We start from the raw sequence: 56,338 nt of genomic DNA on the forward strand, positions 1-56,338 counted from the left end.
GGTCGTCCTTTGTGGCAAAGTGACGGAAGACGGTACGCCGCTGCACCCCAGCCTTTTCGGCGATCGCCTCGGCGGTGATCTCATCCGCCGCACCATCCGCGTCCATCAGCGTGAACAGAGCGGTGAGGATCGCCTCGCGCGTTTTTCGGGCTTTCTCTTCGCGCACGGGGCTGTTGTAAGCACGGGCGGTGGACATGTGGCTTCTCCTAATTCGCGGCACGGCATGTGCCATGAATTCCACCGCCTGTCAATTGGTGTCACATCGAGTGACTCAAATTCTATGATGGGTTAAATCTGGCGCTTCAGGTTTGCTGTCAGAGGCAATGCGGCTTGCGCTTCCAAGCAATTCCCGTCCTTGTGGAGTCGAATACGAGCGGAATCGAAACCGCCTCCCTGTGAGCGTTTATGGCACAGGGCGAAATTACAGGCGGCTCAATGCCGCTGGGCTACACCGATCCAGTCCAGCCGCGCAGCCGGCACCAGGCCGTAATTGTAGAAATTGATGCCATCGACACCAGGCGCCAGCGCCGGCTTCACCTTCGCCGCAAGGGTGTCAGGCCCGGTCATTTCCGGGTAGAACAGCCGATAGCCGGCACCGAGGAATCTTTCCGCGCCGAGGGCTGCCCGACCAGCCACCATCAGGCTCGCGACACTCGCCGCCTGCATGTCGTAGGCGCACAGGATCGCTCCGTCACAGACCTTGCCGAGCGCCGCGAGATCGCAGCCGCCAAGCCAGCCGTCCTTCAAATCGATGACGACGACGCGCGTCGCCGGGTCGGCCACCTCGCGTAATTCGGCAACCAGGCTGGTCACCGGCTCGAACCGCCACAGGAGATAGGCGTGGAGTTCCGGCCAGGGTCGGAACGTCTCGAGGCCGCTCACCGGAAAATCCGGAAAACGCCGTTGCGGCACCGCGTGCTCGCAGGTTTCGGCAATCCAATGCCTGACGAGTTTGCGCGCCGGCTCGCCATCAACTCCCGCGCTCGCCGCGCGCGCAAGGCAGGACGGGCAAAAGCACAGTGACAGCAGAAAATCGTCTTCCGGCGTCAGCCCGACGCCGTCCTTCTCGTGATGGTATTCATGGGCAAAACCCATGAAGGATGGGCTTTCGAGTTCGATCCTGTCTGGCCGGTAGCTGTGCGAGATGTCGGCGACGAGCGCACGGACATAGGCGCGCGCATCGGGATGCGACGGGCAGAGATTGTAGTAATTGGCATCGCCGAAAGCATTGCGGGTGACAGCCTGCGGATGAAGCATGCCGAGGCGGGTGTTGTGCAGGCAGACCGTCCAGCACGAAACGCCAAGCCCTCCGGCGTCGCGCCGGCGGATAAGGTTGCCAAGCACATCGCCACCCTCGGTGGTCACGTCAGCCACCTTGGGCTGCATGGCGAGGCTTCCCCAGCGCGCCGCGGTCGGCTTGAAATAGATGGTGCCGTCCTCGGGAAAATAGGCTTTGCGGCGCTGGCTGCGCGGCTGCAGGAAGCGGCCGGCATGATAAGAGGTCGCGATGCTGATCATGTTGAGCCCAGCGCGCTCGATAAGATCGCGTTCGACCGTCTCAAGGCCGAGATCCTGGATGTCCCAGGGATAAGTCCACATGGACAGTTGCTGCATCGAATATCCTCAGTCCTGATCTTGATATCGGCGCCCGGCCTGGCACGGCTTCATGGTTAGCCCTCGACCGGCTCAGCGACCTGCATCAGGCAGTCACCCGCCTCGCACATCGTGTGGAGCCGCCGCGACAGCACGATGCCGCTTTCGGCGAAATGCAGCGCCTCCTCGGCAACATCGAGCCGTTCGAGATCGTGATACCAGCCGGCCAGTTGTCCGGCGCTGACACTGTCGCCTAGCCTGACGGCGGGCTCAAACCAGCCGCGGCGGGTGGCGTAGACGCCCTGGCTGTGCCGGGACAGCGACAGCAGCCGTGTCGGCGCCGACGGCGTTTCGCCCGCGCCAAGAATCGGTGCGTCGACCAAACCCAGTGCTACCATCAGACTGTCGAGGGCACGGGCGGTGATCGCCATCGAATCGACGGTGGCGGTGCCGCCGCCACCGAACTCGCCGCTGACACCGATGGCTCCGGCCCGGCGCGCCGCACCCATCGAGGTCGGCGAAGCTTGGCCGTTGTCGGCGACGAACCCGTAGGGCATGCCGAGCGTGCGCATCAGTTCCACCCCGCGCCGATGGCGCTCGGGATCGGCATTGCGTTCGACCAGTGCGGTCGGCAAATGCTCCATAGATGTGCCGCCCGAATGGATGTCGAAGATGACGTCGTGGCGAGGGAACAATTCCGTCTCGAGGAAATTGGCGAGCCGGCTGGTCGGCGTGCCCGAGGGATCGCCTGGAAAGGCGCGGTTGAGATTGCCGCCGTCGAGCGGCGAGCAGCGTTTGGCGGCCATTACGGCCGGCGCATTGGCCATCGGCATGATGGTGATGCGGCCCTTGATCCGCTGCGGATCGAGCCGGCGCACCAGCTTTGCCAGCGACAGCTCGCCCTCATATTCGTCACCGTGATTGCCGGCCATCAAAAGCAGCGACGGCCCTTCGCCGTTGCGGATGAGACAGATCGGCAACGTGACCTGGAAATAGGGCGAACGGTCGATCGAGAACGGAATGCTGAGATGGCTCAGCGTCTTGCCGTCGCGGTCGAAGTCGAGCGTATGGCTGTGGCCAGTGTGCATTGTTCAGACCGCCGCGACCGCGGTGACCTCGATACGCAAATCCGGGTCGGCGAGACGCGCCTCGACGCAGGCGCGAGCCGGCAGGCGCGCAGGGTCGACCCAGGCGTCGTAAATGCCGTTCATGGCGTCGAAGTCGCCGATCTGCGGCAAGAAGATGTTGACCGCCACCAGCTTCGACTTGCTGCTGCCGGCCTCGACCAGCAGCGCCTCGACCTTGGCCAGCACGTCACTGGTCTGGCTCTCGATGCCTGCCTTGCGGTCGTCGGCCACCTGGCCGGCTATGTGCACGAGGCCGCCATCGGCGAAATGCAGCGCCTCCTCGGCAACATCGAGCCGTTCGAGATCGTGATACCAGCCGGCCAGTTGTCCGGCGCTGACACTGTCGCCTAGCCTGACGGCGGGCTCAAACCAGCCGCGGCGGGTGGCGTAGACGCCCTGGCTGTGCCGGGACAGCGACAGCAGCCGTGTCGGCGCCGACGGCGTTTCGCCCGCGCCAAGAATCGGTGCGTCGACCAAACCCAGTGCTACCATCAGACTGTCGAGGGCACGGGCGGTGATCGCCATCGAATCGACGGTGGCGGTGCCGCCGCCACCGAACTCGCCGCTGACACCGATGGCTCCGGCCCGGCGCGCCGCACCCATCGAGGTCGGCGAAGCTTGGCCGTTGTCGGCGACGAACCCGTAGGGCATGCCGAGCGTGCGCATCAGTTCCACCCCGCGCCGATGGCGCTCGGGATCGGCATTGCGTTCGACCAGTGCGGTCGGCAAATGCTCCATAGATGTGCCGCCCGAATGGATGTCGAAGATGACGTCGTGGCGAGGGAACAATTCCGTCTCGAGGAAATTGGCGAGCCGGCTGGTCGGCGTGCCCGAGGGATCGCCTGGAAAGGCGCGGTTGAGATTGCCGCCGTCGAGCGGCGAGCAGCGTTTGGCGGCCATTACGGCCGGCGCATTGGCCATCGGCATGATGGTGATGCGGCCCTTGATCCGCTGCGGATCGAGCCGGCGCACCAGCTTTGCCAGCGACAGCTCGCCCTCATATTCGTCACCGTGATTGCCGGCCATCAAAAGCAGCGACGGCCCTTCGCCGTTGCGGATGAGACAGATCGGCAACGTGACCTGGAAATAGGGCGAACGGTCGATCGAGAACGGAATGCTGAGATGGCTCAGCGTCTTGCCGTCGCGGTCGAAGTCGAGCGTATGGCTGTGGCCAGTGTGCATTGTTCAGACCGCCGCGACCGCGGTGACCTCGATACGCAAATCCGGGTCGGCGAGACGCGCCTCGACGCAGGCGCGAGCCGGCAGGCGCGCAGGGTCGACCCAGGCGTCGTAAATGCCGTTCATGGCGTCGAAGTCGCCGATCTGCGGCAAGAAGATGTTGACCGCCACCAGCTTCGACTTGCTGCTGCCGGCCTCGACCAGCAGCGCCTCGACCTTGGCCAGCACGTCACTGGTCTGGCTCTCGATGCCTGCCTTGCGGTCGTCGGCCACCTGGCCGGCTATGTGCACGAGGCCGCCATAGACCACCGCCTGCGACATGCGCGAGCCGGACTGAAAATACTTGATCATATCGGATCCTTTCGAGGTTCTCTTTTTGGGGGATCTGGTCAGCCGAACCATGTGGGGAAAGCGTGGCGGACGTGGCCGGTCGCGTCGACGCCGAAGATCACGCGATAGCGGTCGAGGCAGGTGCAGGGATGCGAGATGCCGAATTCGATGACGTCGCCGACGGCTATGTCGTCGCTCGGCGCAATCGACAGGAAGGCATGCTGATCGTTGAGCTTTATAACCTCGGCGCGCGCTGCCGGCATGGGCAACGGCTTGCCGGCACGAAAGACGGTGAGCAGCGTTGGAAAGCCCTGGTCGAACGACACGTCGCGCATGCCCATCCCGCAGATGACGAGGCCGGGTTCCGGCCGCGACAGCACTTCGGCCCACAAGCGCAGCGCGGGCCGAAACGCATGTCGCGCTGAAGCGCTGATGCCGCCGATGGTAAAACGCTTGCGGGCATCGAGGGCGCCGAGCGATCGATCGTAAGTGCCATGGTCGTGGAAGAAGATGGCGCCGCTGCGCAGAACCAGCGTCGCATTGCTGTCGCTGAAAACCACCGGCGACAGTGCCGCGACCACCTTGTCGAAGAAGACCGAGCCGCCAGCGGTGACGATTAGCGGCGCGTTGCCGCCGACGCGGGCGCGCAGCCGCAGGACCATGTCGGCGGTCATGGCCAGCAAAGCGGATATCGCCTCGTCGGTGCGGCCGGGCTCGGGCTGGGCTGCCGCCCCTTCATAGGTCGCGACGCCGGCGATCAGCAGTCGCCCGTCGGCAACCATGATCGCATCGGCGATGGCCTCGGCTTGCGCGGTCGTGCGGGCGCCCGCCCTGCCCGCGCCGAGTTCGACCAGAACGCGCAAGGGCGGCAGTGCCGCATTGGCGCGCCAAGCCTCGGCAAGCGCGTTCACGGCGTCGACCGAGTCGGCAAAGACGAAGAGCTCGGCCTTCGGCCAGGCACCGGCAAGCAACGCCAGCCGGCTTGCGCCGCCCGCTCCGCCGACTTCATTGGCGATGATCAGCCGTGTCAGGCCGGCCCTGAGCATCACTGTCGCTTGCCTGATATCGGCGACGGTGGTGCCCCATGCTCCGGTCTCGACCAGCGACCGGGCAAGGTCGGGCGCCATCGGCGTCTTGGCATGCGGTGCGATCGCAACCCCCTGTTCGCGCGCATAGCGCAGGAACAGGTCGCGGTTGGCGGCAAAGGCCGCCTCGTCGAGGGTCAGTACCGGCAGCGCCATGCGTCCCTCGGCTGGATGCCAGTGCTCGGCTGCGACAAGGCTGCTGTCCAGCCCGGAAGTGCCGGGAGGCACGCCGCGGATGCGGTCGTCGAGCAGAAAATTTTCGCGCACGCCAAGCGAGACTGATGAGTTTTCAGTCATCCAATGCTAACCCTTTCGCCGTCGCAGAACCCTGCCGGGATCGATTGCCGATGCCGGTCACCGCATGAGAGAGACGCGTGCCAGAACCCTACTCCGGACCGATCATCGACGCCCATCATCATCTTTGGGATCTCGGCCTGGGGCGGCATCCCTGGCTCGCCGACACGTCCGGCGAGCGCGGCGGGCTGGGCGCGCTTGGCCCGTTGCGCCAAGACTACCTTACGCAGGATTATGTGCGCGACGCCGGCAGGCACAATGTCGTCGCTACCGTGCATGTCGAAGCCGGCTGGGCGAGCGACGACTGCATCGGCGAGACGCGGTGGCTGGAGACACTCGACAAATCGCGGGGCGTCGCCGCGCGCTATGTCGTCCACGTGCCGCTCGCCGACCGCCAGGCGCGGGCTTTGATCGAGGCGCAGGCGGCCTTCGAACGTGTCGTCGGTGTGCGCGACATACTCAGTTGGGATCCGGACCCGGCCCGCCGCTTCGCGACCCGCGACGGCACCATGGACGATCCGGCTTGGCGCGCCGGCCTTGCCCTGCTTGGCCAATACAGGCTCGCCTTCGACCTGATGGTGTTTCCGCGCCAACTCGCCGACGCGGTGCGGCTTGCAGCCGCCTTCCCCGACCAGCAGTTCGTTCTCAATCACTGCGGCAGTCCGATCGATCGTGACGCCGAGGGAATGCGCAGATGGCGCGACGGTCTGCAGCTGTTGTCGGAGCACGACAACGTCGCCATCAAGATATCGGATCTGGTCGCCTACGATCATGACTGGACGCTCGACAGTTTGAAACCGGTCGTCCTGCATTGCATCGACTGTTTCGGCACCGGGCGCGCCATGTTCGGCAGCGACTTTCCGGTCGCCGGCCTGCATGCATCGTTCGACGACATATACGATGGCTTCAAAACCATAGCGGTGGACTTTTCCGCAGACGAACAGACGGCGCTGTTCTACGGCAACGCAAGGCGCATCTACCGGCTGGATGATGTGTCATCGGCGCGCCTGCTCCCGGCCTGAGAGAAGCAGCAGGCCTAGGATGAGCGAGCCGAACAGGATGCTGCGCCAACCGGGCGATGCGTTGACGACGGTGATCAGCGCGGTGATGGTGACCAGCAGGATGGCGCCCGGGATGGTGCCGGCATAGGTGCCGCGTCCGCCGAGGATCGAGGTGCCGCCGAGCACCACAGCGGCAATCGAGGCGAGCAGGTAGGGATCGCCGATCCCGACATAGCCTTGTCCGTTCATGCCGAGGACCAGCACGCCGGCAAGTCCCGAACAGAAGCCGCTGATGCCGTAGACCGTGAGTGTCGTGGATGTGACCGGAACCCCCGATAGTGCCGCGGCGAGTGGATTGGCGCCCATGGCGAAGATCCGGGCGCCGAGGGATGTCGCATGCATCGCCGTCAGCACGATGACGGAGACGACCACCCACAACAGCACGCCGGCCGGAATGCCGGCCGGCCGCGCATTGCCGAGCCAGTGCACCAGCGGGTTTTCAGCAGTCACCGCACTGCCGCCGGCGACGATGATCAGCAGACCTTGCAGGAATGTCGCCATGGCCAATGTCATGATCATCGGGTGGACGCGCAGCAGCGCGACGCCCAGCCCGTTGACCAGGCCGATTGCCGTCGTCAGTGCAAGAACGGCAAGGATGGCGGTGATGCCGGTCGGATCCGCCTGCCACGACAGCAGTGGCAGGCTGACTGCGCTGACCGTGACGATGGCCGCAACCGAAAGATCGATGCCGCCGGCGATCACCACGAAGGTCTGCCCCGCCGCAACCAGGCCGATGACGGCGCCGAGCTCGATCAGATAGCGCAAATGGCCGTAGGCGCCGAAGCCGCGCGAAACGAAGCTCGCCACGATCCAGACCGCAGCAACGATGGCAACGGTCAGGAATGGCCGGCTGCGCAGGACCGTCAAGACGCGTCTGCCGCCCGCGCTTTCAGTCCATGCCGTCATTGCTGCACCTTGCGGAATTGCGGGATGGCGACCGCGCCGATGATGATGAGGCCCTGGGCGACATACTGGGTGACTGGCGTGAAGCCGAGGAAGAACATGACGCTGATCATCAGGCTGAGCAGCAGGCTGCCGGCAAGCGCGCCGCGCATAGTGCCCTGTCCGCCAAGGAAGCCGATGCCGCCGAGCACGGCGGCGGCAATCGAATTCAGCGTAAAGGCGGCACCGATGACCGGATCGCCCGAACCCGTTTGCGCGGCGACGAATAGGCCGGCGCCCGTGGAGAGCAGACCGCTGATCGCATAGGCCGCGATGCGCGCACCATCGACCGGCACGCCGGAGCGATAGGCGCCGACCGGATTCTCGCCGGCGGCATAGAGGCTCAAGCCGAGTGGCGTGGCGAGATAGAGTTTCCATAGCGCAGCGATGAGCAGCAGGAGCGCGAATGCCGCCGGCGTGTTGCCGGCAAGCAGATCGGACAACCACGCTGGAATGGCGCCGCCGGGCCGCGGCAGGATGAGCAGCGCCGCACCGCCGATGATGAAGGAACCGGCGAGCGTCACCACGATCGCCGGCAGGCGAAGCCGCACCACGATGAAGCCGGTCGTCGCCCCAATGCCGAGGCCGGTCAGCGCCACCGCGGCGGTGCCGCCGGCGACGCCCAGCGGCCCCGCCATCGTCGTCGCTGCGATGACCGCGCCCAGGCTGACCGTGGCGCCGATGGCCAGGCTGATGCCGCCGGTGAGCATCAGGATCGCCTGCGCCATGGCGACCAGCGCCAGCGGAAACCAGCTCTGGGTGAATTTGGCGAAGCCCGCGGCCGTGAAGAGGCCGGGAAAGAGGATGCCATAGGCGACGAGAAACACCAGGACGACGGCGAACAGGCTGCGCACGCCGACATTGCGGCGCAACTGAACCGGCCAGTAGAGCGCGCCGGTCTGGTTTGCGGAGGAAGGTGTGTTCATGCCGCAACCTTCCGCTGTCCGGCGCCCATGGCGGCGGAGACGATGGCTTCCTCGCTGAGCGCCCCGCGCGCCAGCATGGCGACGATGCGGCCTTCGCGGACCACGGCGACACGGTCGCAAAGATGCACCAGTTCGGGCGTGTCGGAGCTGAGCAGCACGACCGCCTTGCCGGCAGCAGCGAAGTTGCGAAGCATATAATAGATTTCACGCTTGGTTTCGACGTCGACGCCGCGCGTCGGATCGTTGAGGAGAAGCACGAGCGGGTCGTGCGGCATCCATTTCGCCAGCGCCACCTTCTGCTGATTGCCGCCTGACAGGGCCTGCGCCGACCGGTCGAGGTCGCCCTTGATGCCGAGCTGGGCGGCAAGACCTCTGGCCGTCTCGCGCTCGGCGCGGCGGCTGCGCAGCTTCAGCGCCGGCACCCGCGCAAAGGCAGGCAGCATCATGTTGGTGATGATGGGATGGATCAGATGCAGGCCTTCACGCTTGCGGTCGGCCGGCACATAGGCCAGCCCGAGCGCGTTGGCCTTCGGCACGCCGCCTGGCAAACCTGAGGCACCGTTGACGGTCGCTGATGCCGTCCGCGCCGGAATGGCGCCGTAGAGGCCGAGCAGCAGATCTTCCTGGCCTTGCCCGACCAGGCCGCCGATGCCGAGCACCTCGCCTGTCCTGATATCGAGATCAACGTCACGCATCAGACCGGCTGAAAAATTGCGAACCGAGATGGCGTTGGCAGGCGAAGCTGAAGGCTGCCATTGCGGAAAGAGGTCACCCGGGTCGCGGCCGACCATCAGCCGCACCAGCCCGGCGGCATCGGTTCCTTCCAGGGTGCGATCCGCCGTGCAGGTGCCGTCCTTCAGAACGGTGACATGCTGGCATAGCGACATGATTTCGTTCAGCCGATGCGAGATGTAGAGGATGGCGATGCCCTCGCCGCGCAGCCGCTCCAGCAGATCGGTCAGGATTTTCGTTTCGGTTGCCGAGAGTGACGAGGTGGGTTCATCAAGAATGAGCACGCGCGGCCGGCGGTAAAGTGCCTTGGCGATCTCCACCATCTGCCGGCGGCCGAGCGACAGATGTCCGACCGGCGTCGACAGTGGTTCGTGAAGGCCGACGAGGTCGCACGCGGCCTTGGCCCGGGCGGCGAGTTCGGGGTAGTCGACAAGGCCGAACCGGCGTGGATAGGCGCCAAGGCCAATGTTTTCGGCGATGGAAAGGCTGGCCGTCAGGCTGAGTTCCTGCTGGACGACGGCGATCCGGGCCTGTCGCGCAATGGCGGGAGTCATGCGTGAGACCGCGCGTCCATCGACCTCGATCGTCCCGCTGTCCGGACGCAAGGCGCCGGACAAAAGGTTGATCAAGGTCGACTTTCCGGCACCGTTCTCGCCGAGCAGCGCATGCACGCGGCCCGGCAGGAGAGCGATGGAAACGTCGCGCAGGACGGGGTTGCCGAAGAAAGACTTCGACACCCCCCGCGCGGCAAGAAGCGGAGCCGTGATCTGCAATTTATGCGGCCTTTCCGGCTTACTTTTGAGCCAGCAGCTTCTTGAACAGTTCCTCATCGTAAGGCGAATAGATATAACCGTCAGCCGGGAAATCCTTCGCCCGGGCGAGATATTCGTCGATGTTGGAATTGTCGATCACCGGCAGCGGGATCTTGACGAAAGCCGGCACATCCGTGCCTTCCAGCGCCTGGACGGCGGTGTAGGTGGCGAAGGCGCCGAGCCAGTTCGGCTGCATCGTCGCCCAGCTCTTCAGGCTTTTTTCCTTCCAGAGTTCGAGGAACTGACGGGCGTTCTCGCCGGTGATCGGCACCTGTTCGCGGCCCTGCTTGTCTAGGGCGAGCACGGCACCGGCCGACAGCGCGCCGCCGAGCGACAAGATGCCGTCGATCTCGGGGTTGGCGAAGAGCAGACTGGTTACGGCTTCCTGGGCAGGGGCGACATTGTAAGGCGTGTTGGTCTCGGCAAGGACCGTCACGTCGGGATGAGCCTTGAGCTCGGCGTCGGCGCCTTTGCGCCTGTCGTCGCTGACCGAGACGCCGGCCGGGCCGTTGAGGATCAGAATCTTGCCCTTGCCGCCGATGGCGTCGATCAGGAACTTGGCCGCCTGGTCGCCCCATTGGGAAGAATCGGTATTGACCTTGGCCGTCACCTGATCGGTATCGACGAGGCTGTCGAAGTTGATGATGGCGATGCCCTTGGCGCAGGCGTCGGCCAGCACACGGGCCGGCGCCGTCGACGAGCCGGCAATCAGGATGATGGCATCGACGTTGGAATCGATCATCGACTGGATCTGCTGGATCTGGACGTTGGCATCGCCCTGGGCGTCGGTCACGACGAGCTTGTCGACAAGACCCTGCTTCTTCAGGGTCTCGACTTCGGCTTCGATCGTACCTTGCGTCTGTTTCATCCAGGTCGGCACGGAATAGATGTTGGCCCAGCCGATCGTGTACGGCGCCTTGCGGTCGCCCTTGATGCAGTTGGCGGCGGCGTTGGCCTGCGAACCGGCGCCGAGGCTCAGCACGAGACCGAGGCAAAGGGCGCTGGCGGATGCGAAAAACGATGATTTCATCATGACTGTTCCCTTCAGAGGTTGTGGCTCGACGTGCGGAATCGGGACGACGAAACCCGTCGGTTGCCGAGCTCGGAAACCGCCTGTTCTCGTCGGGACTTTCTGCGTCAGGCTCGTTAGTTTGTCTGGTATTTCAGACATCCTGTCTGTATATCAGACAAATGGGATGCTAGACCGAGCCTTGACATCTTTCAAGCGTCTTGGGACGAGCACCGAAATGATTCTTGAATGGACGCGGCTGAGATGAGCGACGGGGCTACTGATCTGATCGAAAAGGCAGCCGGCGCGGAGCCGCGCAGTGGCGAACGACGACGCGGCATCGACCGCGTGATCATGCTGCTCGAGGCTTTGCTGCGGCACCGCGCGCCGATGCGCGTCGGCGACATGGCCAAGATGATCGGCGCACCGCGTTCGACCACCTACGAAATCGTCAACAGCCTGCTTGACGCCGAAATGCTCGAAAACGTCGGCAGTGAAGGCTACGTCTATTTCGGGCGCGCGATGCATCTGTTCGGCTGGGCCTATTCGCATCACAACGCCCACTACCGGCGCATCATCGAGACCCTGGACAGGCTGGCCGCGGAGACAGGCGAGACGGTGCAGCTGTGCGGTTTACGCGGCAACAAATATATCGTTCTGGATTGCCGGGACTCGCCCGGCCCGTTCCGGATTTCAAGCGATGTCGGGGTCGAGGTGCCGATCCCGTGGACGGCATCGGGACGACTGCTGCTCGGCCACATGAACGAGGATGAGCTGAGAGACTTCATCCCCGCCGCCGACTACAGGCTTCCCGACGGCCGCATCATTGCGCCAGCCGAGTTCTTCGCCGATGTCGCCACGGCGCGCCGCCAAGGTTACAGCGAGACCGCCGCGCTGGCCGACCGTTTCACCTGGTGCATGGCCGCGCCGATCCAGGACGGCCATGGCGCCATCAACAGGACCTTGTGTTTCGTGTTGCCTGTCGACACGCCTGAAGCGCGGCGCAGCGACCTGCTTGCGCTGTTGCGCGAGCGCGCCCGCGGATTGTCGCTGGCGGGAGGCTGACGATCAGCCGTCGCGCGTCTGGTCTTTCATGTGCTCGCGGCTGCCAGGGGCCTCACATCTCAGCGTGAGTTTCCGTCACAAGCCTATCGAACACCGGCTTCAGAAGCTTCGCTCTCGCTTTCGCTGCGGCAGTCGCGATAGAGTCTTCAATAGAAGTCTCAACAGCAATCGTTGGTATGAAAGGGGCATCGAGACTGCGGTCGACTGTCCGTTGGATGATAACCTCATCATCCGCCGCCTAACACCGGCATTCTTCGTCGCGACGAAGCTGGAGGCATATCTCGGCAGAGGTGGGAACGATCTGCTCTCCGGCCGGGATGCCGAGGACCTACTTTTGATCATCGACGGCCGGGAAGAGTTGGTCGCTGAACTCGGAGCCGCTAACGACGAGGTCCGCACCTACATCGGCGGCCAGTTCAAAGCTCCACTTGAAGCACCAGATTTCGATGACTTTCTGCAGGGCAATATCAGAGGGCCGCAGGGCCGGGTCGAGATCGTGCGCGAGCGCTTTATCGCAATAAGCCAGTATGCCAATGGTGGCTGAGGGCCGGCACCAACGCATACAAATGGCCGCTTCCCTGTCCAGCCCGGAGACATAGGTAACAGTTTGTACCTAAGACATGGGTGACAACCTCGTGCCGAACGGGTTGTCGATGGTCTGCAAGGTCCTCTGTTCCAAGTCGATATATCCGAGATCGTAATGCATGAAGCTGACGAGCCAAATGCCGTCGTCGACTTCGGTGATTCCGAGCCTCTGGCCGGCGAGCACGGTGGAGACGTTGATCTTCTTCCTGTGCATGCAGATGCGGCCGCAGGCGGTGACCAGGATGTCGCGGTCGTGGAAGGGGTATTCCAGTTCCGGCAAGCCCTGATAGGCTCTTGAGGACTCGGGATCGAGCTTCATGGCCGGCCATCTGCTTGCGCCACGCCCAACTGTGACGGAGCCACGCCGAACGCTTCCGCGACGACCTCCTTCACCGACGACCCCACTGCGCTCTGGCTAGGTCGACCAACGCGCGATTCTCGGTGCAACTCCACCGCCTTCGTTGCCGCACGCGCTCGGGACGACGTCGGCTCTTTCGATGGCGATGTCCGTACCACAGATCGCGACTCCGACATCGGCAGCGGCGAGCGCCGGTGAGTCATTTTGCGTGCTGAAGACGCGCTACAACCCGTTCATGGAGAAGACATCAGGCCCACGGTACACGACAGTCAGGGTGAGAACGGGATGATGTGTTTGGATTGAAGATTCCTCAGCAAAAGGATCTTCGCCCATGACACTGATTCATTCCGCTCTCAGCGCGACGTTAGGTTGGCACTTCGCGCTGAGCAAGAGCCGGCTTATGACGCTTGTGGTGCTGATCGCCGGGCTTGCCCAGTCGCGCACTGTCAATCTATCGCATCTGGCCGTGCATCTGTCCGGTCCGGCCCTCTATGCCTCGAAGTATCGGCGGCTGCAGCGCTTCTTCCAGTTCGTCCGGCTCGACCAGGCCGTGGCTGCGCGGATGGTGGTGCACATGCTCAACCTGGAGCGACCAAAATATCTGGCGCTCGACCGCACCAATTGGAAGCTCGGATCGCGCGACATCAACATCCTGATGCTGGCGATCGTCACAAGGCGCTTCCGGGTGCCGCTGCTGTTTACCTTGCTGCCGCATCAAGGCAACTCCGACACGGGCCATCGCATCGCGCTGATGCGCCGCTATCTCAGCCTGTTTCCTGCTGCCTCCATCCGCTGCCTGCTCGCCGATCGTGAGTTCATCGGCGCTGAATGGATGGATTTCCTCAACGAAAACAATATCCCCTTTGCCATCCGCGTGAAGGTCGACATGACCGTCACCTTCGATGACGGCCACACATGGTCGCTGGCCACGCTCTTGCGGCGCAGGCGGGCCCGATGCGCGGCAATCATCTGCAAGGGGCGCATCAACGGCACGGCAGGTGCCACGCGCGAACCTGTCCGCCTTGTCGCGAAGCGCCTTGGCAACAATGAATGGCTGATCGTCGCCACCATTCGCCCCGATCCCAAGCAAGCCCTCAACGACTATCGAAAGAGATGGGGGATCGAATGCCTGTTCGGTGATACCAAGACACGGGGCCTCAATCTCGAAGACACCCACATTACCAATCCCGAGAAGCTAGAAAACCTCATCATCATCGCCATGCTCGCCATCACATGGGCCTACCGATGCGCCACCAGCACCATGGGCATGAAGGCCATCCCCCGCAAAAGCCATGGCCGTCGCCAAAAATCCTGGTTCCGCATCGGTCTCGACGCGCTCAGGGACTGGATCGTCAACAGCCCCAAAGCAGCAGCCAACGCATGGCTCGCAAAAGCACCCCGAAGATCGATGACGATCTCAAAACAGACCTGAGTCGTGTACCGTGCATCAGGCCCAGCCCGCGAATATAAAGGCATTGATCGTCGGCAGAAAATTCCCCTCGCGCCAGCTGGCTTTGGCATTGTCCAAACGGCAGGCTCAACCGTGGCTGTTAAATTGCGGTTGCCAGCGCAGACAATAGGCCTGAATTCGGCGGACGATGACCGCCAGGAGAATCCCCACGATCATGAGCACAAAAATTGCGACCATCATTCCGGCGGCATCCGCGCGCGCTTCAGACTCGACGATCAATTTGCCGACACCGCGTTCTGACCCAATAAACTCGCCGACAATGACACCGACGAGCGCAAAGGAAACAGCCGGCGTCAACGATGCGAAAACCCATGCCAAGGCAGACGGTACGACGACAGTGCGAAGAATCTTTCCTTCACTTGCCCCAAGCAGCCGGGCGGCGGCGATCTGGTCCTGGTCGACCGCTCTTGTTCCCTCGTAAGTATTGAAAAAGACGACAAAAAACACCACGATCCATGCCGTAACAATCTTCGACATGTCGCCGATGCCGAACATGAGTATGATCAACGGCACCAAGGCAATACGCGGAATCGAATTGAGTGCAACGACGTACGGTTCGAATACCTTTGACAGGTAGTCGGAGCGCCCTAGGACCATCCCGACTACAACACCCGATATGGTCCCGCCCAGAAAGCCGAAAAAAGTGTTTTTCAAAGTAGCAAGTGTCGCCGACCAGAGATTGTTGGCGTTGTCATTGAAGCATTGCCCAATGCCTGAACGGTCCAGCATCGTACCCGCTTGATCCGCAAAGCAGCCAAGGCGGAGAAAGCTTTGCCATATCTCGGAAGGCCTGGAGACGAAATAGGGATCGAGAATGCTTGGCACTATATATCGCAATATCCCGATGCTCCTCAGGTCATAACCCCATTGCCAGATCGCTAGAATGGCAATGAGAATCGTAATTCGCCACGAGAACACTGCGATGACGTTCGGTTTCATTTCATTCCGCCTTGGTCTTCCTGAATTCCTCACCGAGCGAGTGCCAGATGTGAGAAAACATCTCAGCAAATTCGCGTGACTCGCGCAGCGCGACCGCGTCGCGCGGCCGCGCGAGGGGGACTTCAAAATCTTCCTTCAGCCGGCCAGGGCGTGCAGACAGAAGAATGATGCGATCGGCGAGCGTCAGGGCCTCGCCAAGATCATGTGTGACGAAGATCACAGTCTGGCGCCGCGCTTCCCATATCTCCAGGAGGATGCGATGCATCTCCAGTTTTGTATGGGTGTCCAGCGCTCCGAAGGGTTCGTCCATCAGCAGAATCTCTGGCCTGGTGATGAGGGTGCGCATCAGCGCCACGCGCTGGCGCATGCCTCCCGAGAGCATCCTCGGAAAGCTCTTGGCAAAATCGGCAAGGCCGACCATCTGCAGCGCTTTGCGAACCCGTTCCTGCCGTTCCAGCTTCGGGACGCCGTGGATTTCCAAACCATATTCGACATTCGCCTCCACGGTCCGCCAGGGAAATACTGTGTCGCGCTGGAAGATGTAGCCAACCTTCGGATTGACTTGGCCGAAGTTCATCTGCTGGCCGTCGATCAGGATCTCTCCGCTAGTCTTCTCAACAAGACCCGCGACCATGTTAAGGATCGTGCTCTTGCCGCAGCCGGACGGTCCAAGAAGAGCGACGAACTCTCCCTCAGCCACGTCGAAAGAAACCCGATCGACAGCGGTAAAGCCCGCACCAGCCGCACGAAAACTCTTTTCGAGGGCGCGCACCTCAATACGAGTGGTCCGCTGCCGCTGGGGCAGCGACGGGCTCATAACCGGCCGCATGATCGTCATCTCAGCCGAACCTTGCCTTTGCGGCAGCGACAAAGCGCGTATCGACCGCTTGTTCGAATGGGGTTGGGGGAATCTCCGTGGCCTTGCGAAACCAGACCTTTCGCACCGCGCTCATAGTCTTCGGGTGCTATCGTGCCATCGTAGGCCCACGTGTCACGGTCGAACAACAGTTCAGTCTTGGCGAATTCCGGATCGATCCCACCATAATATTTCTTGGCGACCAGGCCGTAGACCTCGTCTGCGGGTGCCGTCTTCACCCAACGCATGGCCTGGTAAATGGCATTTACATATGCCTGAACCATTTCCGACTCGCGATCGATGGTATCCTGCAATGCATAGATGACGATCGAGGGAATGTTTCCGCCAAAGTCGCGCTGCCAGACGCCGTCGGCACGAACATCATAAATGGTCTTGCCAAACCCGCCACGTTCCGCCTGCAACTGCCAGGTCAGGGGCGTCATGAGCGCATCATATTGCTTTGATTGGAGACCGGCGAGCGAAGTCTTGCTGCCACCGCCAGCGATCCAATTCACCTTCTTGTCGAGGCCTCGCTTTTCAAAATAGTAGGAACCGAACATCCACGTTCCAGAACCGATAGCAGTGGCTGCAATCACCGGTTTTGAGCCATCCGGCTTACTCATATTGGCCAACAGGTCAGGGGTCGTCACACCTTGCTCGTAAAGATCCGCCCTGACCACCATGTTTGCAGTCGACGCGACCACTTGGGTCGCCATGATCATCTTGGCGGGCTTGCCGCGGTTGGTCAGCTGCAGCGGATGGCTCGCATCGCCTTGTCCGAAAGTGGCTTGCCCGGCGGCGACCATTTGCCGGGCGAGCGAGCCGGCATCGAGCGGTGTCAGGGTCATATCCAGCCCCTCAGCTTTGAAAAAGCCTTTCTCCAGGGCAACAGCGCTAATCGCATAGATCGGAGTCGTGGATCCGTATGTTATCGAAGCGCTGGATGCGGCGAATACTGATTGCCTGGTAGCGAGTACAAAGCCGATGCTGCCTGTCGCTGCTAGCAAATGCCTGCGTGTGATCATAACTTCCTCCCTTGGTGTCTATGCGAATGCCAATAAGGGTGGCCGATCTCCTCCAGATCAGGCCCGCCAATCCATTGTGTTGGGCGGCTTCGCCCGCGCGATGGCGCCGTAAAGCTGTTCACCGGGCATTTCCGATTCCGGAATAGCGCGCACCGCCGTCAGCGCATCCAGGTCGATTCCAGTTCGGAAACCCATTGTCTCGCAGAGATAGACGAGATCCTCGAAGACAATGTTGCCAGTTGCGCCCGGAGCGAACGGGCAGCCCCCAAGACCACCGAGCGAACCGTCAAGAATTCGAGCGCCTGCATCGAGTGCCGCCGAGGCGTTGGCAATAGCCATCCCGCGTGTGTCGTGGAGATGAACGAGAAACGGTCGATCGCCGCAGAGCCTCTTCATTTCAACGCATAGTCCGCCGACCTGCCTCGGTCCGGCAAAACCCACAGTATCAGCGATTCCGATTATATCGGCCCCTGCCTCGAGACACGCCTCGGCGAGATGCAGCACTTCTGCTGGATTGACGGTGCCTGCGATCGAGCAACCGAACGCCATGGCAATCCCGGCATTAACAAGCGGCTTGCCCTGCGATTGATTGCGCAGCTCGACCACTTTGCCGACAAGCTTGACTGCAGCGTCGCGTGATCGGCGCATGTTCGCCTGGCTGTGTTCCTCAGTTGCCGAGACGACGCAGACGATTTCGTCAACTTCGGTTTCGAGTGCATCTATTGCGCCTCGCTCATTGAGAGCCAGCCCCATGGAAAACGCACCCTCAAGGCGAGCAACTGTTTTGATCATCTCGCGAATGTCAGCGAATTGTGGCATGCGTGATGCAGGCAGAAAGGAGCCGATCTCGAAGTGACGAACGCCCGCCGCATATTCGCCGGCGATCCAATCGCGCTTGGCGCTGGTGGATGGAAATGTTCTCACCAACTGAAGCCCATCGCGAAGTCCGACCTCTCGAAGCGTCACACGGTCGGCGGGATAGATTTCAGCTAGCGATCTCATGCGGCTTGCGCCTTGGCATCGCCACGGGCGGATTCGATATCCGCATCGGTCAGACCGAGCTGTTTCAGTACCGATTCCGTGTCTTGGCCGACAGCAGGAAGGTCACCGCCGCCCGTCAGCATGATCCCATCGACTTCAAATGGCAGTGAGGGCGCTCGAAACGTTTCGCCTTCCGATGTTTTCGATGTTGCAAGGCCGCCAGGGCGCATGACGTGTGGATCAGCGTACATGTCACTGGGTTTAGCAATCGGCGAATAGGGAATGCCGAGTTCCTCGAACGATTTGAGCAAGCCATCTGCATCGCTGCCAGCAATCGCGGCGGCCACTATGGGGACCGTCCAGGCGCGGGCATTGATCTGGTCCATGCGTGTTCGCAGACGGTCATCTGCAAGCAGTTCATTGAGACCGAGCAAACCACACAACGACGCCCATTGTCCTTCAGTGACGGCACCGACGAAAATCTGCCGCCCATCCGCCGTGTCGAAGATGTCGTAGACGGGCCAGGAGAACTCACGCTCCGGCATGGGCGGTGGATTCTTGCCTTCCAACTCGAACTGGACCATGTGTTGGGCAACGAGCAACAAGCAGTTCTCGAACAGACCAATGCGAAGATTGCGCCCGTCCCCTGTCTGGTGACGCTCAAGGAGTGCTGCCAGGACGGCAAATGCTCCGAAAAGCCCACCCATGATGTCGTTGACCGACGACCCGACCCGTAGCGGCCGGCCCGTCGGTCCGGTCATATACGCAAGTCCGGTCATCATTTGCACGACCTCATCTAGCGCCGTGCGATCCTGATAAGGTCCACGCAAGAAGCCCTTGTGCGAGGCTATGATCATTGTTGGATATTGTGTTCGGAGGCGATCCAGATCAGCGCCCATCTTGCTGAGCGAAGCGTCGCGGAAGTTCTCGACGAAAACATCGGCTGTCGCGAGAAGCTTGTCCAACGCAGCCCGCCCGCTTTCGGTCTTCAAGTCCAGCTGAACAGACTTCTTGCCGCGGTTAAAGACGGGAAACATTGGCCGGCCCATACCGCCGAGCCTTCGAGTTTTGTCACCTTCCGGCGGTTCGACCTTGATGACCTCGGCACCAAGAAATCCGAGAAACATCCCGCAGGAGGGTCCCATGATCATATGGCTCATCTCGACGACACGAAGACCGTCAAGCGGTTTGAAGGTCAATTCCATGGGCGGTCCGATCCACATTTGTCGTCAGCCCGAGGACGATATCCTTGTCTTCGGCATCGCGAAATTATAGTGTTTCTAAATCTGCTTTCTCGAAACGAGAAACGTATGGATTCACGGCAACTTCGTTATTTTTCGGCGGTCTACGAGCACGGCAGCCTGTCTTCTGCCGGCGAACACATGCGCATCGCCGTATCGGCTCTGAGCCACCACCTCTCCAATCTTGAAGCGGAGCTATCTACAGCTCTATTTTTCCGCAAGCCGCGTGGAATGCAGCCGACCGCGGCAGGAGAGCGCCTCTATACCCACGCCAAATCGATCCTGAAGGCGATGGCAGCTGCTGAGAAAGATATCCGGGAATCTGGCGGGCAAATATCTGGAGATGTCTCCGTCGGCATGGCCTATTCGGCGGTGAAAGCCATCGGTGTGTCGCTGGCGCAAAGAGTCCTGGCGGATTATCCGAAACTGCGGCTCTCGCTTTCCGAAAGCCTTTCGGGTTCCACGTTGATGCATCTCATGACGTCGGAAGTTGATCTCGCGCTCGTCTATAATCCACCGACGGAATCGCGTCTGAAAACCCAGCCGATCCTCGAAGAAACCATGATTTGTATCGGGAAACGTGAAATTATTGGCGACACCGACGAGCCGATACCATTCGCCAGCTTGCTCGAGCTTCCGATCATTCTCTTGCGGCAAGGGCTCTCTGCCCGAGCCCTGGTCGATGATGTCGGCCTGCTGAAGAGACTCGAAAGCAAGGCTCGACTGCAGATGAATTCGGTTCATGCCATTGCCGATTCCCTTGTTGCGGGACTTGGCTGTGTGATCGGAACAAAGCTGTTTATGAAGGAACATATCGAAAGCGGTGCTCTTCACTTTCGTCCAATCATCGAGCCGGAACTGTCACGCACGCTTTTCATTTGCGAGATTGCTGACAGAACCGGCACATTCGCGGCCGAAGCGGTGCGAGCCGTGATTCTGGATCTGGTCGCGGATGCGGTGATTAAGGGAAAATGGGACGCCACTCTCAGCATTCCCTAAGAACGAACGAGCGGCATCAATTTCGTACCTCGCGCCGGCAGATGCGCGCACGTGAGGAATGCTTTGGGGCGCCCCTCGCTCTACCACGCCTATATCTTCGCAGCGGATACCGAGCACGACTTCGCTCTCCAGCGATGGATATTCGAAACCGTTGGCTGACGTGTCGATCGCAATACCGCCAACCTGGAACCGGCCAGCAGCGTCCAGCCGACCTTGCAGAAAATTCATCGCCGGCGAACCGACGAAGCCTGCGTCTCGCCGGGATATGACCCGTGCCGCGTATGATCTCAAACCGCGATGCCCGGATCAGCGCCGCCGTCGACGAGCACGAGCGGCGAAGCGGCGGGCGGCCCGTCGATGCGATAGTGCAGCGTGACCCCCTTGATGCGCGCGAAATTCATGCCGGGACTCTCACCGGCGCAATTCGCGGGGCATGCCCTTCGGCCGCAGATGTCGTTTCTGAGCCGCAATGCGGAACGGCGCGTTGGGTGCGCCGTAGCCCTTGTAGCCGCCACGGCGTTCCACCACCTCGACGATGAAGCCTTCGCCGAAGGTCGGTGCATAGAGCTGGAAGAATTCGCCGTTGTCGTCGCGGTCGTAGAGGATGTTTTCGGCGCGCAGCCGGTCGGCGAGATCCGGTTCGAGCCCGAACCGTGCTTCGACATCGTCGTAGTAGTTCGGTGAAATGGCGAGGGGCGCGAAGCCGTTTCGTCTCAGCGCCGCCGCGGTGGCGAAGATATCGCCGGTCAGAAACGCCAAATGCTGCACGGCCGAGCCGAAATTCTCGGCAATGAAACGCCCGGCAAGCGTCTGCCGGTTCTCGGCCCCGTTCAATGTCAGCCTTAGCTGGCCATCATCGCTCTCGATCGCTTGGCTTCTCACAATGCCGGACGGATCGATGACATCCACCATCGGCGTCTTCCTGGTACGGAATATCGATGTGTAGAAGAGCAGCCAGGTGAGCATTTCGCCATACTCCATCGTCTGTCCGACATGGTCGATCCGCGTCAGACCAGCGGGCTCGCAGGGGCTGGCGTCGTCGACGGGCAGGAATTCCACGTCCCAGACGTTGGAGAGTTCCGACGTGCCGTCAATGAAGTAGACAACGCCGCCGCCGACCCCGCGTATCGCCGGAATCTGCAGTTCGCCCGGTCCGACGGCCTGCTCGAACGGCTCGGCGCCGAGCGCCTGCGCGCGTTTGACTGTCGCCTTCGCATCCTCGACCTTGAGGCCGATGGCGTAGACAGATGTCCCGTGGACCAGGAATGAGGAGTGGGCCAGACCCTCGCGCTCGGTGTTGACGACAATGTTGATCTCACCCTGCCGATAGAGGCTGACCTCCTTCGATACATGCCGTCCCGCCAATTTGAAGCCCAGCGCGTGCAGCAGCGTTGACAGCGCGGCACTTCCGGAATCGTCGGCCGCGAATTCGACGAACGCCACGCCCGTGACGCCGACCCGGTCCGGCATCTCTGGCATATCGAGCTGGAGCCCGGGTTCGTCGCGCCGCACCTGATCCATCAGCGCAAGCAGCGACCGGCGGCCGTCCACGGCGATCGATTTCGGCGACCCGCCACGGAACTGATCGTTGAAAATCTCCAGCGACAGGTATCCGTCATAGCCCGTGGCGGCGACCGCGCCGACGAAAGCCTTGACCGGCAGGTCGCCTTCGCCCGGCATGTTGCGGAAGTGCCGGCTCCAGTAGAGCAGGTCCATCTCGATCAGCGGCGCATCGGCCAGTTGCACGATGAAGATCTTGTCCTTCGGGATCGAGCGGATCGAGCCGACGTCAATCTTCCGTGCCAGAGTGTGAAACGAGTCGAGAATAAGCCCGACATTGGGATGGTCGGCGCAGCGAACGATCTCCCAGGCGTCGCGATGGTCATTGATGTGCTTTCCCCAGGCAAGCGCCTCGTAGCCGACGCGCAAGCCACGCCTTGCGGCGCGCTCGCCGAGTTCGCGGAAATCCGCCGCCGCGCGGTCGATGCCGCCGAGCGCCACCGGCGAGACGCTGGAACAGATCAGCATCAGATCGGTACCAAGCTCTTGCATGACGTCGAATTTGCGCTCGGCGCGGTCGAATGCTCGACTGCGCTGCGGCTCCGGCAGCCCTTCGAAATCGCGGAAGGGCTGGAACAGCGTGATGGCGAGCCCGGCATCGCGCGCCATGTTGCCGACGTCGGCGGGCGAGCCGTCGAAACCCAGGAAATCGTTTTCGAAGATCTCGACGCCATCGAAGCCGGCGGCGGCGATCGCGGCGAGCTTCTCGGGGAAGTCGCCGCCTATCGAGACCGTGGCGATCGAGGTCTTCATCTCTTTGCGGACCCGCGCCGCAACGCCCTCGACCCAAAAGGATCGAGGGAAAAAACGACAGACTCGACGCGGTCTTGTTGCGGCATCATAGGAGCGCGATCATCCGGGTAGGACCGCCGGTGGCGCCCTTCACCTTGGGGATGCCGAGGAAGAGACGCGTCCCGGATTCCGGAATCGCGTCGAGATTCGCCAGGCATTCCACGCCCCAGCGACCGCTTCCCAGCCATTCGTAGTGAACTGGAAACGCTCCACCCGAATTCAGCCCGGTGTCGAGCGACAGCGTGTCGACTCCGATGCCCTTCACCTTGCGCTCGTTGATCAGCATCTGCGCCGTTTCGATGTGGAAGCCTGGTGTGTGATTCTTCTTCTGGTCGTCATTGCCGGTGAATTTCGGATCACCGACCAGTTTGTGCCAGCCGGAATTCATGACGACGCAGCATCCCTCCGGCAGCGGACCGTTTTTCGATTCCCACGCCTTGACGTCATCTGGCGTCAGCGACGTGTCGACATTGTCGGCGGCGGGGGCGGCTATGTTGATGACGGCGACCGGAACGATGAGATCCGAGATCGGGATCAGATCGGCCGTCAGGCCGTCGGCGGAGAAATGGATCGGCGCGTCCATATGCGTGCCGCTGTGCTCGACGATCGTCCAGCGATTGAGGTTCACCTTGTCCTTGGCGAAGGTGACGAGTTGCTCGACGGTGAACCATTTGTCACCGCTGAAGGTCGGAAATCCTTCGTAGAGGGCATGTGAAAGATCGACCGTGTCCGTGAAACCTGCTTGCGCGGCGCGTGCCGGCTGAACCGTCGGGAGCGTTGCCGCGGCGGCGGCTCCGAGGCCGAGGGTGAATCCAGCCTTGAGCAGGCCGCGTCGCGTCGCGTTTTCGCAGATCGAATGAAGGCACCCTGGAGGACACATGTGGCTTTTCCTTCCCCTGTTTCGTTTGAGATCGCGAGTACCGACGGCGTTCCGGCAAACACTGGGTCTGCCGGCGCGCCGCTCACGCCGCCGTCATCTCCACCAGTGACTGCACGGCGACGCGATATCCCTTGGGTCCAAGCCCGGCCAAGACGGCGGTCGCGACCTTCGACACCAGCGAATGGTGGTAGATCTCCTCGCGCCTGTGAATGTTTGAGATGTGAAGCTCGATGATCGGCCCGGAAAACATCTTCAGCGCATCGAGGATCGGGATCGATCTGAAACTCAGCCCGGCCGGGTTGATGACGATGCCGACGCCCTCGTCGATCGCTTCATGGATCCAGTCGACAAGCTGGTGCTCCGCATTCGACTGGTGGAAGCGGATCGGTCGCTGTCCAGCCGCCTCCCGGCACATCGTCTCGATCTCGGCAAGCGTGGTCGTGCCGTAGATTTCCGGCTCGCGCTTTCCCAAACGGTTCAAATTGGGGCCATTGAGGATGAAGATAGGTTTCATGGCGTTCACCCCTGATATCCGAACAGCCGCGGCAGCCACAGCACCAGCCCCGGGAAGAATGTGATCAGCACCAGCGCGCCGATCATCGCCCACAGGAACGGCAGCACGTCGCGCACCAGGTCGCGCAACGGCACTTCGGCGATGCGTGTCATGATGAAGAGCAACAGCCCGTACGGCGGCGTTATCAGGCCGATCATGATGTTGACGACAACCATGATACCGAAATGCACCATGTCGAGGCCGAGGACCTTAGCGGTCGGGATCAGTACCGGCACGACGACCAGCAGGATGGTGGTGCCTTCGAGCAGGCAGCCGAGGATCAACAGTATGACGTTGACGAGGATCAGGAAGCCGGTCGGCGACAAGTCCCATGCTTTCAGGACGGCAGCCACGGTCTGCGGAATATTCTCGACGGTCACGACATAGTTGAAGATGAGGGCACCGGCGATCAACATGCCGATCGAGGCGGTCGTGCGCGCGCTGGCGAGCACCGAGCGGTAGAAATCCCCGAACGAGACGCTGCGGTAGAGCACGACCGAGATCAGCAGTGCGTAGGCGGCGGCAACGGCGGCCGCTTCGGTCGGCGTGGTGACGCCGCTGTAGATGCCGCCGAGCAGCACGACAGGCATCATCAACGACGGCAACGCCTCCCAGGTGATGCGCGGCAGGTCGCGTACGGGCGTCGGCTTCTCGACGGGGAAATTCAGCCGGCGCGCATCGAAAAAGACGATGCCCATCTGCGCCAGGGCCATGAGCAGGCCGGGAATGACGCCGCCGAGGAACAGGTAGCCGATCGAGGCGTCGGAAACGAGCGCATAGATGACCATGGGGATCGACGGCGGAATGATCGGGCCGATCACGGCAGTGACGGCGGTCAGCGCCGCGGCATAGCTCGCCGGATACTTGCCGTCCTTGGTCATCAGCTGCTGCATCATCTTGCCGGAGCCGGCGGCGTCCGCGATGGCCGAGCCGGACATGCCAGCGAAGATTATCGACTGCACGATGTTGACGTAGGCGAGCCCGCCACGGAATCGCCCGACGATGGCGTTGCAGAAGACCATGAGACGATCCGTCATCGAGCCTATGTTCATCAGCTCCGCCGCAAGAATGAAAAGCGGCACGGCGAGCAGGATGTAGTTGGTGTACATGCCGTTCAGGATCTGCTCGGCGGCGGTGCCCATGTCGAGGCCGGCAAGCAGCAGATAGAAGATGGAACTGGCGATCATGGCGTGGCCGATCGGCAGGCCGAGGAACGACAGCGCGATGATGGCGATGATCGTGAGGGAAAAGGGACTGGTAAGGCTCATACGCCCGACCCCGCCTTGGTCGGGTCGAACTCCTTCGGCGCCTTGCCGAACATCGCCTGCCAGGAGAGCCATAGGTAGCGGACGATCACTGCGATGACGAAAATGACATAGATCGAATAAAGCCAGTCGAAGCGGATCTTCATATAGGCGGTGCTCTCGACCTTCATGAAGGTGACGTAGTCCCAGACCGCCGGGAACGAGATGCCATAGAGAACGATCAGCGCCGTGGCGGAGATCAGGAACATGACGCGCCGCGCGCCGGGACCGACGGCGGAATAGATCAGGTCGAAGCGGATTTCCTCTTCCTCGCGCACGACAAAGGCGGCGCCGAACAGAACCAGCCATATCCAGAGGATAACGCTCAGTTCATTGGTCCAGCCGATGGGCAGGTTGAGCAGATAACGGAAGACGATTTGCAGAATGAAGGCGGCAAACATCAGCCCCAGCATCGCGGCCAGAACGTTCTCTGCGCGGCGATAGAGCCAGCGGCCGGATTGTCTAAGCTGCCTTTTCAATGGACTTATCCCGTTCTTGCCGGCCTCGCGCCGTTGTCATCGCGAGGTCCGGCTGACGCGCCAGCGGCCGGACCTGTTCGCTGTCCGCGCCTAGAGCGCGTTGATCTTGTCGACCATGCCCGCCGGCCAGTCCTTGGCAAGATCCGAAGCGAGATACTGTTCCTGGACGTGCCTGCGGAAGGCGGCGACATCCGGCTCGTAGATCTTCAAGCCCTTGCCCTTGAAAGTCTCGACGAGTTCCTTCTCGTGGGTCAGGTGTTTCTCGGTCGAGAAGTCGATCGCCGCGTCGGCGGCAGCCTGGACCTTCGCCTGCCTGTCGGCGCCCATCTCATCCCAAACCTTCTTCGAGATGCTGAGAAGGTCGAAGCCGACGAGATGCGAGGTGAGCACGATCTGCGACATGACCTCGTAGAACTTCATGTTTTCGACGTTCGGCAGCGGGTTGTCCTGACCGTCGATCGCGCCGGTCTGCAGGCCTGTATAGACCTCGGCATAGGCCATCGGCGTTGGGTTCGCGCCGAGCGCCTTTCCCAGGAACTGCCAGGCATCACCGCCAGGCATGCGCAGCTTGACGCCGGCGAGATCGGCCGGCGTCTTGATCTTCTTGTCAGGCTTCAACCCAACCTGCCGGACGCCGAAATAGGTCGGGCCGAGCACCTTCACGCCAAGCTGGTCCTCGGTCATTTTCTTGAGTTCCGCACCCGACTCACTTGCGAAGAACGCTTTGAGGTGAGCGGCATCCCGGAACAGGTAGCCGGCCGTCACAATCGACCACGCCGGAATCTGCTTTGAGATGTCCTGCGGGGCGATGTTGCCCATTTCGAGGTTGCCGCGCTGGATCGCGACGAGTTCAGTGCCCTGCTTGAAGAGGTTACCGCCATAGTAGCCTTCAAAGGCGAAGTCGTCCTTGATGGCATCGGCGAACATCTTCATCATATCGGCGCGGATGTCCTGCTCTGAGAAAACGGCCGAAAAGCGCAGTTTCGGCTTGTCCTGAGCGAAGGCCGGAAAAGAGCCGGCGGCGAGAATTCCAGCTCCAACCAGGAACCGGCGACGTGTCGTTGTGAGGTTCATTTTAGTCCTTCCTCCCTTTTGCGATACGAAGTGACTTCTGAGTGAAATCCGGTTGATCTCTATTCGGGTGGCGCGCCACCAAACGCCGAGAAAACCGCCTTCATACGATCCGTGTCCGGCGCGGTGCCGGTGAACAGCTCGAATGCTCGCACTGCCTGGAATATTGCCATGCCCTCACCGCTAAGCGTGCGGCAGCCACGGCGGCGCGCCTCGGCAAGCAGCTGGGTTTCGAGTGGAAAGTAAATGATGTCGGCCACCCAGCAGCCGCGCCTCAGCAGAGCGGAATCGATGGGCATGCCGGGAAGCTTGTCCATGCCTACAGGGCTCGCGTTGACGATCCCGTCGGCTGCTTGCGATGCCTCGACGATGTCGGTTACGGCTTCGACCTTGTCTGCGCCGAACCGCGACGACAGCCGGTCGGCGAGCGCGGTCGCGCGAGCCGTATCGATATCGCCGATCATCAGCCTGCCGACGCCGCTCTCGAGCAGAGCGTGGCCGACCGCCGCGCCCGCGCCACCAGCGCCGAGCATCACCACGCGGTCGCGTGGAGCGAGCGCCATGCCGAGGCGGAAGCTTTCCTTGAAACCCCACATGTCTGTGTTGTGACCGACGCGCCGTCCGCCCCGCAGGACGACCGTGTTCACCGAGCCGATAGCCTGCGCTGCGTCGGACAGCTCGTCGAGAAGCGGAATGATCTCCTGCTTGTAGGGGAACGTGACGTTGAATCCGTCAAAGCCGAAGTACTCGGCAAAGTCGACGACCTCTGAAAGCCGCGGGGGCACGACGCCCATGCGATCGGCATCGAGAAGGCGATAGATATAGGCGATTCCGTTCGCGCGGCCCTCAGCCTCATGCATGGCCGGCGTGCGGGACTGCTGAATGCCGCGGCCAAGCAGCCCGACCAGAATCGGTCGGGAATCGGCGACCGCCTTCCTCTCCGTCATGACCGCGCTGGCGGCTGCTGATACCAATCAGACCTCCGGGACGGCAACCACGCTTTCGCATGCTCCTCGTGCCATCGGGGCGCACTTTGTACTGTCTGGTTAATTTCGTCAATGACTTTGTACAAGCCGGTTAATTTCATTATCTCAACGCCCGGTGTAATGTTTGCGCAGTGAGGGCAAGGTCATCCATGGACGACAAGACAAGCGGCAGAAACGGCTGGAAGCAGGATCCGGCGGGAGTCCGGAAGAATATCCTCGCGGTGGCAATGGCGGAATTCGCCGCCAACGGGCTATCGGGAGCGCGCATCGATGAGATCGCGGCGAAGACGAATACGTCAAAGCGCATGATATATTATTATTTTGGCGACAAGGAAGGGCTGTACGGTCGCGTCCTCGAGGAAGCCTACCGAGAGGTGCGGGCTGGCGAGCAGGAACTTGAACTCGATCACCTTCCGCCCGTCGAGGCCCTGGGACACCTAGCCGAGTTCACGTTCGACCATCATAGCCGCAACCCCGATTTCATTCGCATCGTCATGATCGAGAACATCCACCACGGGGCGTATCTGGAGAAATCCGACCTGATCCGCTCGCTTAATGCCGGCGCGATCCAGAAGCTGGAGGCAATCTGCCGCCGCGGGCGGGAAGCAGGCCTGTTTCGGGACGATGTCGAACCGCTGGAGTTGCACTGGCATATCAGTGCCCTGAGTTTCTTCAACGTGTCCAACCGGGCAACCTTCTCCCACATCTTCGGCGACAGGCTCTTCAGCGCCGACAGGCAGCAATTGCTTAAAAAGCACCTAGTTGAAATGGTTGTCGGCCTTGCCGTTACCCAACCGGCGTCACAGCGCGGTGAAGCCTGGCCCTGCCGTTAAGGACATTTTGGACACAACGTCGCGCTATCGAGACGCATCCGCCCGCCACAGTGAAGCAGCGGGCAAAAACCGCCAAGTGGCAGCCTCGGCCTAGGTTTGCTCCGCAGGTGTTTCTTCGGGCGGAGGCGTCAAAACCGTGATGTCCATTCTGGCGATCTTCGATGCGGCATTACCCTGCGAGTTAGGATCTGTGTCGCCCGTTTCGACAACCATTGCCTTGGCGCGATGTCCTACGCTGTCGGCGCTCTTGCCTGGCGCGAATCCTTCGCCCGTTTCCGGTTTTGCCGCTTTCAATTGAGTTTCCGGTACCTGCCGATGCTGACTTGCAATTGCCGAAACCATCGATTCCCCCTTTGGTGAGGGCACCATGGTATCTGCCGTGGCTGTTGCGAGACTTACCATGCGGAAAGCCCGCCACCGATGGCAGCGGGCCGTTATTCCCGACCGGAAAAAAGAATTGGAGTCCTTGCCCCTCGATAAAGCCGGGGAAATCGTGGTCGGTCGTATCAAGTTCCCGCCCGTCGTCGCCTTCTTCCCCAATGAGGCGACGGTTTTCTTCGTCGGTCAACGACCGGCTTTGTGTCTGATGACGGCGCCCCGAGAACGAGATCCTCACACAGCGGGTGTTGCGATCCCCTCAAGCGCAATGATCCTGGTGCTGGCGCAACGCTTGCGGATCTCGATAAGGCGGGAATATTCGGGCGAATTGTACCAGCCCATCAATGACGCCATGTCGGGGAATTCGATAATAACCAAACGGTGTGGCTCCCAGTCACCTTCCAGAACCTTGGTCGCACCGCCACGACCCAGGTATCGCCCGCCGTAGCGCTCCTCGGTGGCCGGAACATCCCGCCGGTATTCCTCGAACACGGCAGCATCTTTTACGTCTACATCCGCGATCAGATAGGCGGCCATTTGTGCTCTCTCCCTCTCAACAGCGGCCGGAGCCTTGCGCACTCCGAACTCACGAACGCGAGATTAGCTCGGATTTGTCAACGTCGGCCATACCCTTCGTCGAGCAGGCATTCTGACACTCCGCATTCCCGCCGCTAATAGATCTGCAGGCCAAGCCGCTCGTTCCTTCGCCACCGCACCACGGCACGATAGCTGGCGTCGTCCGCGGGGACGTGAAGGACGAAACGGTCGGGAATTGTGGCGCCGGGGTCCACCCGCAATTCCGCACCATGAACATGCTGATTCCTGACGGAGCATCCGATGTTGGCATCGTCGGTGATGATGGTTGCGTCCTTCAGAACAATCCCACGTGAATGAGAGCGTCGCTCGATGTGCTGATCGGTGGGACCCATTTTATCATTCCTCCCGGAAGTCCTGCAGCGAGGCGTGGCGCAGATTCCTGGTCGAAGAGTCCGCATCGAAGGGGTGGACGAACTTCAAACACATGAATCGGCTCACAAAAACCGCCATCCAATTAGCTTGCGCTAAAATGGTTCCGGAACGTTTACCGCACATTGCCGAGTGAAACGACTTTGCGCAGATTTGGGCTGCCGGCGGATTTGATTTGCTTGGTGATCCCCAAACCTTAGGGCAAACTGCCTGCCGGGGCCGCAGGAGGAGAAATGAGAGCACGCGCAGCAACGCTTGGGGATCTGGAGGATGTCTTTCGCGGTCTGTCCAAGCGAATGTCGGATGAATACGTGGCGGCTGGCAAGGACAGCAAGATCGCCTACGACAATCTGATGATGAACTTGAAGGAAGGCCGTGCGCACGCGCTTGTCGAAGGCGACAAGGCCGTGGCGATCATCGCCTGGCATGAGAACAGCGACGCCGCCGATACGCTGTTTGCAGCGCGGGAGGATTTCTTCCGTGCCTCGACCGTTCGCTTTTGCAAGCGGCATATCAGGCATATCCAGGCACTCGCCGGCAACCTCCCCATCCACTCGCGCAGCTGGCTCCAGGGACCGGATGTCGCAAGATGGTTTGGCGTCATCGGCTACGTCGAGCGCGGCCAGGACAATGGCGCCACTCTGTACGAGCTGCCGCCCGCTCGCATCGGCTAAGCAACCCTGGCTGGTGAAGGTCCTTCACCCGGCCGCAAACGCCGCCTCCACCTCGCCCGCACAGGTTCGTCGATGCGGGTCACGGTCTTCGGCTCCGGGCGCCTTTGCTCGGCGGCGTTCTGGAATGCCTCAGCAAGCGGCTTGCGCCGGGCGCCAATTGGCGGGATGTTATGGCAGGGCAACCGGGGGTCAAACCGGCACGCCGAGATCGATATGGCTGCTGGAAAATGTCACGAACTTGCTTCGCCTTTCTTGCCTTTGTTGCGTTGATGAGGCCGATACAGGCAGGCGAGTGGATGTCTCATCTGCTTGACCGCTCCAGCCTGGCGACCGCCTATGTTCGCCAAGCGGATCTTGTGACCGCATACACGACCGCAATGGCGCGCTTCCGTCTGCAGTTCGCGGGGCGTGCCGGCGAAACCAACCTTGCGGTCCCTCTCGAACCACTGCTTTTGCGAGCGGAATTCCGTGCGCGGACATGGCGCTCGGCGGACGGCAGCCTGTTGCAAGGCTTCGCCGGCAAGGGCGGCTTCCGGCTGACTACCGGAAACTGCCTGGCGCGCATTTGCGCTGCCAGCGAATGCAGCGATGCCGGTTGGCCGGTTTACGCCTGCAGCGACGGAGGCAAGCGCAAGATGTCCGTCACGGATTTTGTGACGGCAAGCTTCGGCGGCGTCTCCTACCGTCGATTGAGCGCCTCCCCTTCACAGGAATGACGGCGCGAGGCGCCCGACCACCTTGCTGCAGCGTTCCGCAAAGGGCGGTATCCTTCACCCTCACCGCAAAACGCCGCCTGCACCGCGCGATTGACCGTCACTGGCAGGATCGACATGTGGTTTTCGCCGGCATGCGGTTCGAAGCTCGCGCGCACGCCCAATAGATGGCGGGGCTCGCCGCGATCCTCTGGAAGGCAGAGGGCCGCTTGAAGGCCCCGAAGGATGGCCGTAAAGCGCCTGGCGGCTTGCATCGACCGTGACCCGACTGGCGACCCACGGCTTCAGCTCGTCCTCGATGAAGGCAAGGAATTCCCCTGCCCCACCGGTCTGGACTTCGGGCGCGAGAAGGAGCTCGCCATCGTCCCTGGCGCGACGCATCTGTTCGAAGAGCCTGGCGCCCTGGACGAAGTCGCGGACCTCGCCAGCCGATGGTTCTCGCGCCATGAGTTCGGAGAGATCGGCGTCGACATCCTGATGGCCGCGCCTTGGATCACCCGGTGCGGGATCATTTGCGTCCCCAACGCGTTAGGACCTCCGTAGGACAGCACCTGCAACCCGAATGGCTGTCGCAACCCTTATGTGGGAGAAAGACAATGCCGGATAAGAAGACCATCGAGAAGGCCCGAAAGGACAAGCGCGAGGGCAAGTCGCCGAGCACCCAGGCCGGCGAGTTCGTGCACGAGGAGATTGACAAAATCCGCCACGGCGAACACGGCGCGCGATCGACCCAGCAGGCCATCGCCATAGGACTTTCCGAGGCAAGACGCGCAGGCGTAGACCTGCCCCCGCCCAAAAAAGGCAAGGTGAAGGAGAGTACGCGCAAAAGCGCCGAATACGCCTACGAGGCCGGCCAGGGCGAACGCAGGCCGAAACGCCGCCCGCGGGTCTCGAAAGCCGTCTCCAATGTGCTTGAGCACGAGCCGAAGAGCACGGCGTCGCACGAGGCGCTCTCGCAGCAGGCCAAGCGTGCGGCTTCGCGCCGGACGGCTGAGGAGCGCTCGGCCGCCGCGAAGAAAGCCGCCGAAACGAAAGGCGCTCGCGGAAGGAAGCAGGCAGCGCAGAAGGCCGCCAGAACGCGAGCACGCCACGCTTAGTTCAAGACGGCAGATCGAGCCGCGGACGCGCAAGCGGCATATCAGGCACATCCAGGCGCCTGCCGGCAACCTCCCTATCCACTCGCGCAAAGCTGGCTCCAGGGACCTGACGTCGCCAAATGGTTTCATATCATCGGCTATGTCGAGCGTGGCCAGGAGAACGGCGCCACCCTGTACGAGCTGCCTCCGGCCTCAGCCAAATAGAATCGGGGCTTGTTGCAAAGCGCCGCGAGCGATACAGGCGAAGATGCCCTCTCCCCGGGTACCGAGACGCTCCGCCATCAGCCGTCCTGGCTGAGTCTGACGCGCTGCCGTTGATTTCCAGACGTTTCGTGCGACTATCGGCATGCGCCTGCGACAGATCGAGGTCGAAACAATGTATCCCGAGTATTCCGATCACGTCTTCGTCGACCTCGCACCCGAACTGTTCAGCCAGTCGGAAACAATCGTGGCGCGCTATCGCGGGCTTCTCGCCACCGCCTTTCGCTATCGATCCGGCGTTGCCGGTCTTCGGATCAGCAACGCAGTGGGCGAAATTGTCATGCTGCCGTTTCAGGGTCAGCAGATCTGGGACGCAACGTTCCTCAACCGCTCCCTGACCATGCGCTCGATGTTCGACGAGCCCGTCGCGACCCGCGACTACCTCTCCAACTACGGCGCGTTCTTCATTCACTGCGGCGCCACCGCGATGGGCAATCCTGGCCCGGATGACCGCCACCCGCTTCACGGCGACCTGCCAAATGCGCCCTATGGGCATGCGCAACTGATCGCCGGCAGCAATGCCGAGGGGCCTTTCATGGCGTTGACGGGGCACTGCCGACAGACCGTTGCCTTCAGCCACGACTATTTGATGAAGCCTACCGTGCGGCTGCAGCGCGACGGCACCGGCGTGGCCGTCGACATTGCCATCGAGAACCTGAAACGCTCGCCCATGGAGCTGATGTACCTGTCGCACATCAACTTCAGGCCGGCCGATGGCGGGCGCCTGATCGACACCGTCGCCGATGATCACGCCGACATTGTCGTGCGCCAAGTGCTTCCGCCCTTTTTTACACCGAGCGAAAGCTACCTTGCCTATCGCGACGCCGTCGTAGCCGACCCTTCGCGGCATCGCATATTGACCAAGGGCGAGCCGATCGATCCCGAACTCGTGCTGACGATGAAGGCGAAGGCAGACGCCGAGGGCTGGGCGCACGCTTTGCAGGTCCATCCGGACCGAACGGCGGATTTCGTCAGCTTTCGCCCCGACGAGCTCAATTATGCCGTGCGCTGGATCACGCGCGGTTCTGATCAGGACGCGCTTGGCCTCGTGCTGCCGGCGACCGCCGAACCGGACGGCTATCTTGCGGCGAAGGAAAGAGGTCGCCTGGTTTGCGTCGCGCCGGGGGAAATATTCCGCTGCGCCCTGCGCTTTGGCGCTATGAACGCGGAGGAAGCCACACAACGAGAACAGGTCATTGCAGCGTTGAGGAGTGAAGGCCGTTAGCCAGAACCCCTCACCGCAAACGCCGCCTGCACCCGCGATTGTCGCTTCGCCATTGCCCGCCCGAATTCGTCGGTGCGTATCACCTTCGCAGCAGCCACATCAACACCGGGCCGCCGATCAGCGTGGCGACGAGACCGGCCGGAATCTGGCGCGGGAAGATGGCTGTGCGACCGATCCAGTCGGCCGCGACCATGATCAGCGCGCCGGCGAGCACCGCGCCAATGGCTTGCGGCAGGGCACGGGACAGGCCAAGGCGTCGGGCAAGATGCGGCGCCATCAGGCCGATAAAGGTCAGCGGACCGACGATCAGTGTCGAGGCGGCGGTGAGTGCCGCGACCATCAGCAGCACGAGAAGCCGCGTTCCCTTCAAGTTGATGCCAAGGCCTTGCACGGCGGCGGAGCCGAGCGGCAGGATGTCGAGCCAGCGCATGAAGAGAGGCGCGAGCGCGAAGAGGCAGACGGCGATGCCGCCGGTCAGCAGGGCGGCGCTGACATCGACGCCATAGGTCGAACCGGTGAGCCAGTTGAGCAGCAGCATGGCGCGAGGATCGCCGGTGGCGGTGAGCACCAGGATCAGCGCGTCGAACAAGGCCGTCAGGGCGACGCCGGCGAGCAGCAACCGCTCCGGCGCATAAGCGGCACGGCGGCCGATCGCCAGCGTCATCAGCAAAGCGGCGAAGGCGCCGATGGTTGCCGCCGCCGTCTGAACCGGGCGTCCGGCGTCGGAGAGCGCGAACAGCGCCACTATCATGCCAAGCGCGGCACCGGCGCTGATGCCCAGCACTTCGGGACTGGCCATCGGATTGCCGGTCAGCCGCTGCATCATCAGCCCGGCCAGCGCCAGCATGGCGCCGGCACTCAGCGCGGCAAGCACGCGAGGCCACCGCCACGACAGTAGGGGCCGGAGTTCATCGCCGAAAGCGAAGGTCCAGCCATGCGGCCCCGGCCCATAGAGCAAAGCCAGCCCCAGCAGCAAAAGCAGACCCAGGCCGATCGCCGCCAGCACGAGGCCGGGCCGGCTTGCGCGTGGCAGCGGTTCGGCCGTCAAAGCCGGGGTTTCCAACCCAAGCGCAAGGCGCGGCAGCAGCCAGAGCAGCAGCGGTGCGCCGAGAAGCGCGGTGATCGCTCCGGTCGGCAGCAGGTCACCTTGCGGTCCGGTCGCGATCTGCACGGCCTGGTCGGCCGCCCACAGCAATGCGCCGCCGATCAGCGGCGCCATCACCAGCTGCTGACCCAGCCGTCGGGCACCACCGATGCGCGCCAAGGTGGCGGCGGCCAGGCCGACGAAACCGATAACGCCGACAGCGGCAACGACAAAGGCGATCAGCGCGACGGCGGCCGCCAGTCCGGCGAAGCGGTAAGCGCCGAGAGGCACGCCAAGGCTGCGCGCGCCTTCATCGTCGAGGCCAAGCAAGGTCAGCGGCCGCACCATGAGGAAGATCGCCAGCGCAGCAGTGCCGATGCGTGGCAACAGCCACAGTGTCGTCGACCAGTCCTGCTGGCCGAGCGAACCGGCGCCCCAGATGAACAGGCTGGCCAACCATTCATGCCGCAGCACAATAAGAGCGGCACCGATGGCGCCGGCATAGAGGCTGACCACAAGCCCCGCCAGCACCACCGAAAGCGGCGACAGGCCCTTGTGCCAGGACAGAGCAAAGACGGCGGCAAAGGCCGTGAAGGCGCCGGCAAGCGCTATCCATTCGCGGCCGAAGGCAAGCAGGGACGGCGACAGAAGCGTCGCCAGTGCCAGCGCCAGATAGGCGCCGGCCGAGACACCGACCGTTTCGGGCGAGGCCAACGGGTTGCGCAGAACCTGTTGCAGGACCGTTCCGGCAAGCCCGAGCGCCGCGCCACACAGGAGGCTGACGGCAAGCCGGGGCAGGAAGGCGTAGTGGACGAGCACCTGCCGCATGTCGGCGACGTCGGGGGCGGCGAGCGATTGGAGCCAGAGCGCCGCCGGCAGCTGCACCGTGAGGTTTGAGACGGTTGCCGCCAACGCTGCCGCGAGCAGCATGGCGCAAAGCAGGATCGCGCCTACGGGCTGATTGCCAAGAAAGCTCCACGGGGAGGCCCGGCCGGCCGACGCGGGCTTTCCCTCCTGAGCGATGGCCGCGGCATCCTCAGCCACGGGCGGCCTCCGCGATCATTGCCGACGCCAGGACCCGGGCGAATCGGGCGGCTGACGGAAGCGCACCGAACATCAGGACAGCGGGAAGGCGCATGATCGAACGGTTGCGCACGAAAGGCATGGCGTTCCAGACCGGGCTTTCGGTCAGCGTGCCGCCGGCGCCCTCGGGCAAGGGTTCGAGATAGGCAAGGCGTGCGTCGCTGGATGTCGCCAACCCGTCGACGCCGACGGTTGAAAACCCCCAATAATTGGTCTCGGCCGTCCAGGCGTTGCTGAGCCCGATGCGGTCGAACACCTCCTGAAACAGACTTTTCTTGCCGTAGACGCGCACATTGCGCGGATCCATGAAGCTGACGACATAGATCGGCCGCGCCGACAGCGGCGCCAGCTGCCGGCGGATGTTCGAAAAATACGCATCCGTCGCCGCGATCAGCGCTTCACCTTCGCTTTCCTTGCCGACAAGCCTGGCAAGCTGGCGGGTTGCCTCGAGGGCGCGCCGATAGGGCTGACCGGCTTCGGTATAGAGCCCGATCGTCATCACCGGCGCCACGCGTTCGAGCAGCGGCTTGATGCCGTCGAGATACGGCGTGGAGAGGATGATGTCGGGCTTGAGCTGCTGCAACAATTCGAGGTTGGGCTCGAGCAGCGTGCCGAGGTCGGCGATCTCAGGCGGCAGCGGCGGCTCGACCACCCAGGTCTCCCAGACTTGACGGTCGGCAATGGCAACCGGCGTTACACCCAGCATGAGCAAGGTCTCGGCCAGCCCGTCATCCAGGCAGACTATGCGCGGCCGGCGGGGTTCAGCCGTCGCCGCGGACGCCATGCCGGCGAACGGCAACGTGAAAAGCCCCACTGCCTGGCGCCGGGTCATTCGGCACGTATGATCGGGCATGGCTCTCGGCTGGAGCTCTCGGTCTCTCTGCAATGCTGCGCGCCTGCTTTTCGATCTAGTCTCCAAGTTGACTATGAAACATGAGCTTAGTAGTCAACATTGAAGGGACTCCGACAGGTCTGCTTTTTGTTCGACCGAATGTCAGGCGCAACCGTCCGCTGGCCGCAGGCGATTCAGCCTGCCCGTGCGACACCACGCCCACCGAAAATCGCAGCCCGCGAAACCCAATCCACGTGCCGAATCATTTTTCCTCCACGAATACATTCCATGATAGAGGGACGGCCATCGCCGTGTCCGGGATAGCCAGAGACCCAAAGACGGCTAGGGGCGCGTATCAAAAAGCCGGCGGCAGCCGCCGCCAGAAGGCGTCAAAGACCGGTCGAACGCATCAAGGCGGCGCGATCGGGTTGCACTCGGCAAGGCTTGATGGTTTGTTGCCGCTACACGGAGAACGAATGATGCGAGAGCCTGCCGGTCAAGACGAATATGGGTCGACGAACCCCTTCGATCCGGACGACCTGCCGACGTTGAACGCGATCGGTCCGAGCATGGGAAGTGGCAACGATTTCGAGAAATACGCCGTTGCCGTGATCATCGTGTTCGGCGCGCTGATCATTGGCGGGCTGATGGCCGCATCGATGGTCTTCGGGCACCGCAACGGCTTCCTCTTCGCGCTTGGCGGCGCCACGTCCGCCTGGATATCCGGAAACGCGCTGCTGCTCGACCGGCCGCGCATCTACGCGCTGTTCGTCGGCATCGCCGCCTTGATGCTGATTGCCTCCACCATCACGCTGGTCCTGTGACAACCATCGCGGCTATGCGCCAACCCGCTTGAGCAGCGAGCGATCAACCCGAATCGCTACGCTGCTGCAAGTCCATCTCCAGTCTTGCCAACCTCAGTATCCGAGCGCCTCGCCAGAGGCCGCGCGGCTGTCGATGGCGCCGTTATAGCGCGCACCGCCACCCTTCTCGATCTCCGCCAGGCTTTTGCCGCCGGCCAGGATGCCCGCCGCCTGGCCCCAGGTCTGGTCACCGAGATCGAGTTGATAACCCATGCCGGCCAGCAGCTTTTCGGTATCCGGCGACAGCCCGAACGGCTCGATATAGACCTTATCGGGCAGCCACTGGTGATGGATGCGCGGCGCGTCGATCGCCTCCTGGATGTTCATGCCGTGGTCGATGACGTTGACGATGGCTTCCAGCGTGATGGTGATGATGCGCGAGCCGCCGGGGCTGCCGATGACCATGAACGGCTTGCCGTCCTTGGCCACCACGGTCGGGCTCATCGACGATAGCGGCGTCTTCTTCGGCTGGATGGCATTGGCCTCGCCCTGGACCAGGCCATAGAGGTTGGGCACGCCGGGCTTCTGGGTGAAATCGTCCATCTCGTTGTTGAGCAGGATGCCGGTACCATCGGCGACGACGCCGGCGCCGAAGGAGCCGTTCAACGTATAGGTGACCGCGACCGCGTTGCCGTCATTGTCGATGATCGAATAATGCGTCGTTTCCTTGCTCTCGCCAAAGCCCTTCGGCATCAGGTCCTGCGACACGCCAGCCCGGAAGGGGTCGATCTTCTCGCGGGTATCCTTGGCATACCCCTTGTCCAGCAATCTCCCGACCGGATTGTCGACGAAATCGGGATCGCCGAGGGCCGAATTGCGGTCGACATAGGCGTAGCGCATCGCCTCGACCATGACATGCACCGTCTCGGCTGAACCGGCGCCGAGATAGGACAGCGGGTAGCCTTCCAGCACGTTGAGGATTTCGCAGATGATGACGCCACCGGAACTGGGCGGCGGCGAGGAGGTGATCTCGTAGCCGCGATAGGCGCAGGTTATCGGCTTCAGTTCGCGGACCGCGTATTGCTCGAAATCCGGCTTGGCCAGGATGCCGCCCTTGGCGCCACTCGCCTTGATGATGGCGTCGGCGATAGCGCCTTTATAGAATGCATCGGGGCCTTTTTCGGAAATGGCGGCCAGCGAGGCCGCGAGGTCGGGCTGGATCAGCCGCTCGCCGATGCCATAGGGCTTGCCACCGGGTTTCAGGAAGATGGCGGCGGCAGCGGGGTCCTTCGCCAGCCTGTCGGCACTGCCGGCAAAAGAGGCGGCGTCGCCCTGATTGAGGATGAACCCGTCCTTGGCATAGCCGATTGCCGGCGCCATCAGATCCTGTCGGGACAATTTGCCGTATTTTTCGCGCGCCATCTCCAAACCGGCGACGGATCCCGGCACGCCAACGGCGAGGTAACCGTCAAGGCTGGCGCCCTTCACCGGGTTGCCATCCTTGTCGAGATACATGGTCTTGGTCGCCGCCAGCGGCGCCCGTTCGCGGAAATCGAGGAAGGTCGATTTGCCGTCCTTGAAGCGGATGGTCATGAAGCCGCCGCCGCCGATATTGCCGGCATTGGGATAGACGACGGCGAGCGCATAGCCGACGGCAACCGCCGCATCGACGGCATTGCCGCCCTTCTTCAAGACCTCGATGCCGACTTCGGACGCCAGATGCTGTGCCGTCACCACCATGCCGTGCTCGCCCTTGGCCGGCGCCGGCGATGCGGCGAAGACGCTCGTCAACGGCGTCAGGACGAAGGTGATGGAAAGACTGGCGGCGATCAATGTCCGACGGTTGAGAGGCATGGCGGTTCTCCGGGCGGGGATGCGCCTAGAAGAGCCTGTCGGATCAATCGAGTCCATTCACAAATGGTCCCTCACGAAGCAAACCGGTGAGGGGCAATATCGGCTGGAAGTTCGCCTCAGACGATGCCGCCGCTCCCACCGGCGACCGCAGGGCGTTCGGCCGCGACCTTGGCGCGGTAGCCCGCCGCCCGATAGGCGGCGACCGGATCGATGGCGCCGCCGGTCTTCAGGCGGGCCATGGCCAGGATCGGCTCGACATCGGTGCGGTAGGCGGCTTTCAGCGTCTGCGTCGCCATCAGCGCGTCGTTGCTGTCCTGAAACCCTTCGAGCGCCTTGCGGTCGACAAGCAGCGCCTGCGCATAGGCGCGCTGCACTTCGACCGCCGACAGCATCAGGCTTTCGATCGGATCGGTGACGTTGTGGCTCTGGTCGAGCATGTGGGCCGGGTCAAAACCCTCGGCACCCGAAAGCTCCGCATCGACCAGTTCGTTGAAGACAAGGAACAGCCGGTAGGGGTCGATCGAACCGGCATCGAGATCGTCGTCGCCATACTTCGAATCGTTGAAATGGAAGCCGCCGAGTTTTTTGAACTGGATCAGCCGCGACACGATCATCTCGATGTTGACGTTGGGCGCATGGTGGCCGAGGTCGACCAGGCAGAACGCCTTGTCACCCAACTCCCGTGCGATGATGTAATTGGTGCCCCAGTCCTGCACGACGGTGGAATAGAAGGCCGGTTCGTACATCTTGTGTTCGCTGAACAGCTTCCAGTCGGCGGGCAGCCCGGCATAGATCTCCTTCATGGCGTCGAGATAGCGCTCGAACGCCTTGGCGAAATTCACCTGGCCGGGAAAGTTCGAACCGTCGCCGATCCACACCGTCAGCGCCTTGGAGCCGAGCGTCTTGCCGATCTCGATGCATTCGAGATTGTGCTCGACCGCTTGCCGGCGCGTGCCGGCATCGGCATGCGACAGCGAGCCGAATTTGTAGGAGAGTTTCTGGTCCTTCGCATCCGAGAAAGTGTTGGAGTTCATGGCGTCGAAGCCGAGGCCAAAGCGCGAAGCCGCCTGCTTCAGCCGGTTCGGGTCGGCCTTGTCCCACGGAATGTGCAGGGACACGGTCGGCGTCGCCTGCGTCAATTGCCTGATGACGGCGCAGTCCTCGATCTTGTCGAAGATATCGCGCGGCTCGCCGGCACCGGGAAAGCGTGCAAAGCGGGTGCCGCCGGTGCCAACGCCCCAGGACGGGATCGCAACGGCGAATTTCTCGACCTTGTCGCGGATGGCATCGATGGCGATGCCACGGCGGTCGAGGCGTTCGCCGAGCGAGGTGTAGTCGCGCTCGAGACTGGCTTTGCGCGAGGCGTTGTCCTTGTCGACGAGGTCGGCGGAGATGATGGATTCGGACACTGCTATTCCTCCCAAAATGCGTTCAGTCAGCGCTGCCCCTCATCGGCCTGCCGGCACCTTCTCCCCGTAGAACGGGGAGAAGGGAAGCGCTCTGGCGTCCGCTAGCGCGTAAAGCTCTGCGCGTTGCCCGCGTCGACATTGACGATGTTGCCGGTCGACTTGGCCGACATGTCGGAGGCGAAGAAATAGATCGCCTCCGCGATGTCTTCGGGAAACACCGAACGCTTCAGCATCGAGCGCGAGCGATAGTGCTCCTCCAGATCGTCGGTCGACATCTTGTAGGCGGCGGCGCGCTGTTCTTTCCACTCGCCGGTCCAGATCTTCGAGCCGCGCAGCACCGCGTCCGGGTTGACGACATTGACCCTGATCTGCGCTTCCGCGCCCTCCAGTGCCAGGCATCGGGCGAGATGGATCTCGGCGGCCTTGGCGGTGCAGTAGGCGGCGGCGTTAGGCGAGGCGGCAAGTCCGTTCTTGGAGGCGACGAAGACGACGTTGCCGCCGATATTCTGCACGCGGAACAGCCGGAACGCTTCCCGCGAGACCAGGAAATAACCGGTCGACAGGATGTCCATGTTCTTGTTCCACAGCGCCAGCGTCGTCTCCTCGATCGGCGCCGAGGAAGCCAGCCCCGCATTCGACACCAGAATGTCGATGCCGCCGAACTCGACCGCAGTCTCGGCGAAGCCCGAAATGACCTGGTCCTCCGAGGTGACGTTGATCAGCACCGGCCTGACAAAATCCTTGCCATAGGCTTTGGCCAGTTCGTCATTGGCGCTGGCAAGGGCTGTTTCGTCGATGTCGGCCAGCACGACGCAGGCGCCTTCGCGCAGCAGCCGGTTGGCGGTTGCGCGGCCAATGCCGCCGGCGCCACCGGTGACCAGCGCGATCTGGCCGGCAAGCGCCTTCGGCTTCGGCATGCGCTGCAGCTTCAGGTCCTCGAGCAGCCAGTATTCGATGTCGAAGGCTTCCTTTGCGGGCAGGCCGACATAGGACGAGACGGTCGAGGCGCCGCGCATGACATTGATGGCGTTTACATAGAATTCGCCCGAGATGCGCGCCGTCGCCTTGTCGCCGGCGAAGGTGAACATGCCGACGCCGGGCATCAGATAGACGACGGCATTGGGATCGCGGATGGCGGGCGAGTCGGCATGCTTGCAGCTGTCGTAATAGGCCTGGTAGCCGACACGATAGGCCGCCAGGTCGTCGGCGAGGCGCGCAATGACGGCATCGACATCGGGTTTGGCCGGATCGAATTCGATCACCAGCGGACGGATCTTGGTGCGCAGGAAATGGTCAGGGCACGACGTGCCGAGCGCCGCCAGCGGGCGTAGATCCCTGGAGTTGACGAATTCGAGCACGGCGGGCGAATCGTCGAAATGACCGAGCTTGTGGCTCTTTTCCGAGATCAGGCCGCGGATTTTCGGCATCAGTTTTGCCGCGATGGCACGGCGTTCGGCCGCGTCAAGCGACTTGACCACTTCGCCGCCGAAGATGGCGAGGCCCTCGGAGCGGCGCTCGAACCATTCGATCGCCTGATTGATCACCGAGATCGTCGTCTCGTAGCATTCCCGAGGGGTGTCGCCCCAGGTGAACAACCCATGGCTTTCCAGGATGACGCCCTTTGCGGCGGGATGTTCGAGGCAGAATTTCTCCAACCACAGGCCGAGTTCGAAGCCCGGCCGCTTCCACGGCAGCCAGCCGATGGCGTCGCCGAATATCTCCTTGGTCAGCGCCTTGGAATCCTTGGCGGCGGCAATGGCGATGATGGCATCGGGATGCATGTGATCGACAAATGGCTTCGGCACAAAGGCATGCAGCGGCGTGTCGATCGAGGCCGCGCGTGGGTTCAAATTGAACGTACAGTGCGGCAGGAAGCCGACCATTTCGTCCTCGTGCTCAACGCCGCGATAAAGGCCTTTGAGCGCGCGCAGCTTGTCCATGTAAAGGGTGGCAAAGCCGTCGAGCTTGATCGACGCGCTGTCGCCGCCCGAGCCCTTGACCCAAAGCACTTCGACATCCTCGCCGGTGAGCGGGTCTTTCTGCCAGATCTTAGAGGAGGTGTTGCCGCCGCCATAGTTGGTGACGCGCTTGTCGGAGCCAAGCGTGTTCGAGCGATAGACCAGAAGTTCCGGCTCGCTCATCGCTTGAGCCTTGGCCTCGTCCCACAGATTGGCGAGGCGCGCGCCGGTGCGCTTGTCGAGCATATGTAATCCTCCCGAAGGCACGCGAACGGTGCGGCCCATTTGGCCCGAATTTCCACGGAAGCGGCGGGTTTGTCAATCACAAACGATCAAGATCGATCATATTGCACTGCACAATGAAATTATATGATCGGAAATGATTGACACTGCGCGTTTTGGGTGCCTAGATGCTCAGGCAGGGAGGAACCATGCACGAAAAAGAGCGCCACAGGATCATTCTGTCCGCCGTCCAGGAAAAGCCTGTGGTGACGGTGCAGGAGATGGTCGACCTGACGGAGTCCTCCGAGGCGACGATCCGGCGTGACATCGCGGCCCTCCATGTCCAGAAGCGCCTGCGCCGTGTGCGCGGCGGCGCTGAAGCAATCTCGCCGCCGCAGTTCATTGGGCTGGCCGGCCGGCCCTTTTCCGTCAACGAAACGATCAACGCCTCGCAGAAGCGGGCAATCGCCCGTGAAGCGGTCGAGCTGTGCAAGGATGGCGAGCCGATCATCATCAATGGCGGCACCACCACCTTCCAGATGGTGCATTTCCTGACCGGTCGCCGCATGCCGATCTTCACCAATTCGTTCCCGATCGCCGAACACCTGCTCAAGCACTCCAAGAACACGGTGATGCTGTCGGGCGGCACCATTTACCGCGAGCAGAACATCATCCTGTCGCCCTTCGACAATGACGTGACGCGCAACTTCTATGCGCGCCGCATGTTCATGGGCGCGCAGGGGCTCGGCCCGCTCGGCCTGATGGAGGGCGACCCGCTGCTGATCCAGGCGGAGCAAAAACTGATCGACCAGGCCGACGAACTGGTGGTGCTGGTCGATTCCTCGAAATTCCGCAAACGCTCCAGCCTGATCCTGTGCGGCCTGTCGCGCATCGCAACCGTCATTACCGATGACGGCATCGAGGATCGCGAAGCCAAGATGTTAGAGACCGCCGGCGTGACGCTGATCGTCGCCCGCAAGTCGGCAAAGGAAGAATCTTCGCTGCAGGCCTGAGACACTCTCACGCCAGCAGCGGCGATGGAATGCAACGCTCAAGGGAGGATATTCGATGAGCTTCTTGAAGAAATTGATGGTGACGGCTGCATTCTCAGCCGCCATGTTCGTGAATGCGGCCTATGCCGAGAACGTCAAGATCGCACTGGTGGTGAAGTCGCTCGGCAACGGCTTCTTCGATGCCGCCAACAAGGGCGCCGAGGAGGCGGCCAAGGAACTCGGCGATGTCGACATCATCTACACCGGCCCGACCAAGGCGACCGCCGAAGCGCAGATCGAGGTGGTCAATTCGCTGATCGCCCAGAAGGTCAACGCCATCGCCATTTCGGCCAATGACGCCGACGCGCTGGTGCCGGTGCTGAAGAAGGCGATGGAACGCGGCATCACCGTCATCTCCTGGGATTCGGGCGTGGCCAAGGAAGGCCGCCAGCTTCACCTCAACCCGTCCGACACCGGACTGATCGGCGAGACCATCATCAAGCTTGCCGCCGATTACCTGCCGGAAGGCGGCGAAGTCGCCATCCTGTCGGCCTCCTCGACCGCCACCAACCAGAACGCCTGGATCGATGCGGCCAAGAAAATCCTGCCGGAGAAGTTCCCCAAGATCAAACTCGTCGCCACCGTCTATGGCGATGACGATTCGGCCAAGAGCACGGACGAGGCCAAGGGCCTGTTAAAGTCCTATCCGAACCTCAAGGCGATCATCGCGCCGACCACCGTCGGCGTCGTCGCCGCCGCCCAAGTCGTCACCGATGAGAACCTGATCGGCAAGGTCAATGTCACCGGTCTGGCGCTGCCGTCCGAGTTCAAGAAGTTCATCGACAACGGCGCCAGCCAGGCGGTTGCGCTGTGGAACCCGATCGACCTCGGCTATTCGGCCGTCTATCTCGCCCACGATCTGGCGGTGAAGAAGGAAGAGGCCAAGCCCGGTGCCACGCTGTCGATCGGCCGCGTCGGCAAGGTCACGCTCGACGACTCCAACTCGGCCGCGATGGCTCCGCCCTTCCAGTTCGACAAGTCGAACATCGAGAAGTTCTCCAAGATCTATTGATCTGGACGCTCGCACCACCCTCCCCCTTGTGGGGAGGGTCGGCGAGCCGGCTTCGCGAAGCGATGCAAGCGAGACGGGGTGGGGTGGCGACATCTCCATGTGCCAGGACCTTGATATGCTAGTAGACTCCCACCCCGCTCACGTTGTTCGCGACCCTCCCCACAAGGGGGAGGGTAAGGCGGCTCCACTCCTGACGCTGTCCGGCATCTCCAAGAGCTTTCCCGGCGTGCGCGCGCTGCACAATGTCAGCGTGTCGCTCTATCCGGGCCAGGTGACCGCGCTGATCGGTGAGAACGGCGCCGGCAAGTCGACCCTGGTCAAGATCATGACCGGCATCTACCAGCCCGACACCGGCACGATCAGCATCGACGGCCAAGCCGTCACCCTGCCCAGCGCGCACGCAGCTTTCGGACACGGCGTCACCGCCATCCACCAGGAAACCGTGCTGTTCGACGATTTGACGGTTGCCGAGAACATCTTTCTTGGCCACGCCCCGCGCACGCGTTTCGGCACCATCGACTGGCGCACGATGCGCAAAAACGCGCGCGAAGTGCTCGACACCATGCACGCGAGTCATATCCACGCCGACGCCCGGCTGAAGGACCTCGGCATCGCCAACAAGCATTTGGTCGCCGTGGCGCGGGCCATGTCGATTGACGCTCAGATCGTCATCATGGATGAGCCGACCGCCGCCCTTTCGATGAAGGAGATCGAGGAGCTTTTCCTGCTGATCGAATTCCTCAAAAGCGAAGGCAAGGCGATTCTGTTCATCAGCCACAAGTTCGACGAAATCTATCGCATCGCCGACCGCTACACGGTGTTCCGCGATGGCGAGATGGTCGGCGAAGGCCTGATCAAGGATGCCGGCCAAAGCCAGATCGTGCGCCTGATGGTCGGCCGCGCCGTCGACCATATCTTTCCGCAGCGCAAGGCTGAGATCGGCGCGCCGGTGCTTTCCGTTTCCGGCCTGTCGCATCCGACCGAGTTCAACGACATCGGTTTCGAACTGCACAAGGGCGAAATCCTCGGTTTCTACGGCCTTGTCGGCGCCGGGCGCAGCGAGGTGATGCAGGCGATATCGGGCATAACCCGCACATCAGCCGGCACGATCATGCTGGAAGGCAAGGTGATCGCGCCGAAATCGGCGGCGGATTCGATCGATGCGGGCATCGTCTATGTGCCGGAAGAGCGCGGCAAGCAGGGCGTGGTGATCGGCCTGCCGATCTTCCAGAACGTCTCGCTGCCTTCGCTCAAGCGTACCTCCAGATCCGGCCTGCTGCGGCTGTCGGAAGAATTCGCGCTCGCCCGCTCCTATACCGAGCGGCTCGACCTGCGCGCCTCCTCGCTCAGCCAGGATGTCGGCACGCTGTCGGGCGGCAATCAGCAGAAGATCGTCATCGCCAAATGGCTGGCGACGGCGCCCAAGGTGATCATCCTGGACGAGCCGACCAAGGGCATCGACATCGGCTCCAAGGCCGCCGTGCACGGCTTCATGGCCGAGCTGGTGGCGCAGGGCCTGTCGGTGATCATGGTGTCGTCGGAACTGCCGGAAATCCTCGGCATGTCCGACCGTGTCATCGTCATGCGCGAGGGTCTCGTCGCGGCGGTCTACGACAACAAGGGGCTGGACGCCGAGACGCTGGTCAGGACGGCAGCAGGGATCGCGGCATGAAAGCCTTTCTTAAATACCGTGAAATCTGGCTGTTCGCGGCCATCGTCGTGCTGATCGGGCTGATCTCGACGCGCTTCCCGGCCTTTGCCGACCCCGTCAATTTGCGCCAGGTGTTCAACGATACCTCGATCCTGATGATCCTGGCGCTGGGCCAGATGGTTGTCATCCTGACCCGGTCGATCGATCTGTCGATGGCGTCCAACCTCTGCTTCACCGGCATGGTGGTGGCGATGCTGAACGCCGCGCATCCGGCAATCCCGATCCCGCTGCTGATTGGCATCGCCCTGGTCGTCGGCTTGGTGCTCGGCGCCATCAACGGCCTGTTGGTCTGGCGGCTGAACATCCCTTCGATCGTGGTGACATTGGGCACGCTGACCATCTATCGCGGCGCCACCTTCGTCCTGTCAGGCGGCGCCTGGGTCAATGCCGACAAGATGAGTCCGGACTTCATCGGCTTCCAGCGGGCGGCGTTCCTCGGCATTCCGGTGCTGTCCTGCATCGCCATCCTGGTCATCGTGCTGTTCTTCGTCCTGATGACGCGCACCGCGCTCGGCCGCTCGATCTATGCCATCGGCGTCAACCCGACGGCTTCGGTCTATGCCGGCATCGATGTCGGCAGGACGAAATTCATCGTCTTCTGCATCTCCGGCATGATCGGCGGACTTTCCGGCTATCTCTGGATCTCCCGCTATGTGATCGCCTCGGTCGAGGTCGCCAACGGCTATGAGCTCAACATCATCGCCGCCTGCGTCATCGGCGGCATCTCGATCGCCGGCGGCATCGGTTCGGTGGGCGGCGCGGTGCTCGGTGCGCTGTTCCTCGGCATCATCTCCAACGCACTGCCGGTCATCAACATCTCGCCCTTCTGGCAGATGGCGATCTCGGGCAGCGCCATCATTCTGGCTGTCGTGCTTAACGCGCGCGGCGAACGCCGGCAGGGCCGCATCATCCTGCGGAAAGTAGAGGCGGCATGACCGAAATCCCGGCCCCGCGCCACATTCCCGACCGACTCGACAAGCCGTTTCGTTCGGCGATCTTTTCCTGGGAAGCGCTGCTGGTCGTGGTGGCGGTCGCCATCTTCGCCATCAACAGCTTAGCCTCGCCGTATTTCCTCGACCCGTATTCGCTGTCCGATCTCACCTTCAACTTCACCGAGAAGGGTCTGATCGCCTTCGCCATGGCGCTGCTGATCATTTCGGGTGAGATCGACCTGTCGGTGGCCGCCATCATTGCGCTGGCCTCGACCATGATGGGCATGGCGGTGCAGGCCGGCGCCGGCACGCCGGTGCTGGTGCTGATCGGCATCGTCGTCGGGCTCGGCTGCGGCGCCTTCAACGGGCTGCTGGTGACGAGGCTCGGGCTGCCCTCGATCGTCGTCACTATCGGCACGATGAGCCTGTTTCGCGGCATCGCCTTCATCATCCTCGGCGACCAGGCCTACAAGGGTTATCCCGAAAGCTTCGCGTTTTTCGGCCAGGGCTATATCTGGTGGGTGGTGTCGTTCGAGCTAGTGCTCTTCCTGATCGCGGCCGTCGTTTACTGGTTCTTGCTGCACCGCACGAGTTTCGGCCGCCGTGTCTTTGCCATCGGCTACAGCCCGGTGGCGTCGCAGTTCTCTGGCGTGCGCGTCGGCCGCACCAAGTTCATCCTGTTCTGCCTGACCGGGCTGATGTCGGGCATCGCCTCGGTGCTGATCACCTCGCGGCTCGGTTCGACGCGGCCCTCGATCGCACAGGGCTATGAACTCGAAGTCATCACCATGGTGGTGCTCGGCGGCGTCAGCATCCTCGGCGGCGCCGGCAGCATTCTGGGCGTCGTGCTCGCAGCCTTCATCATGGGGCTGGTGACCTTCGGCCTTGGCCTGCTCAACGTGCCCGGCATCGTCATGTCGATCTTCATCGGCCTGCTGCTGATCATCGTCATCGCTCTGCCGATCGTCTGGCGGCGGCTGCTCGGAGGACGCTGATGCCGCAGAAATACGCGTTCAAGATGAAGCTGAAGCCCGGCCTGAAGGCCGAGTACAAGAAGCGCCACGACGAGATCTGGCCGTCGCTGGTATCACTGCTGAAGCAGGCCGGCGTCTCCGATTATTCCATCCATCTCGACGAGGAGACGAGCATTCTGTTCGGCGTGCTGTGGCGGCGAGACGACCACGGCATGGACGACCTGCCGAAGCATCCGGTGATGCAGCGTTGGTGGACCCACATGGCCGACATCATGGAAACCAGGCCGGACAACGAACCGGTGGCCGTGCCGTTGGAAACCGTGTTCCATATGGCATGAGTGCGATGCGCCATATTGCCGTCATCGACATCGGCAAGACCAACGCCAAGGTCGCGTTCGTCGACCTCGTGACGTTGAGCGAGGTGGCGTTGCGCCGCATGGCCAATGCGCCGGTGCGGCAGGCGCCCTATCCGCATCATGATGTCGAAGCGCTGTGGACGTTCATCCTCGACAGCCTTGCCGGCCTCAACCGCGAACAGCGCATCGACGCCATTTCGATCACGACCCATGGCGCGACGGGCGCACTGGTCGACGCCGCGGGCGATCTGGTGCTGGCGGTGCTCGACTATGAATTCGATGGCCCCGACAGGCTGGCCGTGGATTATGATGCGATTAGGCCGCCCTTCGCCGAGACCGGCACGCCGCGCTTGCCGCTCGGCCTCAATCTCGGCGCGCAATTCTTCTGGCAACAGAAAAGCTTCCCGGCGGAATTCGCCAAGGCCGCCGCGATGCTGATGTACCCGCAATACTGGGCCTTGCGCCTGACCGGCGTCGCCGCCAATGAGGTGACCTCGCTCGGCTGCCACACTGATCTGTGGAACCCATGGACGGCGGATTTTTCATCATTGGTCGACAGGCTGGACTGGCGCTGGCTGATGGTGCCGGTGCGGCCAGCCAGTGATCGCCTCGGCCCGATCCTGCCCGCGCTTGCCGTGCGAACCGGCCTTGACCCGCAAACGCCGGTCTTCTGCGGCCTGCACGATTCCAACGCCTCGTTGCTGCCGCATCTTCTCTCCGACAAACCGCCTTTCTCCGTCGTCTCGACCGGCACCTGGGTGGTGTCGATGGCGGTTGGCGGCAAACAGATTGCGCTGGATGCGGCACGCGACACGCTGGTCAATGTCAACGCACTCGGCAGTCCCGTCCCCTCGGCACGCTTCATGGGTGGCCGCGAGTTTTCCATGCTGACGAAGGACCAGCCGGAGCAGTGGAGCGAAGATGATGTCGGCGCCGTGCTGATGCAGAAGGTGCTGCTGCTGCCATCGACCCAGCAAGGGTCGGGGCCGTTCCCGCATCAGACCGCGACATGGCTCAACGCCGACGGGATGAAAAGTGGCCAGCGCTTTGCCGCCATCTCATTCTATCTGGCGCTGATGACGGCGACCTGCCTCGACCTGATCGGTGCCGACGGCCCGACTACTGTCGAAGGCCCCTTTGCCCGCAACCGGCTCTTTGTCGGCATGCTAGCAGCCAGCACGGGACGCGCCGTCGTTGCGTCCGAGGCCGCCACCGGCACCAGCATCGGCGCTGCCTTGCTGGCAACGGATCAACTGACGGCGCAGGGCAAAGGCGAAAGAATGGAGCCGCCGGCCGACCCGGCCTGGGCCGACTACGCCAACGCCTGGCGCGCGGCGGTCGAAGCGCAGGGCCAGGGTCTATCTGATTGAGCATGATCTCGGACAAACGGTTTCCGTTTGTCCGAGGAAACCGAAACCCACTTTTCGGGATCATGCTCAGCTACAAAATCCGCTTGCCGAAGGCCGACATGACGAAGTTGACGACATCGGTGCCGATCCGGGGCTTCAGAGCCGCGGTCAGGCCGGAAACATCCATCGACAGCAGTCCGCCGGAGAGCGCGATCGCCTCCATCGCCTGATGCGTCTCGCGCACGGTGAGCCCGCCGGAGCCCGCCGCCCAGCCTGCGAATTCGGTAGCGGTAGGCGAGTAACTGACATGGAAGCCTTGCGTGCCGGAGGTGGCGACGCGGATCGCCTCATGCATCAGGTCGCGCATGCCCATGGCGTCGATGTCGGTCATGGTGAAGGCGGAGACGCGCGAATCCTTCAGCACCCGTGCCTCGGCCGGATCGGCGTGGCGCAAGCCGACGATGACGACATTCTCCGGCGACAGCTGCGGCTGCAGCGCGCCCGCCTTGTGGTCGAGGCCGAGGGTACGCGCCAGCACCGAGCCTTCCGGCAGGTCGATGCCATCCTCGTCCTCGGGCATCAGGGCGGCGATGGAATCGATCCAGATCAGGCCGAAGGAATGCGTCGCGCGCGCCGTTGCGGTCAGCGCCTTGTGCGCGATGCGACGGTCGGCGCCGGCGGCAAGCCGAATCAGCCCCGATGGCGGCCGCTCGACATCGGCCAACTCGATGACGTCGAAATTCATCGCTTCCAGCCGCGCGCCGGTGCCTTCCCGGGCGAGGATGCCGGCAGCCCCTTGCTCGGCCGTGATCTGCACCATCTTGCGACCGGAAAAGTCCTCGACGTCGTGCATCGGGGCCTTCTCGACATATTCCGAGGTCATCGCCAGCAGCATGGCGCCATAGCTCATGCGGAAGGCGACACGGTCGCCGACGGCCGGCGGCGGATCGGCATCGGCGACATCCAGCAGCAGATGGTCGCTGGAGGCACCGAGCACCCGTATCCCCTTGGCGATCGGTGTCAGGCCTTCCACCAGCACGTCCTCGCGGCCGATATTGGCAATGGCGCGCAGCCTGTCGCCCTGGTCGGGGAAGACCGGCTGGTTGCCGAAGGCGTCGTAGCCGGATTGGCCGATCGGCCGTGACGGCTTGAGCTTGACCTCGATGATGTCGCTGGTCAGCCGGCAGGCATCGGGTTCCAGCTCGGCCCAAGGCGTGTCGCGGAAGGTTTCGACGCCGCCTTGCAGGATCGCCTCGCCGACCCGCAGATTGTTGATGCCGGCCGGCAGTCTGCCTTCGAGCAGCAGCGGCAGCGACGACGAGGCGCCGCCGGAGATCACGTCGAGGCTCTTGCCGGACAGGCGCTCGGTCTTGTAGGCATGGGCGACGAGCTGGCCGAGATTATCCGGCGTCGGCATGATGGCGCCGAAGCAGCCGAGATTCGTACCGATGCCGGCGATGCGCACCCCTTTGAACCGCAGGATCTGCTCGACCGTCGGGATCAGGTCGTTCGGCCAGATGCCTTCGCGGAGATCGCCGAGGTCGATCATCAGCATGATGTCGTGGATCCGGCCCATGCGCTCGGCGATGCGCGAAATCTCGCGAATGGTGCTCAATTCCGACTGCAGGCTGATGTCGACGGTGCGCACCACCTCCTCGACACGCGCCATGGGCGGGCTGCGCAACAGCATGATCGGCGCGTTGATGCCGCTGTCGCGCAGCCGGCGGATGTTTTCGAAGCGGGATTCTGCGATGCCGGCGACACCGCCGCGCAGCATGGCGCGCGCCACTTGCGGCATGCCGCAAGTGCCCTTGGTGACGCCGAAGACCTTGATGCCCGAGAGCGCGCAGCGCTCGACGATCGTGCGCGCATTGCGCTCGATGCGGCCAAGGTCGATGGCGACTTGCGGTCCCGACATCCTAGCCTCCGTAGACCAGCCCTTGCGGGTCGATCTCCGGCTTGCGGCCGGCGACGAGATCCGCAAGGAACTTTCCCGAGCCGCAGGCCATGGTCCAGCCGACGTGGCCGTGGCCGGTGTCGAGATAGAGATTCTCATAGCGTGCCTTGCCGATGACCGGCACCGAGTTCGGCATCATCGGCCGCAGGCCTGCCCAGAGCTCCGCCTTCTTCTCGTCGAAGGCGCCGGGGAACAGATCCTTGCCGGTCCTGAACATGGCGGCGAAATCGCTTGGCTTGTGCGAGCGGTCGAAACCGGTAAATTCGGCGGTCGAAGCCAGTCGCAGCCGGTTGCCCAGCCTGGAATAGGCGATCAACTGATCCTCGTCGGCGCCGCCCATGGTCGGACCCTTGCTCTCGTCCTCCAGCGAAATGGTCGCGGTATAGCCCTTCACCGGATAGACAGGCAGGTCGATGCCGTAGCGGCGGCCGAGCAGGCCGCTTTCCGGTCCCATCGAGATGACCACGGCATCGCCGGCGACCGGTCCGGCCGAAGTCATCACCGCGCGCACCCGGTCGCCCTCGATGTCTAGACCCTCGACCGTGGTGCCGCAGAGAAATTTCACGCCGAGCTTTTCGGCTGAATAGGCGGCGAGTTTTTCCACGAACTGCCGGGAATCGCCGGTCTGGTCTATCGGCGAATAGACGCCGCCGGCGATCTTTTCCTTCACGCCGGCAAGACCCGGTTCAAGCTCGACCAGCCGCTCGCGGCCGACGATCTCGATCGGCAGGCCATGCTCGGCCAGATAGCGATAATTGTCGGTGCCGGTGTCGAGACTGTGCTGCGAGCGGAAGAAATAGAGGATGCCCTTCTTGCGCTCGTCATAGTGAATGCCGGTATCGGCGGAGATGGCGTTGATGCAGTCGCGCGAATAGAGCGCCAGGCGCAACTTGACCCGGCTGTTGGCGCGCAGGCGCTCTTTCGTGCACTGGCGCAGGAAGCGCAGGCTCCAGGCGAGGAAATAGGGATCGAAGCGCAGCCTGACCTTGATGCCGAGATCATGGTTGTAGAGCGCGCGCAGGAATGTCTTCAGGGCCGCCGGCGAGGCCCAGGCGGTGGCGTCCCCCGGCGACACCAGACCGGCGTTCGACTGGCTGGTGCCGCGAGCCGGCGCCGGATGGCGCTCGATCACGGTGACCTCGTGCCCGTCGCTGGCCAGATAGAAGGCGGCCGCCGTACCGACGACACCGGCCCCGAGCACCGTTATTTTCATGCCATCCCCCAAAAGCTCCTCGCGGCGCAGCGCCTCCATGCCGTGCCGCGAATGCCTTCAATAGCGCTTCACCGCCCGCCTTGCGAGCCCTTGGGAGAACCCGGCTCAGCCCCGAGCGGAGTTCTTGCCGGTCAGGATGCGCTCCCAGGCGAGCGCGTCGGCAACGATCTGGTCGAGATCGTCGCGTTGCGGGGTCCAGCCGAGTTCCGCGCGGGCGAGATCCGAATTGGCAACCACCGCCGCGGCGTCGCCGGGACGACGATCGCCCATCTTCACCTCGAAATCATGGCCAAAGGCGCGCCGCACGCTGTCGATGACCTCCAGCACCGAGTAGCCATGGCTGTAGCCGCAATTGGCGACGAGGCTTTGTCCCCCGGCGCGCAGCCGCTGCAGGGCCAGACGATGCGCCGCCGCCAGGTCGCTGACATGGATATAGTCGCGCATGCAGGTGCCGTCCGGCGTCGGATAATCGGTGCCGAACACCTGCATGAACGGCCGCTTGCCGAGCGCCGTCTCGCAGGCGACCTTGATCAGATGGGTGGCGCCCGGCGTCGACTGCCCGGTGCGGCCCTTCGGGTCGGCGCCGGCGACGTTGAAGTAGCGCAGCGCGGTATAGCGCAGGCCGTGCGCGATCGCCGCATCGCGCAGCATCCATTCGCTCATCAGCTTGGACAGGCCATAGGGCGATTCCGGGGCCAGACGGGCGTCCTCGCGCACTGGCTCCAGTCCGGCGCCGCCATAGACGGCCGCGGTCGAGGAAAAGATGAAATTGGGCACGCCCTCGCGCACCGCGGTTTCGATCAGCGTGCGCGTCTTGCTGGTGTTGTTCTCATAATAACTGAGCGGGTCGGCGACCGATTCCGGGACCACGATCGAGCCGGCGAAATGGATGATCGCGTCGACCTTGTTTTCCCGGATGATCGAGCCGACCAATTCCTTGTCGGCGACATCGCCAACCACCAGCTTCGCCTCCGGCGCCACCGCCCATTCGAAGCCGGTCGAAAGACGGTCGAGAACGACCACGCTCTCGCCGGCATCCAGCAGCTCCCAGACCATGTGACTGCCGATATAACCGGCGCCGCCTGTTACCAAAACTGTCATCCGCGACCTCGCATCTCAAGATTTATCGGAAACTGTCTCAACCCCCGCCTTACTGGAAAGCCTGCCGCCTGGCCATTACAACTCATGGTAACCGGCATCGCCGGTATGTGGCATCGTCCTGAAACAAAGTTGATCCACATCAAGGGAATAGGCCACGATCCGTGGTCGTTAGGAACAGGTCCGGGGCGTGGCATTTTGACCAAGAAGGCCCGGTGGACGACCAATAGGGCAATGATTATGATCCCGCGCAAAAATTGGGAAGCCGACATGAACTATCAGCGGTTCTTCGAGGAAGCGATCGACCAGCTCCACGCAGAGCGTCGCTATCGCGTCTTCGCCGACCTCGAGCGTATCGCGGGCAAGTTTCCGCGCGCCATCTGGCGTTCCAACGGCCGCGCCGAGGAAATCACCGTCTGGTGCTCCAATGACTATCTCGGCATGGGCCAGCATCCCGACGTCATCGCCGCGTTCCAGAATGCGGCCGGCAAGATGGGTTCGGGCGCCGGCGGCACCCGCAACATTTCCGGCACCAGCAACCCGCTGGTCGAGCTCGAACTGGAGCTCGCCGACCTGCACGACAAGGAAGCGGCACTCGTCTTCACCTCCGGCTTCGTTTCCAACGAAGCGTCGATCTCGACCATCGCGCGGCTTTTGCCCAATTGCCTGATCATCTCGGACGAACTTAATCACGCCTCGATGATCGAAGGCGTGCGGCGCTCGGGCGCCGAGAAGAAGATCTTCCGCCACAATGACGTCGCGCACCTGGAAAGCCTGCTGCAGGCGGCGGGCCGCGAACGCGCCAAGCTGATCGTCTTCGAAAGCGTCTATTCGATGGATGGCGACATCGCGCCGATCAAGCAGATCGTCGAACTCGCCGAACGCTACAACGCCATGACCTATATCGACGAAGTGCATGCCGTCGGCATGTACGGACCACGCGGCGGCGGCATCACCGAGCGCGAAGGCCTGACCGACCGCATCGACATCATCGAAGGCACGCTCGCCAAGGCATTCGGCACGCTCGGCGGCTACATCACCGGCACCAGTGCCGTGA

53 protein-coding genes and 2 pseudogenes (1 of these 55 cut by a window edge) are annotated in these 56,338 nt (G+C 62.6%); 20 read left to right on the forward strand and 35 right to left on the reverse strand.

Annotated features, from left to right (window positions below):
* The 6 genes from NKG99_RS24405 to NKG99_RS24430 all read right to left on the reverse strand — a co-directional run.
* On the reverse strand, positions 1–196 hold a 196-nt coding region (locus tag NKG99_RS24405), incomplete at its 3' end, for a TetR family transcriptional regulator (protein WP_352871323.1).
* A gap of 236 nt (positions 197–432) precedes the next feature.
* Positions 433–1,614, reverse strand: coding sequence for a hypothetical protein (locus NKG99_RS24410; protein WP_352871324.1), 1,182 nt, complete (start codon positions 1,612–1,614; stop codon positions 433–435).
* 56 nt (positions 1,615–1,670) lie between these two features.
* Complete coding sequence (locus NKG99_RS24415; RefSeq protein WP_352871326.1) at positions 1,671–2,681, reverse strand: succinylglutamate desuccinylase/aspartoacylase family protein; 1,011 nt, start codon at positions 2,679–2,681, stop codon at positions 1,671–1,673.
* A gap of 3 nt (positions 2,682–2,684) precedes the next feature.
* Positions 2,685–3,902, reverse strand: coding sequence for a Rid family hydrolase (locus NKG99_RS24420; RefSeq protein ID WP_352871327.1), 1,218 nt, complete (start codon positions 3,900–3,902; stop codon positions 2,685–2,687).
* A gap of 3 nt (positions 3,903–3,905) precedes the next feature.
* Positions 3,906–4,250, reverse strand: coding sequence for a RidA family protein (locus NKG99_RS24425; protein WP_352871328.1), 345 nt, complete (start codon positions 4,248–4,250; stop codon positions 3,906–3,908).
* A 38-nt stretch (positions 4,251–4,288) separates the two neighbouring features.
* Entirely contained in the window at positions 4,289–5,611 is a 1,323-nt protein-coding gene (locus NKG99_RS24430; RefSeq protein ID WP_352871329.1) for an alanine racemase, read from the reverse strand.
* Positions 5,612–5,688: 77 nt separating this feature from the next.
* On the opposite strand from NKG99_RS24430, the gene NKG99_RS24435 reads away from it, so the two are divergent.
* The gene (locus NKG99_RS24435; protein ID WP_352871330.1) at positions 5,689–6,630 is read left to right on the forward strand and encodes an amidohydrolase family protein; all 942 of its coding nucleotides are present in this window, start codon (positions 5,689–5,691) and stop codon (positions 6,628–6,630) included.
* Here NKG99_RS24435 and NKG99_RS24440 read toward each other — a convergent pair.
* The 4 genes from NKG99_RS24440 to NKG99_RS24455 are packed head-to-tail and all read right to left on the reverse strand — an operon-like array spanning position 6,604 to position 11,114.
* Entirely contained in the window at positions 6,604–7,575 is a 972-nt protein-coding gene (locus NKG99_RS24440) for an ABC transporter permease (protein WP_352871332.1), read from the reverse strand. The two genes, NKG99_RS24435 and NKG99_RS24440, sit on opposite strands and share 27 nt — an antisense overlap.
* Positions 7,572–8,537: an ABC transporter permease gene (locus NKG99_RS24445; protein WP_352871333.1), complete on the reverse strand. Its 966-nt coding sequence runs from the start codon at positions 8,535–8,537 to the stop codon at positions 7,572–7,574. Before NKG99_RS24445 ends, NKG99_RS24440 begins: the two co-directional genes overlap by 4 nt.
* Positions 8,534–10,042, reverse strand: a complete 1,509-nt coding sequence (locus NKG99_RS24450; protein WP_352871334.1) for a sugar ABC transporter ATP-binding protein — start codon at positions 10,040–10,042, stop codon at positions 8,534–8,536. The genes NKG99_RS24445 and NKG99_RS24450 overlap by 4 nt, the downstream gene beginning before the upstream one ends.
* A 19-nt stretch (positions 10,043–10,061) precedes the next feature.
* Entirely contained in the window at positions 10,062–11,114 is a 1,053-nt protein-coding gene (locus NKG99_RS24455) for a substrate-binding domain-containing protein (RefSeq protein ID WP_352871336.1), read from the reverse strand.
* 240 nt (positions 11,115–11,354) lie between these two features.
* On the opposite strand from NKG99_RS24455, the gene NKG99_RS24460 reads away from it, so the two are divergent.
* Both NKG99_RS24460 and NKG99_RS24465 read left to right on the forward strand, forming a co-directional pair.
* On the forward strand, positions 11,355–12,155 hold the full coding sequence (locus NKG99_RS24460; protein WP_352871338.1) for an IclR family transcriptional regulator: 801 nt from the start codon (positions 11,355–11,357) through the stop codon (positions 12,153–12,155).
* 211 nt (positions 12,156–12,366) lie between these two features.
* On the forward strand, positions 12,367–12,699 hold the full coding sequence (locus NKG99_RS24465) for a hypothetical protein (protein WP_352871339.1): 333 nt from the start codon (positions 12,367–12,369) through the stop codon (positions 12,697–12,699).
* Positions 12,700–12,768: 69 nt separating this feature from the next.
* Here NKG99_RS24465 and NKG99_RS24470 read toward each other — a convergent pair.
* Positions 12,769–13,041: pseudogene (locus tag NKG99_RS24470) on the reverse strand (IS481 family transposase); the annotation flags it as partial.
* A 388-nt stretch (positions 13,042–13,429) separates the two neighbouring features.
* Here NKG99_RS24470 and NKG99_RS24475 point away from each other — a divergent pair.
* Entirely contained in the window at positions 13,430–14,530 is a 1,101-nt protein-coding gene (locus tag NKG99_RS24475; RefSeq protein ID WP_352871340.1) for an IS4 family transposase, read from the forward strand.
* A gap of 105 nt (positions 14,531–14,635) precedes the next feature.
* Here the strand turns inward: NKG99_RS24475 and NKG99_RS24480 are convergent, their stop codons facing one another.
* From NKG99_RS24480 to NKG99_RS24500, 5 genes are read right to left on the reverse strand one after another with little or no spacing between them, the layout of a single operon-like run.
* Entirely contained in the window at positions 14,636–15,508 is an 873-nt protein-coding gene (locus tag NKG99_RS24480) for an ABC transporter permease (RefSeq protein ID WP_352871341.1), read from the reverse strand.
* Position 15,509: 1 nt separating this feature from the next.
* A complete protein-coding gene (locus NKG99_RS24485; RefSeq protein ID WP_352871343.1) occupies positions 15,510–16,346 on the reverse strand; it encodes an ABC transporter ATP-binding protein in 837 nt (278 codons plus the stop codon).
* The gene (locus NKG99_RS24490; protein WP_352871344.1) at positions 16,343–17,389 is read right to left on the reverse strand and encodes an ABC transporter substrate-binding protein; all 1,047 of its coding nucleotides are present in this window, start codon (positions 17,387–17,389) and stop codon (positions 16,343–16,345) included. Before NKG99_RS24490 ends, NKG99_RS24485 begins: the two co-directional genes overlap by 4 nt.
* A gap of 57 nt (positions 17,390–17,446) precedes the next feature.
* The gene (locus NKG99_RS24495) at positions 17,447–18,391 is read right to left on the reverse strand and encodes a hydroxymethylglutaryl-CoA lyase-like TIM-barrel protein (RefSeq protein ID WP_352871345.1); all 945 of its coding nucleotides are present in this window, start codon (positions 18,389–18,391) and stop codon (positions 17,447–17,449) included.
* The gene (locus NKG99_RS24500; RefSeq protein WP_352871346.1) at positions 18,388–19,575 is read right to left on the reverse strand and encodes a CaiB/BaiF CoA transferase family protein; all 1,188 of its coding nucleotides are present in this window, start codon (positions 19,573–19,575) and stop codon (positions 18,388–18,390) included. The genes NKG99_RS24495 and NKG99_RS24500 overlap by 4 nt, the downstream gene beginning before the upstream one ends.
* A gap of 105 nt (positions 19,576–19,680) precedes the next feature.
* Between NKG99_RS24500 and NKG99_RS24505 the strand changes: the two genes are divergently transcribed.
* Positions 19,681–20,610, forward strand: a complete 930-nt coding sequence (locus NKG99_RS24505) for a LysR family transcriptional regulator (RefSeq protein WP_352871347.1) — start codon at positions 19,681–19,683, stop codon at positions 20,608–20,610.
* A 102-nt stretch (positions 20,611–20,712) separates the two neighbouring features.
* On the opposite strand, the pseudogene NKG99_RS24510 reads toward NKG99_RS24505, so the two are convergent.
* The 8 genes and pseudogenes from NKG99_RS24510 to NKG99_RS24545 all read right to left on the reverse strand — a co-directional run.
* Positions 20,713–20,838: pseudogene (locus NKG99_RS24510) on the reverse strand (hypothetical protein); the annotation flags it as partial.
* 183 nt (positions 20,839–21,021) lie between these two features.
* Positions 21,022–22,923 carry a bifunctional sugar phosphate isomerase/epimerase/4-hydroxyphenylpyruvate dioxygenase family protein gene (locus NKG99_RS24515; protein ID WP_352871349.1) on the reverse strand — a complete coding sequence of 634 codons (1,902 nt, stop codon included), beginning with the start codon at positions 22,921–22,923 and terminating at the stop codon, positions 21,022–21,024.
* Positions 22,924–23,008: 85 nt separating this feature from the next.
* Complete coding sequence (locus NKG99_RS24520) at positions 23,009–23,842, reverse strand: cyclase family protein (protein ID WP_352871351.1); 834 nt, start codon at positions 23,840–23,842, stop codon at positions 23,009–23,011.
* An 82-nt stretch (positions 23,843–23,924) separates the two neighbouring features.
* A complete protein-coding gene (locus NKG99_RS24525) occupies positions 23,925–24,356 on the reverse strand; it encodes a type II 3-dehydroquinate dehydratase (RefSeq protein WP_352871352.1) in 432 nt (143 codons plus the stop codon).
* Between the two features lie 5 nt (positions 24,357–24,361).
* The gene (locus NKG99_RS24530) at positions 24,362–25,663 is read right to left on the reverse strand and encodes a TRAP transporter large permease (RefSeq protein ID WP_352871353.1); all 1,302 of its coding nucleotides are present in this window, start codon (positions 25,661–25,663) and stop codon (positions 24,362–24,364) included.
* Complete coding sequence (locus NKG99_RS24535; protein ID WP_502911006.1) at positions 25,660–26,112, reverse strand: TRAP transporter small permease; 453 nt, start codon at positions 26,110–26,112, stop codon at positions 25,660–25,662. The genes NKG99_RS24530 and NKG99_RS24535 overlap by 4 nt, the downstream gene beginning before the upstream one ends.
* A gap of 156 nt (positions 26,113–26,268) precedes the next feature.
* On the reverse strand, positions 26,269–27,252 hold the full coding sequence (dctP, locus tag NKG99_RS24540) for a TRAP transporter substrate-binding protein DctP (RefSeq protein ID WP_352871355.1): 984 nt from the start codon (positions 27,250–27,252) through the stop codon (positions 26,269–26,271).
* Positions 27,253–27,311: 59 nt separating this feature from the next.
* The gene (locus NKG99_RS24545) at positions 27,312–28,196 is read right to left on the reverse strand and encodes a shikimate dehydrogenase (RefSeq protein ID WP_352871400.1); all 885 of its coding nucleotides are present in this window, start codon (positions 28,194–28,196) and stop codon (positions 27,312–27,314) included.
* 188 nt (positions 28,197–28,384) lie between these two features.
* On the opposite strand from NKG99_RS24545, the gene NKG99_RS24550 reads away from it, so the two are divergent.
* Positions 28,385–29,068 (forward strand): TetR/AcrR family transcriptional regulator, encoded by a 684-nt coding sequence (locus tag NKG99_RS24550; RefSeq protein ID WP_352871356.1) that lies wholly within the window; start codon positions 28,385–28,387, stop codon positions 29,066–29,068.
* A gap of 90 nt (positions 29,069–29,158) precedes the next feature.
* Here the strand turns inward: NKG99_RS24550 and NKG99_RS24555 are convergent, their stop codons facing one another.
* The 3 genes from NKG99_RS24555 to NKG99_RS24565 form a co-directional block, all read right to left on the reverse strand.
* Positions 29,159–29,410: a hypothetical protein gene (locus tag NKG99_RS24555; RefSeq protein ID WP_352871358.1), complete on the reverse strand. Its 252-nt coding sequence runs from the start codon at positions 29,408–29,410 to the stop codon at positions 29,159–29,161.
* Between the two features lie 270 nt (positions 29,411–29,680).
* A complete protein-coding gene (locus NKG99_RS24560; protein ID WP_352871359.1) occupies positions 29,681–29,983 on the reverse strand; it encodes a DUF1330 domain-containing protein in 303 nt (100 codons plus the stop codon).
* Positions 29,984–30,117: 134 nt separating this feature from the next.
* Positions 30,118–30,375, reverse strand: a complete 258-nt coding sequence (locus NKG99_RS24565) for a PilZ domain-containing protein (RefSeq protein WP_352871360.1) — start codon at positions 30,373–30,375, stop codon at positions 30,118–30,120.
* Positions 30,376–30,645: 270 nt separating this feature from the next.
* Between NKG99_RS24565 and NKG99_RS24570 the strand changes: the two genes are divergently transcribed.
* From NKG99_RS24570 to NKG99_RS24590, 5 genes are all read left to right on the forward strand, one after another.
* Positions 30,646–31,086, forward strand: a complete 441-nt coding sequence (locus NKG99_RS24570) for a hypothetical protein (protein WP_352871362.1) — start codon at positions 30,646–30,648, stop codon at positions 31,084–31,086.
* A 104-nt stretch (positions 31,087–31,190) separates the two neighbouring features.
* Positions 31,191–31,802 carry a hypothetical protein gene (locus tag NKG99_RS24575; protein WP_352871363.1) on the forward strand — a complete coding sequence of 204 codons (612 nt, stop codon included), beginning with the start codon at positions 31,191–31,193 and terminating at the stop codon, positions 31,800–31,802.
* Positions 31,803–32,024: 222 nt separating this feature from the next.
* Positions 32,025–32,342, forward strand: coding sequence for a hypothetical protein (locus tag NKG99_RS24580; protein WP_352871364.1), 318 nt, complete (start codon positions 32,025–32,027; stop codon positions 32,340–32,342).
* Between the two features lie 53 nt (positions 32,343–32,395).
* Entirely contained in the window at positions 32,396–32,896 is a 501-nt protein-coding gene (locus NKG99_RS24585; RefSeq protein WP_352871366.1) for a DUF6496 domain-containing protein, read from the forward strand.
* Positions 32,897–33,242: 346 nt separating this feature from the next.
* Positions 33,243–34,382, forward strand: coding sequence for a DUF4432 family protein (locus tag NKG99_RS24590; RefSeq protein ID WP_352871367.1), 1,140 nt, complete (start codon positions 33,243–33,245; stop codon positions 34,380–34,382).
* A gap of 79 nt (positions 34,383–34,461) precedes the next feature.
* Here NKG99_RS24590 and fhuB read toward each other — a convergent pair whose 3' ends face one another.
* Both fhuB and NKG99_RS24600 read right to left on the reverse strand, forming a co-directional pair.
* Positions 34,462–36,510 (reverse strand): Fe(3+)-hydroxamate ABC transporter permease FhuB, encoded by a 2,049-nt coding sequence (fhuB, locus tag NKG99_RS24595; RefSeq protein WP_352871368.1) that lies wholly within the window; start codon positions 36,508–36,510, stop codon positions 34,462–34,464.
* On the reverse strand, positions 36,503–37,381 hold the full coding sequence (locus NKG99_RS24600) for an ABC transporter substrate-binding protein (protein WP_352871402.1): 879 nt from the start codon (positions 37,379–37,381) through the stop codon (positions 36,503–36,505). The genes fhuB and NKG99_RS24600 overlap by 8 nt, the downstream gene beginning before the upstream one ends.
* A 476-nt stretch (positions 37,382–37,857) precedes the next feature.
* Between NKG99_RS24600 and NKG99_RS24605 the strand changes: the two genes are divergently transcribed.
* On the forward strand, positions 37,858–38,205 hold the full coding sequence (locus tag NKG99_RS24605; protein ID WP_292188085.1) for a hypothetical protein: 348 nt from the start codon (positions 37,858–37,860) through the stop codon (positions 38,203–38,205).
* Between the two features lie 93 nt (positions 38,206–38,298).
* Here NKG99_RS24605 and ggt read toward each other — a convergent pair whose 3' ends face one another.
* The 3 genes from ggt to NKG99_RS24620 form a co-directional block, all read right to left on the reverse strand.
* Positions 38,299–40,038 (reverse strand): gamma-glutamyltransferase, encoded by a 1,740-nt coding sequence (ggt, locus tag NKG99_RS24610; RefSeq protein ID WP_352871369.1) that lies wholly within the window; start codon positions 40,036–40,038, stop codon positions 38,299–38,301.
* Between the two features lie 116 nt (positions 40,039–40,154).
* Positions 40,155–41,447, reverse strand: a complete 1,293-nt coding sequence (gene rhaI, locus NKG99_RS24615) for an L-rhamnose catabolism isomerase (protein WP_352871370.1) — start codon at positions 41,445–41,447, stop codon at positions 40,155–40,157.
* A gap of 101 nt (positions 41,448–41,548) precedes the next feature.
* On the reverse strand, positions 41,549–43,651 hold the full coding sequence (locus NKG99_RS24620) for a bifunctional rhamnulose-1-phosphate aldolase/short-chain dehydrogenase (RefSeq protein ID WP_352871371.1): 2,103 nt from the start codon (positions 43,649–43,651) through the stop codon (positions 41,549–41,551).
* Between the two features lie 185 nt (positions 43,652–43,836).
* Here NKG99_RS24620 and NKG99_RS24625 point away from each other — a divergent pair, with 185 nt between their 5' ends.
* From NKG99_RS24625 to NKG99_RS24655, 7 genes are all read left to right on the forward strand, one after another.
* Positions 43,837–44,640 carry a DeoR/GlpR family DNA-binding transcription regulator gene (locus NKG99_RS24625; RefSeq protein WP_057145053.1) on the forward strand — a complete coding sequence of 268 codons (804 nt, stop codon included), beginning with the start codon at positions 43,837–43,839 and terminating at the stop codon, positions 44,638–44,640.
* Between the two features lie 55 nt (positions 44,641–44,695).
* The gene (gene rhaS / locus NKG99_RS24630; protein ID WP_352871372.1) at positions 44,696–45,691 is read left to right on the forward strand and encodes a rhamnose ABC transporter substrate-binding protein; all 996 of its coding nucleotides are present in this window, start codon (positions 44,696–44,698) and stop codon (positions 45,689–45,691) included.
* 115 nt (positions 45,692–45,806) lie between these two features.
* On the forward strand, positions 45,807–47,363 hold the full coding sequence (locus tag NKG99_RS24635) for a sugar ABC transporter ATP-binding protein (RefSeq protein WP_352871373.1): 1,557 nt from the start codon (positions 45,807–45,809) through the stop codon (positions 47,361–47,363).
* On the forward strand, positions 47,360–48,337 hold the full coding sequence (locus tag NKG99_RS24640; RefSeq protein ID WP_352871374.1) for an ABC transporter permease: 978 nt from the start codon (positions 47,360–47,362) through the stop codon (positions 48,335–48,337). Before NKG99_RS24635 ends, NKG99_RS24640 begins: the two co-directional genes overlap by 4 nt.
* Positions 48,334–49,329: an ABC transporter permease gene (locus NKG99_RS24645; protein WP_352871375.1), complete on the forward strand. Its 996-nt coding sequence runs from the start codon at positions 48,334–48,336 to the stop codon at positions 49,327–49,329. The genes NKG99_RS24640 and NKG99_RS24645 overlap by 4 nt, the downstream gene beginning before the upstream one ends.
* Entirely contained in the window at positions 49,329–49,646 is a 318-nt protein-coding gene (gene rhaM / locus NKG99_RS24650; RefSeq protein ID WP_352871376.1) for an L-rhamnose mutarotase, read from the forward strand. The genes NKG99_RS24645 and rhaM overlap by 1 nt, the downstream gene beginning before the upstream one ends.
* Positions 49,643–51,034, forward strand: a complete 1,392-nt coding sequence (locus NKG99_RS24655) for an FGGY-family carbohydrate kinase (RefSeq protein ID WP_352871379.1) — start codon at positions 49,643–49,645, stop codon at positions 51,032–51,034. Before rhaM ends, NKG99_RS24655 begins: the two co-directional genes overlap by 4 nt.
* Before the next feature lie 70 nt (positions 51,035–51,104).
* Here the strand turns inward: NKG99_RS24655 and NKG99_RS24660 are convergent, their stop codons facing one another.
* The 3 genes from NKG99_RS24660 to galE all read right to left on the reverse strand — a co-directional run bounded on the left by NKG99_RS24660 (position 51,105) and on the right by galE (position 55,284).
* Positions 51,105–52,931 carry an alanine racemase gene (locus NKG99_RS24660; protein WP_352871380.1) on the reverse strand — a complete coding sequence of 609 codons (1,827 nt, stop codon included), beginning with the start codon at positions 52,929–52,931 and terminating at the stop codon, positions 51,105–51,107.
* Between the two features lies 1 nt (position 52,932).
* Positions 52,933–54,183, reverse strand: a complete 1,251-nt coding sequence (locus NKG99_RS24665) for a D-amino acid dehydrogenase (protein ID WP_352871381.1) — start codon at positions 54,181–54,183, stop codon at positions 52,933–52,935.
* A 105-nt stretch (positions 54,184–54,288) separates the two neighbouring features.
* Positions 54,289–55,284 (reverse strand): UDP-glucose 4-epimerase GalE, encoded by a 996-nt coding sequence (gene galE / locus NKG99_RS24670; RefSeq protein WP_352871383.1) that lies wholly within the window; start codon positions 55,282–55,284, stop codon positions 54,289–54,291.
* 267 nt (positions 55,285–55,551) lie between these two features.
* Between galE and hemA the strand changes: the two genes are divergently transcribed.
* Positions 55,552–56,338, forward strand: the 5' portion of a protein-coding gene (gene hemA / locus NKG99_RS24675; RefSeq protein WP_352871385.1) for a 5-aminolevulinate synthase. Its footprint extends 491 nt past the window's final position; the window shows 787 of its 1,278 coding nt (coding positions 1–787); its start codon is at positions 55,552–55,554; its stop codon lies off the right edge, out of view.

The sequence above is a fragment of the Mesorhizobium sp. M1409 genome (assembly GCF_040317535.1).
GTDB lineage: Bacteria > Pseudomonadota > Alphaproteobacteria > Rhizobiales > Rhizobiaceae > Mesorhizobium.

What these genes read in the sequence shown, in the direction of transcription:
- NKG99_RS24600 (WP_352871402.1), bottom strand. Translation starts at nt 37,381, where the DNA reads ATGACCCGGCGCCAGGCAGTGGGGCTTTTCACGTTGCCGTTCGCCGGC.
- NKG99_RS24665 (WP_352871381.1), bottom strand. Translation starts at nt 54,183, where the DNA reads ATGAAAATAACGGTGCTCGGGGCCGGTGTCGTCGGTACGGCGGCCGCC.
- NKG99_RS24520 (WP_352871351.1), bottom strand. Translation starts at nt 23,842, where the DNA reads ATGTGTCCTCCAGGGTGCCTTCATTCGATCTGCGAAAACGCGACGCGA.
- NKG99_RS24545 (WP_352871400.1), bottom strand. Translation starts at nt 28,196, where the DNA reads ATGACGGAGAGGAAGGCGGTCGCCGATTCCCGACCGATTCTGGTCGGG.
- NKG99_RS24420 (WP_352871327.1), bottom strand. Translation starts at nt 3,902, where the DNA reads ATGCACACTGGCCACAGCCATACGCTCGACTTCGACCGCGACGGCAAG.
- NKG99_RS24580 (WP_352871364.1), top strand. Translation starts at nt 32,025, where the DNA reads ATGGCCGTAAAGCGCCTGGCGGCTTGCATCGACCGTGACCCGACTGGC.
- NKG99_RS24565 (WP_352871360.1), bottom strand. Translation starts at nt 30,375, where the DNA reads ATGGGTCCCACCGATCAGCACATCGAGCGACGCTCTCATTCACGTGGG.
- NKG99_RS24515 (WP_352871349.1), bottom strand. Translation starts at nt 22,923, where the DNA reads ATGAAGACCTCGATCGCCACGGTCTCGATAGGCGGCGACTTCCCCGAG.
- NKG99_RS24655 (WP_352871379.1), top strand. Translation starts at nt 49,643, where the DNA reads ATGAGTGCGATGCGCCATATTGCCGTCATCGACATCGGCAAGACCAAC.
- dctP (WP_352871355.1), bottom strand. Translation starts at nt 27,252, where the DNA reads ATGAACCTCACAACGACACGTCGCCGGTTCCTGGTTGGAGCTGGAATT.
- NKG99_RS24605 (WP_292188085.1), top strand. Translation starts at nt 37,858, where the DNA reads ATGATGCGAGAGCCTGCCGGTCAAGACGAATATGGGTCGACGAACCCC.
- NKG99_RS24640 (WP_352871374.1), top strand. Translation starts at nt 47,360, where the DNA reads ATGAAAGCCTTTCTTAAATACCGTGAAATCTGGCTGTTCGCGGCCATC.
- NKG99_RS24635 (WP_352871373.1), top strand. Translation starts at nt 45,807, where the DNA reads ATGCTAGTAGACTCCCACCCCGCTCACGTTGTTCGCGACCCTCCCCAC.
- NKG99_RS24460 (WP_352871338.1), top strand. Translation starts at nt 11,355, where the DNA reads ATGAGCGACGGGGCTACTGATCTGATCGAAAAGGCAGCCGGCGCGGAG.
- rhaM (WP_352871376.1), top strand. Translation starts at nt 49,329, where the DNA reads ATGCCGCAGAAATACGCGTTCAAGATGAAGCTGAAGCCCGGCCTGAAG.
- NKG99_RS24560 (WP_352871359.1), bottom strand. Translation starts at nt 29,983, where the DNA reads ATGGCCGCCTATCTGATCGCGGATGTAGACGTAAAAGATGCTGCCGTG.
- NKG99_RS24475 (WP_352871340.1), top strand. Translation starts at nt 13,430, where the DNA reads ATGACACTGATTCATTCCGCTCTCAGCGCGACGTTAGGTTGGCACTTC.
- NKG99_RS24410 (WP_352871324.1), bottom strand. Translation starts at nt 1,614, where the DNA reads ATGCAGCAACTGTCCATGTGGACTTATCCCTGGGACATCCAGGATCTC.
- NKG99_RS24505 (WP_352871347.1), top strand. Translation starts at nt 19,681, where the DNA reads ATGGATTCACGGCAACTTCGTTATTTTTCGGCGGTCTACGAGCACGGC.
- rhaS (WP_352871372.1), top strand. Translation starts at nt 44,696, where the DNA reads ATGAGCTTCTTGAAGAAATTGATGGTGACGGCTGCATTCTCAGCCGCC.
- galE (WP_352871383.1), bottom strand. Translation starts at nt 55,284, where the DNA reads ATGACAGTTTTGGTAACAGGCGGCGCCGGTTATATCGGCAGTCACATG.
- NKG99_RS24535 (WP_502911006.1), bottom strand. Translation starts at nt 26,112, where the DNA reads ATGCTGGGGCTGATGTTTGCCGCCTTCATTCTGCAAATCGTCTTCCGT.
- NKG99_RS24430 (WP_352871329.1), bottom strand. Translation starts at nt 5,611, where the DNA reads ATGACTGAAAACTCATCAGTCTCGCTTGGCGTGCGCGAAAATTTTCTG.
- NKG99_RS24570 (WP_352871362.1), top strand. Translation starts at nt 30,646, where the DNA reads ATGAGAGCACGCGCAGCAACGCTTGGGGATCTGGAGGATGTCTTTCGC.
- NKG99_RS24500 (WP_352871346.1), bottom strand. Translation starts at nt 19,575, where the DNA reads ATGGAATTGACCTTCAAACCGCTTGACGGTCTTCGTGTCGTCGAGATG.
- NKG99_RS24415 (WP_352871326.1), bottom strand. Translation starts at nt 2,681, where the DNA reads ATGCACACTGGCCACAGCCATACGCTCGACTTCGACCGCGACGGCAAG.
- NKG99_RS24480 (WP_352871341.1), bottom strand. Translation starts at nt 15,508, where the DNA reads ATGAAACCGAACGTCATCGCAGTGTTCTCGTGGCGAATTACGATTCTC.
- NKG99_RS24530 (WP_352871353.1), bottom strand. Translation starts at nt 25,663, where the DNA reads ATGAGCCTTACCAGTCCCTTTTCCCTCACGATCATCGCCATCATCGCG.
- NKG99_RS24495 (WP_352871345.1), bottom strand. Translation starts at nt 18,391, where the DNA reads ATGAGATCGCTAGCTGAAATCTATCCCGCCGACCGTGTGACGCTTCGA.
- NKG99_RS24425 (WP_352871328.1), bottom strand. Translation starts at nt 4,250, where the DNA reads ATGATCAAGTATTTTCAGTCCGGCTCGCGCATGTCGCAGGCGGTGGTC.
- ggt (WP_352871369.1), bottom strand. Translation starts at nt 40,038, where the DNA reads ATGCCTCTCAACCGTCGGACATTGATCGCCGCCAGTCTTTCCATCACC.
- NKG99_RS24585 (WP_352871366.1), top strand. Translation starts at nt 32,396, where the DNA reads ATGCCGGATAAGAAGACCATCGAGAAGGCCCGAAAGGACAAGCGCGAG.
- NKG99_RS24550 (WP_352871356.1), top strand. Translation starts at nt 28,385, where the DNA reads ATGGACGACAAGACAAGCGGCAGAAACGGCTGGAAGCAGGATCCGGCG.
- NKG99_RS24455 (WP_352871336.1), bottom strand. Translation starts at nt 11,114, where the DNA reads ATGATGAAATCATCGTTTTTCGCATCCGCCAGCGCCCTTTGCCTCGGT.
- NKG99_RS24660 (WP_352871380.1), bottom strand. Translation starts at nt 52,931, where the DNA reads ATGTCGGGACCGCAAGTCGCCATCGACCTTGGCCGCATCGAGCGCAAT.
- NKG99_RS24555 (WP_352871358.1), bottom strand. Translation starts at nt 29,410, where the DNA reads ATGGTTTCGGCAATTGCAAGTCAGCATCGGCAGGTACCGGAAACTCAA.
- NKG99_RS24625 (WP_057145053.1), top strand. Translation starts at nt 43,837, where the DNA reads ATGCACGAAAAAGAGCGCCACAGGATCATTCTGTCCGCCGTCCAGGAA.
- NKG99_RS24485 (WP_352871343.1), bottom strand. Translation starts at nt 16,346, where the DNA reads ATGACGATCATGCGGCCGGTTATGAGCCCGTCGCTGCCCCAGCGGCAG.
- NKG99_RS24620 (WP_352871371.1), bottom strand. Translation starts at nt 43,651, where the DNA reads ATGCTCGACAAGCGCACCGGCGCGCGCCTCGCCAATCTGTGGGACGAG.
- NKG99_RS24645 (WP_352871375.1), top strand. Translation starts at nt 48,334, where the DNA reads ATGACCGAAATCCCGGCCCCGCGCCACATTCCCGACCGACTCGACAAG.
- NKG99_RS24440 (WP_352871332.1), bottom strand. Translation starts at nt 7,575, where the DNA reads ATGACGGCATGGACTGAAAGCGCGGGCGGCAGACGCGTCTTGACGGTC.
- NKG99_RS24445 (WP_352871333.1), bottom strand. Translation starts at nt 8,537, where the DNA reads ATGAACACACCTTCCTCCGCAAACCAGACCGGCGCGCTCTACTGGCCG.
- NKG99_RS24490 (WP_352871344.1), bottom strand. Translation starts at nt 17,389, where the DNA reads ATGATCACACGCAGGCATTTGCTAGCAGCGACAGGCAGCATCGGCTTT.
- NKG99_RS24525 (WP_352871352.1), bottom strand. Translation starts at nt 24,356, where the DNA reads ATGAAACCTATCTTCATCCTCAATGGCCCCAATTTGAACCGTTTGGGA.
- NKG99_RS24590 (WP_352871367.1), top strand. Translation starts at nt 33,243, where the DNA reads ATGCGCCTGCGACAGATCGAGGTCGAAACAATGTATCCCGAGTATTCC.